The organism is Brevirhabdus sp., assembly GCF_052826345.1.
The window spans coordinates 1-55238 of record NZ_JBRBUA010000018.1 but is presented as its reverse complement, the minus strand read 5'-3'; the positions used below and the strand labels follow the sequence as shown (position 1 = coordinate 55238).

Sequence of the window (55238 nt, the reverse complement as noted above, 5' to 3'; positions counted from 1 at the left end):
TCGCGGCGCAGCTTCTCGGCCAGCACCGCGCCCATGCGCCCCGGCGACAGCGACCGCGCCTGCCCCTTTATCACGATGGCGGCGCGGAAATCCTCCGACAGCGCGGGTTCCAGCGCGCGCAGCGCGGCGCCGTCCACCAGCTCCAGCTGGCCGCCCCTTTCGGTGCGGATGCGATAATCCAGCGCCTCCAGCCGCGCCTTTTCGACCCTGCGAAAGGCGTGGATGTAATGGCTGTCGACAATCAGCCCCTCATGGCCCGTGCCCTCGAGATGCCTGCGGTAAAGCTCGATCGAGGGACCGCACAGTACCTCCATCGCGTCGGCCGCCTGCCGCACCGACGCTTCGGGCGCGCGGCGCAGGAACCGCAGCCCCCAGGGCACCATGCGGGGCCAGAACCGCGGGTTCACCCGCAGCGGGCCGTCGGGGGCCAGCAACATGCCGGGAATGCTGCGCCAGATGCCGGGCTGCGCCTGCGGGACGATCGACAAGGGCGAGATCACGCCCGCGTTGCCGAACGACGTCTCCTGCCCCGGCGCACCGCGGTCGATGAGCCGCACCGGGATGCCCCGCGCGCGCAGCGACAGCGCACAGCAGATGCCGACGATCCCCGCGCCGATGATGGTGACTGGCCGTTGCGCGTTCATGCCGCGATCCCTTCCCTGCGCTTGCCGACAAATCGTGCCGCGATCCCCGGGCTTGCCACCGGCAGCGCCGACATATCCGCCGACGGCGACGCCACCACGAATACCAGCCCCGGGAGGGCCACCGGCGCCCGGCCCACCACCTCGCCCACCACTCTGGCCCGGCTCACGCCCGACCCTCGCGCGCGGCATCGGGGCCGCGGTCGGGGTCGGGGTCGGGCGTGCGATCGGGCCAGAACCGGATGCCGGGCCGCGCCCGACCACCGCCGAGCGCGGCGACGGTGCCGTCGGCGCGCCAGCAGGCCGCACCTTCCAGCGTGCCGTCCGCGCCGAAACCGATCGCGTTCATCCCGCCGCCCACATGCGGCATCACCCGCACCGCGTGGCCGCGTGCCTCCAGCCGCTCGCGCATCGGCGCCAGCGCCTGCTCGATCTCCAGCACATGGCCTTCGGTCCAGATGCGCGGGGCCTCGATCGCCTGTTGCAGGCTCATGCCGTGGTCGATCAGGTTGACGATGGCCTGCAACGCCGAGGGAAAGATCCGCAACCCCCCCGGCAGCCCGAGCGCCCAGCGGATGCGCCCGTCGCGCAGCACCATCATCGGCGCCATCGAGGTCGGTACCCGCTTGCCCGCCGCCACCGACAGCGCACGGCCCGGGTGCGGGTCGAAGTTCATCATGTAGTTGTTGGGAATGATGCCCGTCCCCGGCACCGCGAAGCGCGCGCCGAAGAGGCCGTTGATCGTATGCGTGGCCGAGACGACGTTGCCGTCGCGGTCGGCCACGGTGACATGGGTGGTGTCGGCGCTCTCGTACCCGCCGCGCGGGCGCGGCGCCGGGGCCGCGATGCCGCGCAGCCGGGCCTGCGATTGTGCCGCATAGGCCTTGGAAATCAGCCGCGCCACCGGCACATCGACGAAATCCGGATCTCCGCTCGCGCTCCGGCGGTCCTCGAAGCCAAGGCGGATCACCTCCGCCATCAGATGCAGGCCGTCCTCGGTGCCGAAGCCCAGACCCGCCACGTCGTGCGGCTCCAGCAGGTTCAGCATCTCGGCCACATGCACGCCCGAGGACGCGGGCGGCGGCGGACCCGCGACGCGCCAGCCGCGGTAGCCGGTCTCGATCACCGCGCGCTCGCGCGTGGCATAGCCCGACAGATCGGCCAGCGTCAGGCAGCCCGCGTCATCCCCGCCCGTGGCGACGCGCGCCGCCAGCGCGCGGCCCAACGCGCCGCCGTGCAGCGCGCCCGCGCCCTCGCGCGCGATCAGCCGCAGCGTCTCGGCGAAATCGCCCTGCACCAGACGCGCGCCGGCGCGCAGCGGATCGCCGCCCGGCAGCAACAGCCGCGCGATCTCGGCGTCGCGCGCCAGATCGGCGGCGGATTCGGCGATCGCCCCCTCCAGATAGGGCGTCACCGCAAAGCCGCGCGCGGCCAGCCGGATCGCCGGCTCGATCACATCCGCGAAAGGGGCCACGCCCCAGCGCGCGTGCATCCCGCACCAGGCCGCCAGGTTTCCCGGCACCGCCACCGCCGAGGGCCCCAGTGCCGAGCGGCGGCCCAAGGTCTCCATATGGTCGGGCGGCACGTCGGAAACGGGGACATACATGTCGGGCCGCGCCGCGGCGGGGGCATGGGCCAGCCCGTCGATCACCCGGTGGCTGCCATCCGCCAGGCGGACATGCGCCAGCCCCCCGCCCGCGATGCCCACCATCATCGGCTCCACCACACAGAGCGCCAGCAGCGCGGCCACCGCCGCATCCACCGCGTTGCCGCCCCCGGCCAGCACCTCGTATCCCGCCGCCGCGCCCAGCGGGTGATTGGCCACGACCATACCGCCCCGCCCCGTCGCGGGGGCCTTTTCGCATGACATCGCAAAGCCGCTCATTCCGGTCGATCCTCTTGCACGCGTCCCGGCCCCTGCCCCGGGCGCCCTCGGGCCTTCCCGGACCGCCGCGCGCCGCCATCGCCCGGGCTGCGGGCACGTTGCCAAACCGGCAAAATTTTGTCACCCCCTGCGTTGTATCGCCGCAAAGGTTCCCGATGACCGTCGCCGTCTATCACCCGCTCGAAGAAACGACCCGTTGGTGGGTCGATGCGCTGACGGAGCTGCTGCCCGGATGGCAGGTCGCCGCGATGGACGAAATCGCGGACCCCGCCCGCGTCGATTATGCCGTGGTCTGGCGGCCGCGGCCCGGCGCTCTGGCGCGCTGTCCGAACCTCAGGGCGATCGTCTCGATCGGGGCGGGCATCGACCACGTGCTGGCCGACCCGGCCCTGCCGCGCGGCGTGCCGATCATCCGCACCGTGGGGCGCGATCTCACCCAGCGGATGCGCGAATACGTGGCGCTGCACGTGCTGCGCCACCACCGCGACATGCCGCGACAGCTGCAAGCGCAGCGCGAGCGCGACTGGCACGCCGTCGTGGTGCCCGTGGCGCCCCGGCGCAGCGTGGGCGTGATGGGGCTGGGCAACCTGGGCGCGGCGGCGGCCCGGACGCTGGCCGGGCTGGGCTTTGCCACGCGCGGCTGGGCGCGGACGCAGAAATCGCTCGACGGGGTGGAGGTCTTCGCCGGCCCGGACCGGCTCGACGCCTTTCTCGATGGCTGCGAGATCCTGGTGAACCTGCTGCCGCTGACCAGGGACACAAGCGGCATCCTCGACGCGCGCCTCTTCGGCAGGCTGGCCGAAGGCGCCTGCGTCATCAACTGCGCGCGCGGTGCGCATCTGGTCGACGCCGATCTCTTCGCCGCGCTCGACAGCGGGCGCATCAAACAGGCCACGCTCGATGTCTTCCACGAGGAGCCCCTGCCCGCCGACAGCCCGTTCTGGGACCATCCGGCCATCACCGTGACACCGCATATCGCCTCGCGCATCGACGCGGCCACGGGCGGCAAGCTGATCGCGGCCAACCTGCGGGAATTCGAGCGGACCGGCAGCTGCCCCGATCTGGCCGACGCGGCGCGCGGCTATTGACGCGCGGAGACCCGACCACGGCCCGCCCCGCGACGGGACCGCCGCCGCTTGCCTTGCAAAGGGCGCGGATCGATGGACAGCGGCGGCGCGTGGCATAGATATCATTACCAGATGATCACGAAAGCCGCCGCCCCTGTCGCGCCCCTGTCGCGCCCCTGTCACCGCCCCTGTCGCGGGCACGGGACCGACCGGCGACAGCCCGGAACGATCGCGGGACTGGCGCATCGATCGATACGCAGGCGCGGCTTTCCCGAAAACGGGACCGGAAGTCCGGCCCCCCCCATCGAATGACGGAGGCAAGTCATGTTCAAGAGGATCATGGCGCCGGTTGATCTGGCGCATACGGACAAACTGCGGTCCGCGCTCGACTGCGCGGCAGACCTTTCGCGGCATTTCGGCGCGTCCCTCACCTATGTCGGCGTGACATCCCCCGCCCCGAGCGGTCTGGCCCACACCCCCGCGGAATTCGCGCTGAAACTGCAGGATTTCGCCCGGCTCGAAGCCGAGGCGCATGGCATCGCGGCGTCGTCCCATGCTGCCGTGGCGCATGATCCGGCCACGGATCTCGACGACGCCCTGATGCGCGCGATCGACGATACCGGCGCCGATCTGGTGGTCATGGCAAGCCATGTGCCCGGCGTCATCGACCACATCTGGCCGTCCCACGGCGGCAAACTGGCCGAATACGCAAAATGCTCGGTCATGGTCGTGCGCCTCTAGCACACACGTGCTACAACAGGGCGGACACCCGAAGTTGATACGCAATATGGAGGCCCAATGGCCGAAGAAAACGACATTCAGGGAATTCCCGCGCCGGAAGGCGCATCCCGCATCATCGAAACCGAATACGAGATCGGGCAGGACAATATCGAAGCCCGGATCGGTCCCTTCGGCCTCGACGTCCACAACCCGGTTTTCCTGATATCCGCCCTCTCCATCGTGGCGTTCGTGGCCTATGCGCTGCTGGCCCCGACGCAGGCGGGCGAATTCTTCGGCTGGCTGCGCCCGGCCCTGACCTCGAGCTTCGACTGGTTCTTCCTGATGTCGGCCAACGTCTTCGTGCTGTTCTGCCTCGTGCTGATCGTTTCGCCCTATGGCTCGGTCAGGCTGGGCGGCAGCGAAGCGGTGCCCGATTACACCTATATCGGCTGGTTCGCCATGCTGTTCGCCGCCGGCATGGGCATCGGGCTGATGTTCTTCGGCGTGCTGGAGCCGGTCTACCACATGGCCGTGTCGGCCCCGCTGGGCGTACCCTCGCCCTTTACCGAGGATGGCCAGCTGATCCCCGAAAACGTCGCCGCCGCCAAGGCGATGGGCCTGGCCGCGACCAGCTATCACTGGGCGCTGCACCCCTGGGCGATTTATGCGGTCGTGGCGCTGGCGCTGGCGCTGTTTTCCTACAACAAGGGCCTGCCGCTGACCATCCGCAGCGCCTTCTATCCGATCTTCGGAGAGCGCGTCTGGGGCTGGACGGGCCATGTCATCGACACGCTGGCGGTGTTCGCCACGCTGTTCGGGCTGGCGACATCGCTGGGTTTCGGCGCCAAGCAGGCCAATGCCGGGCTTGAACATATCTACGGCATTCCCAACTCGACGACGGTGCAGGTGCTGCTGATCGTCGCCATCACCCTCATCGCGCTCTGGTCGGTGCTGCGCGGGCTGGATGGCGGGGTCAAGCTGCTGTCCGAGGTCAACATGGGCATCGCGCTGGTGCTGCTGCTCTTCGTGCTGTTCGCGGCGGGCGCCGGCACCATCCTGAGCGACTTCGCCATCGGGATCGGCGCCTATTTCAAGAACGTGATCCCGCTTTCCAACCCCTTCGGGCGCGAGGATACCAGCTACCTGCAAGGCTGGACGGCCTTCTACTGGGCGTGGTGGATTTCCTGGTCGCCCTTCGTGGGCATGTTCATCGCCCGCGTCAGCCGGGGCCGTACCGTGCGCGAGTTCCTGACCTGCGTGCTTATCATCCCCAGCCTGGTCTGCGTGTTCTGGATGGCGGTCTTCGGCGGCGCGGCGATCGACCAGGTGCTGAGCGACCCGGCCACCAGCGCGGTCAAGGCGCAGGTGATCGACAGCTACAACCCGCCGCTGTCGCTGTTCGCGATGCTCGAAAGCCTGCCCTTCGCCTCGATCACCTCGACCATCGCGATCGTGCTGGTCATCGTGTTCTTCGTCACCTCCTCGGACAGCGGCAGCCTGGTGATCGACACCATCACGGCCGGCGGCAAGGTCGACGCCCCCGTGCCCCAGCGTGTGTTCTGGGCCAGCTTCGAGGGGCTCGTGGCCATCGCGCTGCTGATCGGCGGGGGGTTGGGGGCCTTGCAGGCAATGGTGATCTCCACCGGGCTGCCCTTCACGCTGATCCTGTTGCTGATGTGCTTCGCGATCTGGAAAGGGCTCCGACAGGAACGCCGCGCGCACTGAACCCGCGATCGCCGGCGCTGATCGTCTCCACGACGCGCACCTCCCCCGAGGCCGCCTTGATGGAAAAGAGCCTTTCGTTTCTCGGCCTCGGGGGTCTCGGGGGCACCGGGGTGCAGCCGCCCGACACGAGCCTGGGCATCATGGCCGGCTTCGGCCGCGACTGGCTGCCCACCGCGCCCTGGATCAGGCTGCCCCCACGGGGATGATCGTTCTGACGACGCTCGCGATCTCGCTGGCCGGGGACTGGCTGCACGACCGGCTCGACCCGACGCTCTAGGCCCGGCTGAAGCGGGCGGACCGGGGGCGGACCGGGGGCCGCAACGGTGCGGCGCGGGACGCGCAACTTGCCCTGCACTGACGCTCACCCTATATCTGTCAGTGCAGGGCAGGTACGGAGGACCCCGCATGAGCAACCTTACCATACGCATGGACCCGGTGGAAAAAGACAGGCTGAAGGCATGGGCCGCGGTCAGAGGCACCAGCGCCAGCGACTATATCAAGGATCTCGTCGCCCGGGACATGGCCGTCGGCACCCCGCAGGACCGCGCCGCCGCCTGGTTTCGCGAAAACGCCGCCGCAATCGCCGCCGAAGCGGAACACATCGAACGCAGCGGCATCCCCGGATCGCATCTGGCCATGCACCACCCCTGGCCCGATGCGGAAATTTGACGTCCTCAGGATCGGTGCCGACCTTTATCTCGTCGTTCAGGCCGAACATTTGCTGGACCTCAACTCGGTCGTCCTGCTGCCGGTCCTGCCGATCGAGGCGCTGCCCGGCCTGAGACAGCTCACCATCGACATCCGCATCGCGGGCGACCCCTACCGCATCCGCGCCCATATGCCGCTCACCGTGGAGGCGCATCGCCTGCGGCATCTGAAGCCCGTCCACCGACTGTCCCCGGATGAGGGGCAAAAGGTGATGGATGGCCTCTACACGATCTTGTGGGGCCTCTGACGGCCAAACGCTTTCCCCGGATGCGATGCATGAGCGGACGGTGTATAAGCGGACGGTGCATGAGCGGACGGGCAGACCTGCCGCCTGCGCGCCGAACCACGACCGCCCCCGCAGGTTTCGGCGCGGGCGTCGTCACGCGGGATGGCCGCGTGACGGACAAGCTGCCGTCGGCTGCCCGGGTGCCGTTGCAGATCCGGCCCGTCTCTTTGCCGCCCTTGCATGTGAGACACGCGAAGGTTCGATGAGGGCTTCACGACGCCCCGCCCGCAGCGGCCCCGGACGGGGTTTTCCGCAGCTTGACCACCCCTCCTCCCCCGACCTGCCGCCTGCCGCCAGACCAAAGCGGCGCGGCGCAGCGGCTAATGGCGCAGCCGCACGGCGGGTTCGGGGCGCCCGGCCAGCTCGACGGGGACGCGGTACACACGCCCCTGCGCGGCATCCGGCGCGTCGATGCCTTGCCGGGCGGTGGTCACGAACAGCGTCTTGAACTCCGGCCCGCCGAAGGCCGGGCAGGAGCAGTGCCGCCCGCCGACGGCAACCGCGCGCTCGAAGCGCCCGTCGGGCAGATAGCGCGCCACGCGCCCCGCGCCCCATTGCGCGCTCCACAGCGCGCCCTGCGCATCGGTCTGCGCCCCGTCGGGGTTCAGCCCCTCGCCGCTCAGATCCGCAAAGACCTCCGGCGCGCCCTCGGGCCAGCCCTGCGCGTCCAGCCGCACGGTCATGATCCTGCCCGTCGGGGTGTCGGTGAAATAGCCGCGCCGCCCGTCAGGCGCGAAACAGATGGAATTCGGAATCGTGATGCCGGAAAACAGCCGCTCCACCGCACCCTCGAAATAGCGGTAGATCGCGCCCGCGCCCTGCTCGGCCGCCTTGCCCATGGTGGAGACCCAGAATCCCCCCATCGGATCGGCGCGCCCGTCGTTGCATCGGGTCTCCCCGCGGGCGGCCTCGATCGCGGCGACCGGCTCATGCGTGCCAGAGGCGATGTCGAAACCGCGCAGCCCGGTCTCGGTGAAGATCACAAGCGTCCCGGCATCGACCCATCCCGCCGCCGAGGCCATCTGCCCGATCCGCCATTCCCGCGCGCCCCCGTCGTCACGGCTGAGCATCCGGCCTTCTAGGATATCGAACCAGAAAAGCTGGCCGCGCACGGGGTGCCAGAACGGGCCCTCGCCCAGAAAACAGGCGCGGTCGTCATAGACCTCGGCGCTCATCCTCCGCAGACCTCGTCGTAGCGGCCGACCAGCGCCTCCGCCTTCCCGGCCACCGCTGCCGCGTCGTCGCCGGGCGTGTAGAGCGACGAGCCGATGCCATAGCCCGCCGCCCCCGCCGCGTGCCACTCGGCCAAGTTCGCGACCGAGACGCCCCCCACCGCATAGAGCGGCACCTCCGCCGGCAGCACGGCGCGCATCGCGCGCAGCCCCGCCGGGCCGATCAGCTCGCCGGGGAACAGCTTCAGCCCGTCCGCCCCGGCACCGAGCGCCGCGAAAGCTTCGGTCGGGGTCATGATGCCGGGAAAACTTTCCATCCCGGCGGCCTTCGTGGCGGCGATGACCTCCGCGTCGCAATTGGGCGAGACGACCAGCCGCGCGCCGGTCGCGGCGACGGCGCGCACCTGTTCGACGTTCAGCACCGTGCCCGCCCCGATCAGGGCGTCTGCGCCGAACCGCGCAACCAGCGCCGCGATGCTCTCCAGCGGGTCGGGCGAATTCAGCGGCACCTCGATCCGGCTGACGCCCGCGGCGATCAGCGCCTCGCAGACGGGGGCGGCCTCGGGCGGGGTGATCCCGCGCAAAATGGCGATGATGGGTCGGCTCATGCTTCGGCTCCGATGGTCTGGCGCGCGGCGTAAAGCCCCGCAAGGGTCACGTCTTCGGCGTCATGGCGGCGCGCGGCAATGCCGCAGGCGGCCAGCGCGCGGGCGTAAAGCGGGCTGAGCACCGGGCTGCCGATCAGCGCGACAGGCTGGCGGTGCCACAGATCGCGGGTCGCGGCCAGCTCCCAGCCGATCAGCAATCCCGAAAGCCGCGACGCCGCGGCCCCGGGCGCCAGATCCCCCAGCAGCGCGCGGGCGCGCAGGGCAAAAAGCGCGCCATACGCCGCGGCCGGATCGGCCAGCGCCTCGGCGCAGCCCCTGTCGAAAGCGTCCATGTCCTCGCAGCCCCCTTCCAGCGTGTGGCGCAGCACCGACCGATGCGCCAGCAAATCGTAGATCTCGCCCGTCATGCAGCTGCGAAACCGCGCGATCCGGCCCGCGTGCAGGGCCACCCATTTGGTATGGGTGCCGGGCAGGCAGACCGTGCCCTCGAAACCCGGTTCGCGCAGCCTCAGCCCCGCGATCTGGGTCTCCTCGCCGCGCATCACGTCGGGCGGGCTGTCCTGGCGCACGCCGCGGGCAATATAGACCGGGCGCGCCGCGTGGTCGGGCACGCGCACCAGCCGGGGTTCCGCGGCACAGGGCGCGGGCGTATAGGGCGCCTCGGCCCAGCCCTGGCGCGATCCGACCATGCCGCAGGTCACGACCGGGGCCGCGCCCCAACCCGCGACAGCCGCTTCCAGGACCGGGCCGAACCGGGCCGGCGTCAGCTTGCCCATGCCCTGATCCGAGGCCCGGCGTTCGCGCACCTCGCACCCGCGCATCGCCCAGAGCCGCAGATGCGTCGTGCCCCAATCTGCGGCGATCCAGTCGGGTGCCGCGTCGCTCATAGTCTTTCTCCTTCGATCACATGGAGCCGTTCGGGGAAGGTCCAGGGCAAGGAGACCCCCTGCCCCATAAGGGCCTGCCCGCTGAACGTGACGGGACCCGATTTCAGCGCGGGCGCGCCGCGCGACAGCCGCGGCAGGTCGCGCGCGGTGATCAGCCGCAAACAGTAACGGGCCGCCGGGTCCAGCCCCGTCAGCCGCAGCGGGCGCGGCAGGATCTGCGCCGAGGTCACCGCCTGTCCGGCGAACAGGACGAACCGGCTGCCATCCCCGGCCAGCTGCATCTCTGCGATCACCGCCGGATCGGCACTTTCGAGCCGCAGGATATCGGCCCCCATCCGCCAGTCGCGATTGGATTTCCACCAGGCCGTGACCTCGGAAAGCACGTCGGCCTCCTCCTCGGTCAGCTCGCGCGGGTCCATCTCGAACCCCATGTGGCGCTGCGCGGCCACCCAGGCGCGGGTGCGGATGTCGATCACCCGCCCCGACGTGTGACAGATGCGCGGCCCGACATGCGAGCCGGTGACGCCCGGCGGCAGAAAAAGCGCCGCGTCATGCTGGATGCGCAGCCGCTCCAGCGCGTCGTTGCTGTCCGACAGCCAGACCCGGCCCGTGCGTTCGAGAATGCCGAAATCGATCCGCCCCCCGCCCGAGGCACAGCTTTCGAATTCCACCCCGGGATGCGCTGTGCCCAGCCGGTCGAGCAGATCGTACAACCCGCGCGTCTGCGCCGCGTCGGCATGAGGCAGGACCCGGTTGTGATCCCATTTGACGTAGGAAACCGCATGATCCGACAACACCGCGTCGATCGCCCGGAACAGATGATCGCGCACCGCCGGGTTCGCCATGTCGAGCACGCGTTGCTGGCGGCCCTCGATCTGATCCTCCGGGCCCAGCAGCCACTCGGGACGGGCGCGCGCCAGATCGCTGGCGCGGTTGACCATCTCGGGCTCGAACCAGAGGCCGAACTCCATCCCGAGGCCGCGGACATGGTCGACGAGCGGGCCCAGCCCGTCGGGATATTTGCGCGGATCGACCGTCCAGTCGCCCAGCGACGAGCTGTCATCGTCGCGCCTGCCGAACCAGCCGTCATCGAGCACGAAACGCTCTGCCCCCAGACGCGCGGCGCGCGCGGCGATCTCCTTCAGCTCGTCCAGGGCGTGGTCGAAATAGACCGCCTCCCAGCAATTGTAATGCACCGGGCGGCGGGCCTGCGGGGCGCGGGCGCGCAGATGGCGCTGAAAGGCCACCGCGCAGCCGTTCGATCCCGCCTGCGAAAAGGCGGCAAAAAGCGTCGCGGTCTCGAAATGCGCGGCGGCGCGCGTCTCGGACCCGCTCGCGTGGCCGAACTGGATCTGTCGGCGGCCGTCGGGCAGCTCTTCCGCCACCATCCGGTGCCCGCCCGACCAGCCGTAGTGAAAGGCCCAGGTCTCGCCCCGGGTCTTCGTGGCCCCGCGCGCGGGCAGGATCAGTCCGGGAAAATGTTCATGCCCGCTGCGGCCGGTGTGGTTATCGCGCGCCCGCTGGCCCGGGCGCCAGGGCGAGGCCTCGATCTGGAATTCCCCGATCCAGCGGCCCGAGAATTCCAGCATCTCATCGGCCAGCTGCGGGCCGGGAAAGACCGGCGCCGCAAGCCAGTGCACCATGATCGGCCGATCGCTGTCGACCGCGGCCCTGGCCGCGACCAGCCCGGTGTCGCCGTCGAGCGCGAAATGCGCGCGATAGCCCAGGCCCAGGGCCGCGTCGCGGAACGCCAGCGTCAGCCGCCCCGGCCGACGCTCCTCCCGCACGAAGCGGAACGCGGGCCGCAGGGGGCGCGCCGCACCATCGCGCGCGATCAGCCCGGGCTCTGCCGGGAAGGTCCGGCTTTCCTCCGGGCAGATCGAAAGTTCCGGCACGCGGTCGAGCATCCCGCCCGTGACATCGGGCACGACGGCCTGCGCCAGCGCGGCCAGATCCTCCCCCTCGGGCAGCGCAGCCCCCCAATAGACGATCTCGGGCAGGCGGTCGTCGCGGCTTGCCAGAACAAGGCTCCGGCCTGCGTTGCTCAATTGCCAGGTGCGGATCATTTCACCGCCCCGAGCGTGAGGCCCGCGATGAAGTGTTTCTGCATCAGAAAGAACATCGCGACGGGGGGCAACGCGGCCAGGATCGAACCGGCCGAAACCAGCTGCCACGCCGCGACCCATTGACCGTTGAGCGATTGCAGCCCCGCGGTGATCGGCTGTGTGTCCGCCCCGGTGGTCAGCACCGTCGCCCAGAAATAATCGTTCCAGATGAAGGTGAAGATCAGCACCGAAAGCGCCGCGATCGCGGGCCGCACCAGGGGCAGCACGACATGCCGGAAGATCTGCCATTCGCTCACCCCCTCGACGCGCGCGGCCTCGATCAGCTCTTTCGGCAGCGCCTTGATAAAATTGCGCATGAAAAGCGTGCAGAACCCGGTCTGGAACGCGACGTGGAACAGCGCCAGCCCGGTGATCGTGTCGTAAAGCCCCATGTTCACCGTCAGGTCGCGCACCGGCACCATCAGGATCTGGAAGGGCACGAAGTTGCCCGCCACGAAGATGAAGAAGATCAGCAGGTTGCCCTTGAACCTGTAAACCGCGAGCGCATACCCCGTGAGGCAGGACAGGCCCACCGCCCCGATCACCGTCGGGATCGTCACCTTGAACGAATTGAGCAGATAGCTGGCAAAAGGCGAATTCCTGAACACGTCGAGATAGTTCGAAAACGCCAGATACGAGGGCACGCCGAAATAATTGCCCTGCGCGAGATCGCTCGACGGGCGGATCGACGTGACCGCCACCCCCAGCAGAGGCAGCAGCCAGATCACCAGCATCGCAGGCAGCGCGACCTGATAGCCCAGCCTGGCGGCGGGGCTCATGGATTGGACGGGTTTGGGAAACATCTCACAGGCCCTTTTCGTCGCGCCACATCTTCCAGATGAAGCCCGAAATGAAGATCATCATGATCGCGAAAAGCACCGCGGCGATCGCCGCGCCATACCCCATGCGATAGCCGTATTCCGAAAGCGCCTGCTCATACATGTAGTAGGACAGCACGCGCGACGACCCGAAGGGACCGCCATCGGTCATGATCGACACGAGGTCGAAGCTGCGCAGCGCGCCGATCACGGTCACGACAACCGCGATGAAGGTGGCCGGGCGCAGCTGCGGCAGCACCACATACCAAAGCATCCGGACGCCCTTCGCCCCGTCGAGCCGCGCGGCCTCGATCTGGTCGGGCGCGACGGCGTTGAGGCCGGTCAGATAGAGGATCATGCAATAGGCGATCTGCGGCCAAAGCCCCGCGGCGATGATCCCGTATGTCACCGTATCGGGATTGGCCAGCACCGCGATCCCCGTCCCGTCCAGCCATTTCGTCACCTCGAAGAACAACCCGAACCCCGGCGCATAGAACCACGAGAAGATCAGACCGACCACGACCTGCGAGATCACGAAGGGAAAGAAGAACAGCGACTTGTAGATCCGAATTCCGCGAACCGTCTGGTTCAGGAACAGCGCGATGAACAACCCCAGCGGGATCGCCAGCATATAGAGCGCCAGCCAGATCACATTGTTCTTGAGGCTGGTATAGAAGGCCTCGTCATCGAGCAGTTCGCGGTAGTTCTCCAGCCCGATCCACAGTCTGGGGCTCAGCCCGTCCCACTGGTAGAACGAGATCCAGATCGATTCTCCGATGGGGATGAGGACATAGATCACGAACATCAGCGCGCCGGGGGCCAGAAACAGCCAGGGCGCCCACTTGCGGCTCATTCGGCGACGGCGCGGCGCGGGCGTGCCGCTATCCGCTCGCGGTTCGGACATGGCGGGTGAGACGGTCATCGTCGCATTCCTCGGATCGGGAAACGGAACGGGCGGCGCCCGGTATCGGCGCCGCCCGGAAGAAGGATCAGTTCTTGTAGACCCGCTGGCGCATCTTCTCGAGCCGCTCGAGGATCGTGTCGAGCCGGTCGGGATAGGCCATGAACTCCTGGAACCCTTCCATGCCCGCCTTCGCCATCCGCGCGGGCGCGTCACGGTCGAAGAACTGCGCGATGCCGCCCTCGGCGGTGGACAGCACCTCGAAACCCTGCTGCAGGAACGGATCGTCGCCGACCGAGGCGTTCTTGTTGATCGGCAGCTGGCCCAGCGTGTCGTTCATCTTGGTCTGCACATCGGCGCGCGCGATATAGGCGAGGAACTTCTTGGCGTCGGCCTTGTTCTTCGCGCCTGCCGGAATGTGGATCGTGTCGGTCGGCGCTTCCTCGGCTCGCGGGATGTCGGGGTTGATCGTGGGGAAGTCCATGAAACCGAGGCTGTCGTCGGTCATCCCGCCATCCTTGAAGGTGGCGACGGCGAAATTGCCCATGACGTAGTTCGCGGCCTTGCCCTGCACGATGTTCGACACCGCGTCCTGCCAGTCGATCGCGGCCACGTTCCTGGTGGTATAGGGCAGCACTTTCGCCCATTCGGCAAAGACGTTCCTCACCCGCTCGTCTGTCCACGCAATCTCGCCGTTGGTGAGCTGCATGTGGAACTCATAGCCGTTGGTGCGCAGATCGAGATAGTCGAAGATCCCCGCGGCGGGCCAAAGCGCCTTGGTCCCGGTCGTCAGGCAGTCGACGCCCATTTCCTGAAACGTCTTGCAGTTCGCAATGAACGCGTCCCAGGTCTCGGGCACCTCGAGTCCGGCCTTTTTGTAAAGGTCTTTGTTATAGTAAATGCCCCACTGATAGTAGGTGTACGGCACGCCCCATTGCTTGCCGTCGATCGTCATCGATTGCAGCGCCGAGCCGAGGCTGTCGTTCAGCCCGTTCTCTTTCCACACATCGGAGACATCGGTGAACTGGCCCGCGTTGACGAAGGGCGCCATCCGGTTGCCCGCGTACCAATTCGCCAGATCGGGGCTGTCCGCGGTCAGGAAGTTGCGAATCGCGGTCTTGTAGCCCTCGTGATCGAAGGTGTTCACCTCGACCGTCACATCCGGGTTTTCGGCCTCGAACCCCTTCACGAGCTCTTCGAACGCGGCCTTCGGCGCCGGGTCGGACGCGTCGGTGAACAGCTTGAGCGTGCGCTGCTGGGCCATGGCGGGCACGGCCATCGCGCCCATCAGCGCCAGGAGCGCGGTGGTTTTCAGAAAATTCATGCGGTTTCTCCTCCCAAATCTCGTAGCCCAAGGCTTCCAATTTAGTTCCAAATAATGAAACCTTGTTTTACATGTTGAAATGCTGCCGCGAATCTTTCATTCTGTCAACATCCTTGGGGAGGAGACCATGAACGACGCCACGCCCACGCCCGATCGATCGGACGGCAGATCGCCCGGCAAATCGGACGGCACCGTCGGACGCACGCTTGCCGTGCTCGACCTCGTGGCCGCCTTCGGCCGCCCCGTGCGCTTTGCCGAACTGCTTCCGGTCTCGGGTCTGCCCAAGGCGACGCTCTACCGGTTCGTGCAAACGCTGACGAACCAGGGAATGCTCGCCTTCGACGAGGAACGGCAGACCTATATGCCGGGGCTGCGCCTCGTGCGGCTGGCCCATGGCGCCTGGGCGCAAAGCTCGCTCGCGCCAATCGCGGCGGGCTTTCTCGATCAGCTTTCGCAAGGCACGGGGCAGACGCTGCACCTCGCCCAGCTCGATCAGGGCATGGTGCTCTATGTCGACAAGCGCAACGCCGCGCGCCCGGTCGAGATGTTCTCCCAGTCGGGCAAGGTCGGCCCCGCCTATTGCACAGGCGTCGGCAAGGCGATGCTGGCCCATCTGAGCGAAAAGGCCTTGCGCGACGCGCTCACCAGACAAAGCTTTCACCGCTTCACCGACCACACCCTCACCGATGAGACGAGCCTGCGCGCCGAACTTGCGAACATCCGCGCACGCGGCTTTGCCTGGGACAACGAGGAGCATGAGCCGGGCATCCGCTGTGTCGCGGCGCCGATCCTGTCGGCGCAGGGCCGCGTGCTGGGCGCGCTTTCGATCACCTCGGCGCAGGCCGACGCCCACGCGCGCCTCGAAAGCTATGCGCCGCTGATCCTCGAGACGGCGGAGAAGATTGCGAAGGCGGCCATCGACTGGCGTTTTCCGGAACAGAAAGGGCCGGTCTGAACCCGGTCGCATCACAAGGGAGGAGACCCCGTGAGCGGAGTCGCACTGGAAAAGGTCGTAAAGAAATTCGGCCAGGCGGAAGTGATCCACGGCGTCGATCTGGCGGTCGAGCCGGGAGAGTTCTGCGTCTTCGTAGGCCCCTCGGGTTGCGGCAAATCCACCCTTTTGCGGATGATCGCAGGGCTGGAGGAAACCACCGGCGGCGCGATCCGCATCGGCGGGCACGAGGTGACAAGGGCCGAACCGGCCGAACGCGGCATCGCGATGGTGTTCCAGACCTACGCGCTTTATCCGCATATGACGGTGGGCGAAAACATGGGCTTCGGGCTGAAGATGAACGGCCATCCCAAGGCCGAGATCGCCGCCAAGGTGAAGATGGCCGCGCAGATCCTCAAGCTCGAACCCCTGCTCGACCGCAAACCGGCCCCCCTCTCGGCCCGTCAGCGCCAGCGCGACGCCAACGGCCGGGCGATCACCCGCGGGCCGGACGGGTTCCACTTCGACGAGCCGCTTTCAAACCTCGATGCCGAGCTGCGCGTCGAGATGCGCGCCGAGATCGCGCGGCTGCATAGAGAGATCGGCGCCACGATGATCTACGTCACCCACGATCAGGTCGAGGCGATGACCATGGCCGACAAGATCGTCGTATTGCGCGCGGGCAATATCGAACAGGTCGGCAGCCCGATGGACCTCTACGACGATCCCGACAACCGGTTTGTCGCGGGGTTCATCGGCTCGCCCTCGATGAACTTCCTGACCGCCTCGGTCGCGGGCGGCCAGCTCGACGTGCCTGCCCTCGCGCAGCGCGTCGCAAGCCCCGTCGAACTGCCCGCCGAGGGCACGAAGCTCGAAATCGGCATCCGTCCCAACGCCCTGCGCCTTGACCGCACCGAAGGTCCCTTCACCATCGAGATGGCCGAAAACCTCGGCGGGGTGAGCTATGCGCATCTGAGCGCAGCAACCGGCGAGCGTGTCGTGGTCGAGACGGACCAGCGCCTCGACGCCGCCGGGGGCGGCAGCACCGGGCTGAGCTTCGATCCCGCGTCGCTTTATGTCTTCGACGCAGGCACCGGCGCCCGGGTGCGCGCACAGACGTACATGCCGACCCAGGCCCCCACGCAGGCCCCAACTCAGGCCTCAACTCAGGCCCCGGCCCAGAGCCGGACCGGGGGATGAGCCTTTCCATCGGCCTTGTCGGGCTGGGCGCCATCGCCCGCGCCCAGCACCTGCCCGCGATCGCGCGGACCGCGGGTGTGCATCTGGCCGCGATCGCCAGCCGCAATGCGACGGTGCCCGACCTGCCGTGCTACCCCGACGTATGCACGATGCTGGCGGCGCAACCCGGTATCGCGGCCGTGTCGCTCTGCACGCCGCCGCAGGGACGGTTCGAGCAGGCGATGGCGGTGCTGCGCGCGGGCCGCCATCTGATGCTGGAAAAACCCCCCGGCATGACGCTGAGCGAAATCGAGGCGCTGCGCGAGACCGCCGAGGGGGCCGGCCTGACCATTTTCGCCAGCTGGCATTCGCGTGAGGCGGCGGCGGTCGAGACCGCAGGCGAATGGCTTTCCCCGCGCCAGATCGCATCGGCGCGAATCGACTGGCGCGAAGACGTGCGCAAATGGCACCCCGGACAGGACTGGATCTGGGCGCCGGGCGGTCTCGGCGTCTTCGATCCGGGTATCAACGCGCTCTCGATCCTGACCCGCATCCTGCGCCCGCCCCTGCACCCGCCCGTACGCCTGACCGCCGCGCAGCTGAGCGTGCCGCGCGGGCGCCAGACCCCGATCGCCGCCGATCTGTCGATGCGCGCGGGCGAAACCGCGATCACCGCCTATTTCGACTGGCGCGAAACCGGCGAGGAACTCTGGCGCATCACGTTCGATACCGACCGGGGGCAGGCCGTGCTCGACAAGGGCGGGGCGGCATTCCACGTCGCGGGACGGCTGATCGCCTCGGGCGGGAACCGCGAATACGCCAATCTCTATGCCCGGATGCACGATCTGGTGCGCGAAGGGCAAAGCGACCTCGACCTCGCACCGATGCGGCTCGTGGCCGATGCCTTCGTCAACGCCCGCTTCGCGATCACCGACCCGTTCGATGCCTGACCGACCCCAGCCATTCCGAGGACAGCCATGAAAATCACCGCCATCGAAACCTTCATCGTGCCCCCGCGCTGGTGTTTCGTGAAGATCTCGACCGACGAGGGCCTCTCGGGCTGGGGGGAGCCGGTTCTCGAGGGCCGCGCCGCCACCGTCGCCGCCTGTGTGGAGGAGCTGTCGGACTATCTGATCGGCAAGGACCCCGGCCATATCCAGGACCACTGGACCGTGATGTACCGCGGCGGCTTCTATCGCGGCGGCGGCATCCACATGTCGGCCATCGCAGGGCTGGATCAGGCGCTGTGGGACATCAAGGGCAAGGCCCTCGGCCAGCCGGTGCACGCGCTTCTGGGCGGCCGACAGCGCGACCGCATCCGCATCTACAGCTGGATAGGCGGCGACCGGCCGGGCGACACGGCCCGCATGGCGCGCGACTGCGGCGACAGGGGGTTTACCGCCGTCAAGATGAACGGCACCGAAGAGATGCAGTTCATCGACAGCCATGCCCGTATCGATGCGGTGCTTGAACGCGTGCAGGCGATCCGCAGCGAAATGGGCCCCGATTTCGGCATCGCCGTCGATTTCCACGGCCGCGTTCATCGCCCCATGGCCAAGCAGCTCGCCAAGGCGCTCGAACCCTTCAACCTGATGTTCATAGAGGAGCCGGTGCTCAGCGAACATGCGGAGGCGCTGCGCGAGATCGCGACCCATTGCCCGACGCCGATAGCCCTCGGCGAGCGGCTCTATTCGCGCTGGGATTTCAAGGCGATCCTGCAAGGGGGCTATGTCGACATCATCCAGCCCGACCCCTCGCATTCGGGCGGCATCACCGAAACCTACCGTATCGCCGCGATGGCCGAGGCGCATGACGTGGCGCTGGCGCTGCATTGCCCGCTGGGCCCGATCGCGCTGGCCGCGAACCTTCAGCTCGACGCCGTCTGCTACAATGCCTTCATTCAGGAACAATCGCTCGGCATCCACTACAACGAAGGCTCGGATCTGCTCGATTACCTGATCGACCCCACCGTGTTTGCCTATGAAAACGGATCTGTCGCGATCCCGCAGGGGCCGGGCCTCGGCATCGAGGTCGATGAGCACAAGGTCCGGCAGGCGGCCCGCGAAGGCCACCGCTGGCGCAACCCGGTCTGGCGCCACGCCGATGGCAGCTTCGCGGAGTGGTGAGGATGCGCACGATCAGCAAACTGAACGAAGGCTGGACCTTCGCGAACGGCTCACACGCGGCCCGCGCGACACCGCGGCTCGAGGGCGCGACGGTCACCCTGCCCCATAACGCCGTCGATCTGCCGATGAGCTATTTCGACGAACGCGCCTTTCAGCGGGCTTTCACCTATCAGCGCGAAATCGCGTGGGACGACGCCTGGGCGGGCAAGATCGTCCGGCTGCGCATCGACGCGGCGATGGCGGATGCGGTGGTCTTCGTGAATGGCGAGGAAACGCTGCGCCACCGCGACGGCTATACCCCCTTCACCGTCGATCTGACGGATCGCTTCGAACATGGCGCCGCATTGGTCAGCGTGCAGATCGATGGCGCGGAAAATCCCGAAATTCCGCCCTTCGGCGGCCGGATCGACTATCTGACCTACGCGGGTCTCTACCGCGACGCCTGGCTGGAAATCCTGCCCCGCGCCCATATCGCCGCCCTGAAGATCGAGACCCCCGACGTCCTGGCGAAACCCCGGCGCGTCATCGCGAAATTCGACGCCCCCGGCCCGGTCGAAGCGGTGCTGTCGGACGCGCAAGGCACCGAGATCGCGCGCACCGCGGGCACGGCTGCGGGCACCGGCGAAATCGTTTTCGAGGGTCTCGCCGACATCACGCTCTGGTCGCCCGACACGCCCGCGCTCTACACGCTCAGCGTCACGCTGCCCGAAAGCGGCGACCGCGTGACCGAGCGTTTCGGCTTCCGCCACGCCGAATTCACCCCCGAAGGGTTCTTCCTCAACGGCGAGCGCGTGATCCTGCGCGGGCTCAACCGCCACCAGAGCTTTCCCTATTCCGGCTATGCCCAGGGCAGGCGCAGCCAGCAGCGCGACGCCGACATCCTGCGCTTCGATCTGGGCTGCAACATCGCGCGCACCTCGCATTACCCGCAAAGCCCGTATTTCCTCGACCGCTGCGACGAGATCGGGCTGATGGTGTTCGAGGAAATCCCCGGCTGGCAGCATATCGGCGGCGCGAAATGGCAGGACGAATCGCTGCGCACCGTCGAGCGGATGATTCGCCGCGACTGGAACCACCCCTCGGTCATCATCTGGGGCGTGCGGATCAACGAAAGCCCCGATGCCGAAGACTTCTACAGGCGCACCAACGCCTTGGCGCATGATCTCGACCCCACCCGCCCCACCGGCGGCGTGCGCTGCATCCCCGACAGCCAGCTGCTCGAAGACGTCTACACGATGAACGATTTCATCCTCGGCGATTTTGAGCAGCCCTTCTCGAACCGGCCGCGCACCGCGCTGCGCGACCAGCAGGAGGTGACGGGGCTGCCGACGCGCGTGCCCTATCTGGTGACCGAATATAACGGCCACATGTTTCCGACCAAGGCGGGCGACCCCGAACATCGCCACCACGAACACGTGCTGCGCCATCTCGAGGTGCTCGATGCCGCCCATGACCCGGATGCGGGGCTGGCGGGCTGCATCGGCTGGTGCATGTTCGACTACAACACCCACAGCGATTTCGGCGCGGGCGACCGGATCTGCCATCACGGCGTCATGACGATCTTCCGCGAACCCAAGTTCGCCGCCTACGCCTACGCCAGCCAGCGCGACCCCGACGAGGCGATCGTGATGGAACCCGTCACCGTCTGGTCGCGCGGCGAGCGCAACATCGGCGGCGTCGTGCCGCTGATCGTCCTGACCAATTGCGACGAGGTCGAACTGGCCTATGGCGACGTGGTCAAACGGGTCGGCCCGGATCGCGCGCGCTTCGCGCATCTGCCGCATGCCCCCGTGATCATAGACCACCGGCATTTCAGCCCCGACGAGCTGACCGCCTGGGGCGAAAGCTGGCACGCCGGTCGGCTGCGCGGGTTTCGAGGCGGCCAATTGGTGGCGGAGCGCAGCTTTCCCGCAGATGCGATGCTCGATCGGCTGGACCTGACCCCGGACGTCACCGATGCCCCCGCCGACCCGAGCGAGGAGATCCGCGTGATGATCCGCGCGCTCGACCAGGCGGGCAACAAGCTGCATTTCCTCAACGAGCCCGTCTCGCTGAGCGTCGAAGGCCCGGCAACCCTGATCGGCCCCGACCGCCCCGTCCTTCTGGGCGGCAGCACGGGCTGCTGGCTGCGGCTGACCGGCCGAACCGGCAAGATCCGCCTGCACGCAACCCTGCGCGACCTGGACGGGACACTGGAAATTTCGGCACGGTAGCGAGGCGCGCCGGCGCTTCGTCATTCCTGCGAAAGCGCCCACCTCGACAGATTGCAGTCGCGCATCGGCAGCGGCATCGAGAGCCTGTCGACCGGAATCCGACACATGCAGCGCAACGATGGCTCCTTAAAATCGCAGCATTATCAATCTGTTGATCGACATAGGGCTTCCCCGCATCCGCGGGGCATGATGCAGCGGCGCCGACTGGAAGTGTCGGCATCTCGTCCTATCGGTCATCAGCAAAAGCCCATCGGCTTGCCACGACGCGTCGGACACCGCCGGAAACACGGCGAAAGCGGACCGCGCGGACGTCAGTCCGTGCAAAACCGTGATACGATAGACGTCGGATGCCGCGCAGCCCGAGGCTTCAGGACGTTGCCGCCGTCCTTGCCGGGGCCGCCGCCTCACCCTCCCCTGCCTTACCCGTGGGTAAGATCGCACCGGCGGTCATTCGTTCAGCTTGGCGTAGAATGCCGCCAGCGCCCGTTCGAGCTTGCGCCGCTCGATCGAGGAAAAATCGCGGTCCTCGCGCAGCTCCAGCCGACCATGCGACGCGTTGCATTTGGCGATGCCGCGGCCCGACGGCACCTGAAAGGTGGTCTTGGCCTGCCGCGGGCGCGCCGGTTTCGCGGCGGCCTTACCCGTGGGTAAGCCCCCTGCCCCGCCGACGGCCGCGCGCAGGATCTCGACCTCGCGCCCGGCGGTGCGGCCCGGCTCGGCCTCCAGCGCGGTCAGAACGCGCGCGGCCAGCGACTCGTCCCGGTCCATCTGCCGTTTCAGCTCGACCCCGAGGTTGCGCGGAATTTCCTCGGGGTGTTCCAGCGCCCGGTCCAGCCGCGACAGCAGCTCGACGAAGGCGCGGATATAGCTGCGCTTGGTGTAGGTCGCGGATTTGAAAAGCTCCGACACCGCGTCGGCCACATCGGCGCAGCCATTGGCGGGATCGGCGGCATAGCGGCGCGCCAGCGTGGCCATCTCGGCGAAGGAGATATTCTTGCGCACGAGGTTTTCATCCACCATCCGGCGATAGCTGGTCCCGACGCGTGCCTCGATCGGGAGGATGCCGGCGGGAATCGTGTCATAGGCGGCGGCGCCGGTTTCCTCGCGCAGGGCCCGGAACGCCATCAGGCGCCGCATCCCCTGGATGAGCTCGAACCGGCCGTCCTCGCGGGCCTCCACGCGGATAGGATTGGACAGGCCGACCTCGCGGATCGAGGTTTTCAGCTCTTCCAGCGCGTCATCCTCGCCCGGCTTCCGATCCCGCAGCAGCCGCTCGGTCACCACCGCGTCGAGCGCGATGCGGTCGGTGATCAGCCCATCGCGTTTCAGGCGCACGAATTCCGCGGCGAGGCGGTCGTTTTCGTCCCGGATATTGTCCTCGGCCGCCTTGCGGTCGCGCAACGCGCTGGCGTTTTCATTGATGGCCGAGGCCATCGGCCCGCGCCGCAGCACCCGGTCGGGGACCTTGCCGACCTCCATCGCGCCCATCTCGGGGATGTCGATGTCGAACATTCTGCGCTTCTTGCTCATTTGCCTGCCTCCATCTGCGCCCATGCGTCATGCACGGTCTGGCGGAATTCCTCATAGGCCGCGTCGAATGTAGATCTCGCGCGGCGCCAGGTCTCTCTGGTCATTTCCCGGTAATCCATTTCATAGACCGAATTCAGGAAACGCCCCGACTGTTCGACCGCGCGCGTCATCTCCACCGGGTTGTCGGCGACGTGATCGCCCCAGACCTTGCGAAAGGCGTCCTGCATGGCGCGGTGCAGATCGTTGCCCGGCTCATAGCGGGTCAGCAGGAACCGGATGTCGTAGAAGGCCTTGGGCAGGGTGATCTTACCCGTGGGTAAGGTGCCGTCGAAACCGGCCGAAAGATCCTCCAGCGCCTCGGAAAGCTGCCCGACGAAGGAGGTGGTGGAATCGTATTCCCAATAGCCGGGGCCGGAGGGCACATAGAGGATGTCGGCGGCAAAGACCGCGTTCATGGACTGGTAGCCGATCGCGGGCGGGCAGTCGAAGATGATGATGTCGTAGCTGTCGTCGGGGATCTGGTCGAGATAGCGCGACACGGCGGCGAAGAACGACCAGTCGGGGTTGAGGTGGCGGTATTGGGCACTCGCGAATTCGACGAAGGCCGCGTTGGCGCAGGAGGGGATCGCGTCGATCGTCGGCCAGGACGTGGGCTTGATGAAATCCCCGATGCGCAGCTCGCCCAGGCCCAGTTCGGTGATGGCGGCGGGCAGGTGGCGCTGGGGCAGGGCGGCGCCGGTTTCGGCACCGACGGGGCCTGCGTTCATCCGCTCGGTCTCGCGGATCAGATCGCGCGCCATGATGTCCCAGACGGTGTGCTCCTCGGCCACATCGGTCAGGCCCAGCGAATGGCTGAGCGTGGCCTGCGGGTCGAAGTCGACGACAAGCACCCGGTAGCCGTCGAGCGCGGCGGCATGGGCGAAATGCAGTGCCACGGTGGACTTGCCCGCACCGCCCTTGAAATTGGCGACCGCCGCGCGGACCGCGCGTTGACCGGCCGCGCGTCGGGGCATCAGGCTGCGCTTGTTGATCTTCAGCCGGCGGCGCAGCTCGTTGATCTCCTCCAGCGAGAACCAGCGCTGGCGGCCTTCCTGCTCGACCTCGCCGGTGGGCAGCGACGGGTCGGCGGCGAGCTTGCCGCGGAAGGTGGATTGGTTGATGCGAAAGATCAGTTCCGCCACTTCCCAGGAGGAGAACCGGCGCAGCGTCTTTTCCATACCCGGCGAAAAGGTCTGCTGCCTGATCCAGCCCTGAAGCTTGAGCGAGCGGTTTTGAAGGATGCCGAGATCTTCGTGGGTATACATTCTGTCTGAGCCTCGCAGGACGGTTTTTAGCGCTTTGTCTTCATTTACGCTTAATTTGCGTTTGAGGCAAAAGCTAATATCATCTTGCGGAGGGGCAGGCGGGTCTTACCCGCGGGTAAGCGATAAAGGGCCGCGCCCCCTCGCGCCGATTCGCGCGGCGCCCGGCGGACGGGCCGCAGGCGCCGCACGAAAGAGCCGGGTACGCCGCCACATGTTGGGGGTCGCCCGGCAGAGAGACGCGATGGATAGGGGGACATTTTCGCCCCATGGGGGGACGTCCATGATGTCCCCCATCACCTGTATCTTCACCGGATTTCATTTTGAAAGGGGAAGAGGAAGGAGCGGAAACCGACGGCTGCTGCACGATCGCTTGACAGAATCGAAGTGTTGGACGCAAATTGGCGACAAGTTCGGAAAAGCGTTGGATGACCCGGTCAGCCCCGCCAGATCAAACCGGACAGCAGGCCGGCAAGCACCCGGTTGCGAGACAGACACGAGGCAGACCCGTAACGGAAACCGGGCGGCAAGGGGCGGAGCAGGCTCATGCAGGTGGCGAAACCGGTCGGGCGCAATGCGTCCGCCCTGAAATACGATATCCTGTCGGCGCTGGGGGTCACGGCCCTGGCGGGCGACAAGCATCGGCAGCGGCTGATGCTGCGGCTAATGGTTCTGATCACGACGCGCTACAACTGGCAGAACAACGAACTTTCGATCGGGCGGGCCGAGATCGCGCGGCTGTGGTCGGTCGAGGAGCGCACCGTCAAGCGCGAGATGGCCAAGCTGCGCAGCGCGGGCTGGCTGGAGGTCAAACGCGCGGGCGTCAAGGGGCGGGTCACGGTCTATGCGCTGAACATGGCCGCGCTGATGGCGCAGACGGCGCCCGAGTGGGACACCATCGGGTCCGATTTCACCGCCCGGATGCAGGAACGCCACGGCGGGGGCGCGGATATGCGCGCGGGGCCGGGCGAGGGGCTGGACGCCCTGGCGGCGGGGACGGCGGACCCGAACGTGATCCCGTTCCAGCCGCTCCAGCCGCGCGGGCGCGGGACGTCGGCGGAGGATACCTGGGGGCTGGCGCTGGCACGGCTGCGCCGCGAAGACCCCGCGTTGAGCAGGGCCTGGTTCGCGCAGCTGTCGGAAATGGCGCATGAGGACGGCTGCGTGACGCTCGCTGCGCCGTCGCGTTTCGTTGCCGATTACGTCAGCACCCATCTGCTGGCCCGGCTGCTCAACGCCTATGCCGCGGTCGACCCGGCGGTGCGCCGGGTCCTCGTGGTGCCGGTGACGTGACGGGCCGATTTGCGGGGATGTCCGCCGCCTGGCGAAACGACCGGACGCCGTGTGCCGGTCTGCGAGGTACGGGCCTGACCGGCAGGGCTTGAATGGCGGTTAATGGGCGCGCGTTCGTTGAGTCGAACCCCGCGCATTGTGCAGCTGCAGCAGGTTTGCTGCGCTGCAATATAGGGCTAAGCGACCGTAATCTAATAGAAAAAATGATTTGCTTTAATTCAGAACCTGCTCAACACTAAAGGCAGGCTCAATGGCGAGTCTGAATTAAAATCCGAGCAAAAAAGCTCTCCAACTGTGGTTTCGACCACGTTGGAGAGCTTTTTTTTTGGCCATAAGGCTGCTCGAAAAACAACGGGGAGCTTGAAATGAAAAGACGCCAATTCATGGGATCGGTCGGTGCGACGGGCATGATCGGCGGGCTGTCGGCGCCGGGTCTGCTGACGATGACGAACGCGAGTCTGGCGCAGGGAAACGACATTCCGGTGGGTCTGTTGTTTTCGCTGACGGGCGCGGTCGCGGTGGTCGAGAGCACGCTGCATGACGCCGCGCTGATGGCGATCGAGGAGATCAACGCCGACGGCGGCGTTCACGGCAAGCAGCTGCGGCCGATCATCGAGGATCCTGCCTCCGACCCGGCGACCTATGCCGACCGTGCGCGGCGTCTGATGATCCGCGACAAATGCGTCAGCGTCTTTGGCAGCTACACCTCGGCCAGCCGTCAGGCGGTGCTGCCGGTGACCGAGCAGCGCAAGAACCTCTATTGGTATCCGACCCTCTACGAAGGCCGCGAATGTTCGCGCAACGTGATGTACGGCGGCGCCGTGCCGAACCAGCAGCAGGACGAGCTGATCGCCTGGGCGATCGAGAATTTCGGTCCGCGCTTCTACATGATCGGCAACAATTACGTCTATCCCAAGGAAGAGAACAACTATTGCAAGACGCTGCTGAGCAAGCTGGGCGGCGAGGTGGTGAACGAGGAATACGTGCCGCTCGGCCATTCCGATTTCAGCTCGGTCATCAACCGTATCCGCTCGGAAAAGCCGGATGTGATCTTTGCCACGGTGGTGGGCGACAGCGATGTGGCCTTCGCGCGCCAGTACCACGCGGCCGAGCTTGACCCCGGCAAGATGCCGGTGATCAGCCTGACGCGCTCCGAGGTCGAGGTGAAGGCGATCGGCGGCGAGGCCGCGGCCGGGCATTATTCCTCGGCCCCCTACTTCATGGGGCACCAGACGCCCGAGAACGAGAAGTTCGTGGAGGCCTACAAGTCGCGTTATGGCGCCGATCAGGTCACGCATTTCGTGTCCGAAGCGGCCTATTTCCAAGTTTACCAGTTCAAGGCCGCGCTGGAAAAGCTGGACCCGTCGAACATCACCCCCGAGGCGATCCGCGACGCGGCGGTCGGCATGTCGATGATGGCGCCCCAGGGCGAGATTCTGATCGACGAGAACCTGCACACCCATCTGTGGCCGAAGATCGGTCAGTGGCAGACGAACGGCCAGGCCGAGGTGCTCGTGCAGAGCGAGGAGCGAATCGCGCCCAAACCCTATGCCGCCTACGACGGCCAGAGCTGCACCGGCCAGGGGCTGGTGAAGGCCTGATCGCCCGGGGGCAGGGGCCCCTTTCACGATACGCGCAACTTTGCGCCCGGCTCGGATCGTTCCGGGCCGGGCCACGGAAAGGTTCGTTCTGATGGACGTGTTACTGAACCAATTGTTCGCCGGGCTGAGCATGGCCTCGATCCTGTTGATGATCGCCCTCGGGCTGGCCATCATCTATGGCGCGATGGGGGTCATCAACCTGGCGCATGGCGAATTCGTCATGCTGGGCGCCTATACGACCTGGGCGCTGCAATCCTATCTGGGCATCAGCATTCTGGTGGCGCTGCCCTTCGTCTTTGTGGTGGTGGCGGCGATCGGCTGGGTGATCGAAAAGGCCATCGTGCAAAGGCTCTATCACCGGCCGCTGGACACGATCCTGGCGACCTGGGGGATCGGTATCATCCTGCAACAGGCGGTCCGGCTTTCGGTGGGCGCGGAATCGCGCTTCGTGCGGGGGCCCGAGCTGCTGACGGGCAACGTGCAGATCGGCGGGCTGATCATGTCGAACTACCGCATTTTCGTGATCGTCTTTTCCATCGCCGTGCTTGCTGCGTCCTGGGCGCTGATGACGCGTACCGAATTCGGCATGAAGCTGCGCGCGGTGATCCAGAACCGCGGCATATCGGAATGCTACGGCATCGAGGCCAAGCGCGTCTATTCGATCACCTTCGCCTATGGGGCGGGGCTTGCGGGGTTGGCGGGTGCGCTGGTCACGCCGCTGTTCAGCACCATCCCGACCATGGGCACGGGGCTGGTGGTCGACGCGTTCCTTGTCGTGATCGTCGGCGGGCTGGGCAGCCTGATCGGTGCGGCGGCCGCATCGGTGATGATCGGTGAGGCGACGGCGCTGATGTCCATGCTGATGAACGACACCCTGGGCCGCATCGCCGTGCTTGCCGGGATCATCCTGCTGATCCGTTTCCGCCCGCGCGGGCTTTTCCCCGCCGCGACGCGCCGCTGAGGAGACACCAATGACATCGAGACCACTTTACGACCTGATCGCGCTGGTGCTTTTTTGCTGCGCCATCATCTTCGTCGTCCCGGCGGTGATGAGCTATGACGGGTTCGAGCTGAACACCTTCGCGCGCTATCTGGCGCTGGCCATAGCGTCGGCGGCGCTGGCGCTGAGCTGGGGGACGGCGGGTCTGCTCAACCTCGGGCAGGCGGCCACCTTCGGCATGGGGTCCTATGCGATGGCAATGCACCTCAAGCTGAAGGCGAGCGGTGCGTCGTTGCCCGATTTCATGGGATGGAACAACGTCACCGAGCTGCCGTGGCTCTGGGTGCCGTTCCAGTCGCTGGCCTTCACGCTGCTGGCGGGGCTCTTGATCCCGGCGGCGGTGGGCGGGTTGATCGCCATCTTCATGTTCCGCGCGCGCATCGCCGGGGTATTCGTGGCGATCATCACGCTTGCGTTTCTGGTGGCCTTTCAGCTGGTGATCATCAACCAGCAGGGATTGACGGGCGGACAGAACGGGCTGACGGGGCTTGCGCAGCTGGCGTTGCCGGGCTGGGTGGTGGACCCCTACAGCACCGGGTTCTACTACCTCGTCGCGGGCTGCCTGAGCGTGGCGCTGACCATCGGGTTCTATCTGACGCACAGCAAGTTCGGCCTGATCCTGCGCGCCATCCGCGAGGACGCGGAACGCACGCGGTTCTTCGGCTACAACGTCGCCAGCTATGAGACGCTGGTATTCTGCATCTCGGCCGCTCTCGCGGGGTGGGCGGGGATGCTTTACACGCTGGTGCTCGAATTCGCGTCGCCCACCTACATGAGCGTGTCGTTCAGCCTGGCCATCGTGATCTGGTGCGCGGTCGGCGGTCGGGATTCGGTGCTGGCGGCAGCCTTCGGCGCGATCCTTGTGAACCTGCTGGAGGGGCGTCTGTCGGATGTCTTCGTCGAGGGCTGGAACCTGATTCTGGGGGTCGTCTTCGTGCTGGTGGTGATGTTCATGCCGCGCGGCATCTACGGGCTGGTCGTCGATTTCGCCAGGGCGTTCGCACGGGGGGGCAGGCGGCCGGCGGCCGCGCGCGACCCCGGTGTCGCCACTCTTGACAAAGCCGGGGAGCCGCAGCGATGAGCCAGCTTCAAGTTACCGATCTGAAAGTGCAATTCGGCGCGTTGCGCGCCGTGGACGGGCTGAGCTTCGACGTGCGGGAGGGCGAGATCCTGTGCCTGCTGGGGCCGAACGGGGCAGGCAAGTCGACGACGCTCGACCTGATCTGCGGCAAGACGGCCGCCGATAGCGGCTCGATCCTGTTCAACGGGCAGGAGGTCAGCGGAATGCTCGAATTCCGGCGTGCCCGCCTTGGCATCGGGCGCAAGTTTCAGGTGCCCTCGGTCTACAAGGAGCTGACCGTGGCCGAGAACATGTCGATCGCGCGGTCGCGCCGTCCGGGCGTGCTGCGCGCGTTGAGCTGCCTGGCGCTGACCGACGCGGCGCAGACCGGCGATATCCTGGAGCTGGTGAACCTCGACGGGAAGGCGCGCGCGCTTGCGGGCAACCTGTCGCATGGCGAGACGCAGTGGCTGGAGATCGCGATGCTGCTGGCGCAGGACAGCCGCCTGATCCTGATGGACGAGCCGACCGCAGGGATGACGGTGCGCGAGACCGAGCGCACCGCCGAAATCTTCCGCTCGCTCAGCGGGAGCCACACGCTGATCGTCGTGGAGCACGACATGAGCTTCGTGCGCACCGTGGCGGACCGGATCATCGTCATGAACCGCGGGGCGATGCTGGCGGAGGGCACAATCGCCGAGATCGAGGCCGACGAGGCCGTCAAGACCGCTTATCTGGGGCACTGAGACATGCAGAACATGCAGGCGCGTGAGCTTTTTTCCTATTACGGCAAGAGCCCGGTGATTCAGGGGGTCTCCTTCGATGTCGCCCAGGGTGAATTCCTGGCGGTGCTGGGGCGCAACGGGGTCGGCAAGACGACGCTGCTCAAGTCGATCATGGGGCTGACGGACCGTTGCGAGGGCGGGCTGATCTTCGGCGGGGAGGACCTGCTGAGCCGCAGCACCCCCGACCGCGCCCGTCTGGGGCTGGGCTATATCCCGCAGGGGCGCGAGATCATCCCGCAGTTCACGGTGCGCGAGAATCTGGTGATGGGCACCTTCGCGCGGCTCGACGGCAAGCGCGAGGTGCCGGAGCATATTTTCGAGCTTTTCCCGATCCTGCACGAATTCCTGAACCGCAAGGGCGGGGAGCTGTCAGGCGGGCAGCAGCAGCAGCTGGCCATCGGGCGCGCGCTGGCGATGGACCCCAAGATCCTGATCCTGGACGAGCCTACCGAGGGCATTCAGCCCAACATCGTCCAGCAGATCGAGGAGGCGATCATCAGGCTCAACCGCGAGAACGGGCTGGGGATCATCCTGGTCGAGCAGAACGTGACTTTCGCGCGGGCCGCGTCCGACCGTTTCCTGCTGCTCGACAAGGGGCGCGTGGTGCTGGAGGGGCGCACCGACGAGCTGAGCGATGCCGTGGTCGAGCGGCATCTGACCTTTTGAAACCAACACGAACAGATCACTTACAGAGAGGAGAACACCATGAGACATGGAGATATTTCCAGCAGCGACGACACCGTCGGGGTCGCCGTCGTGAACTACAAGATGCCCCGGCTGCACACCAAGGCCGAGGTGCTCGAGAACGCCGAGAAGATCGGCGAGATGCTGATCGGCATGAAGAAGGGCCTGCCGGGCATGGATCTGGTGGTTTTCCCCGAGTATTCCACCCACGGCATCATGTACGATCAGGACGAGATGATGGAAACCGCCGCCACCATCCCCGGCGACGAGACCGAGATCTTTGCCCGCGCCTGCCGCAAGGCCAACGTCTGGGGCGTGTTCTCGCTGACCGGGGAGCGCCATGAGGAGCATCCCAAGAAGACGCCCTACAACACGCTCATCCTGATGAACAACAAGGGCGAGATCGTGCAGAAGTACCGCAAGATCCTGCCGTGGAATCCGATCGAGGGCTGGTATCCGGGCGATCAGACCTATGTGGTCGAGGGGCCGAAGGGCATGAAGATCAGCCTGATCATCTGCGACGACGGCAATTACCCCGAGATCTGGCGCGACTGCGCGATGAAGGGCGCCGAGCTGGTCGTGCGCTGCCAGGGCTACATGTACCCGGCCAAGGATCAGCAGGTGATCATGGCCAAGGCGATGGCCTGGGCCAACAACTGCTATGTGGCCGTGGCCAACGCGGCGGGGTTCGACGGCGTCTACAGCTACTTCGGGCATTCCGCGATCATCGGCTTCGACGGGCGCACCCTGGGCGAATGCGGCGAGGAGGACATGGGCATCCAATACGCACAGCTTTCGGTTTCCACGATCCGCGACGCCCGCGCCAACGATCAGTCGCAGAACCACCTCTTCAAGCTGCTGCACCGCGGTTATACCGGGGTCCATGCTTCGGGTGACGGGGACAAGGGCGTGGCGGAATGCCCGTTCGAGTTCTACCGCAATTGGGTCAATGACGCCGAGGCCACGCGCGAGCATGTCGAGAGCTTCACCCGCGACACGGTGGGCGTCGCCTGCTGCCCGGTCGGCGGTCTGCCCGTCAAGGCCAAGGAGAAGGAGGCCGGCTGACCCGGCCGCCACGGCGGAGGGCGGTTCGCGCCGCCTTCCGCGCCCCCTAGATAGTTGACCCGCACGTCGGCGCCGCGGATGTGCGCGCCGGTTTCGAGGCCCCGAACGCGCGGGCCGGAAAGCATGGGCCAGAAAGCCAGGAGACAAGATGCCGTTCCTTACCGACCGGATGCATGAGACCGAGCGTGCGGGCCGCACCGAGGCCGCGCTGCGCGACGAGAACGCCCCGATGGCGCCTGCGGCCGGGGGTGTGTCGGATGCCCTGCCGGCGGGAGGACAGCTGCGCAGCCGCTTCACCTTCGATCCCGCGCGGATCGAGGCGGAGCTGCGCGCGTCGATCGTGGGGCAGGGCGAAAGCCTGACCGAGCTGGTGCAGATCCTTCAGATGGTGCGCGCCGATATCGGCGATCCGCGCAAGCCGCTGTGCACGGTGCTGCTGTGCGGGCCCACCGGCGTGGGTAAGACGGAGACGGTGCGCACGCTGGCGCGCGGGCTTTACGGCGACGCCGACGCGTTTTGCCGGGTCGACATGAACACCCTGGCGCAGGAGCATTACGCTGCCGCGCTGACGGGCGCGCCGCCGGGGTATGTGGGGTCCAAGGAGGGCACCACGATCCTGGATCAGGAAAAGATCGAGGGCAGTCGCGGCCTGCCGGGGCTGGTGCTGTTCGATGAGGTGGAAAAGGCCAGCAACGAGGTGGTGCTGGCGCTGATGAACGTCTTTGACAACGGGCTGCTGACTACCGCGTCGGGCGAGCGGACCTATTCGTTCCGCAATGCACTGGTGTTCCTGTCGTCGAACCTCGGCGCGCGCGACCTGATGCAGCTTGACGAGGGGCGGGCCGGTTTGATGCAGTGGCTCAGGGCGCCCAATGCCAGCCGTCGCGAGCGCGCGCACCGCATCGTTTCCGATGCGCTGCTGGAGCGTTTCCCGCCCGAGTTCGTGAACCGGATCGACCATATCGAGACCTTCAACTGGATCGCGCGCGAGGACATGCCGGCGCTGGTGGACGTGGAGTTGCAGCGCTTGAACCGCCGTCTGGGAAAGCACGACCTTGAGTTGAGCGTACGCGAGGAGCTGCGGTCTTTCCTTTCCGATTGCGGACATGATAAACGTTTTGGCGCGCGTGCGTTGCGGCGGGCCGTCCGGCACCATCTCGAATTTCCTCTGGCGGGATTTCTGCTTGAGCAGCCCGCACCGGCACCCACGTCGCACAACGACTTCAAAAACCGGCTCATTGCGGACCGCCGCGACGGGAAGGTGTGGTTTGAGTATTCTTGAACAAGGCGGATCTAGTGGAAACTTCGAAATCCTGGCGGGTGGGGCTGCTTTTCTCGACAACGGGCGTGACGTCGATCATCGAGCAATCCCAGTTGAACGGCGCGCTGCTCGCGATTGACGAGATCAACGCGGCCGGGGGCGTGCGCGGCCGCCCGCTGGAGCCCGTCAGCTACGATCCGGGGTCGGTCGTGGCGCGCTACGGGCAGCTGGCCGAACAACTTATCGTCGAGGACAAGATCGGCGTGATTTTCGGCTGCTACATGTCCTCGGCCCGCAAGGAGGTGCTGCCGGTCGTGGAGCGGCGCAACGCGCTGTTCTTTTACGGCACGCTCTACGAGGGGTTCGAATACTCGCCCAACGTCATCTACGGCGGGGCCTGTCCCAACCAGAACAGCGTGCCGCTGGCCAATTACCTGATGAGCACCTACGGCAAGCGGATTTTCTTCATCGGATCCGATTACATCTATCCGCGCGAATCGAATCGGGTGATGCGCAATGTGCTGCGGCAGGGTGGCGGCGAGGTTCTGGGCGAGGAATATATCTCGCTCGACGCGAGCGAGGCGGATTTCGCGCCGGTGGTGGCGCGGATCATGCAGGTGCAGCCGGACGCGATTTTCTCGACCGTGGTGGGGCAGGGGTGCATCAATTTCTACCGTGCGTTTCTTGCCGCGGGCGGCGACGGGCGGGTGATGCCGATCGCCAGCCTGACCACGAACGAGGCCGAGATCGCCGCCATCGGCGCCAGGGCCGCAGTGGGGCATATTACCGCAGCCCCTTATTTCCGTTCGATAAATTCAGCCGCCAACAGGTTATTCTTGAAATCCTACGCCGCCAAGTTCGGCAGGATCTCGGATGTCACCAGCTGCTGCGAGGCGGCCTACACCCAGGTTCACCTGTTCGCGGCCGCCCTGGAGGAGACCGGAGAGATGGATACCGAAGCGCTTCACGAGGCCCTGCTGGGCCGAAGTTTCGACGCGCCCCAGGGGCAGGTCAAGATCGATCCCGACAACAACCACACCTATTTGCAGTCCCGCATCGCCACGGTCGACCAGCGCGGTGAATTCGTCATCAAGAACAAGGTGCGGCGGCCGGTGAAGCCCGATCCCTATCTTGTGTCGCCGGCGATCCACGATTGGAGCCTGCGCACGCAGAAAGTCGTGGCGGCCGGTGAATGATCTGCTTCAGGATCTGCGGGACCTCCATGTCCTGCTCGTGCATCCGAGAGACCGGATCGCCGACGAGCTGCTGCAGCAGGTGCACCGGATCGGGTGCAGCTACGACCACATGTGGCCGTTGCAAAAGACCCTTCCGGGCAAGTTCGACGTGGTTTTCCTGGATGTCACCGACCAGTCGGCGAGCGAGCTGAGCGCCTTTCTTTCGAGCCGCGATCTGCCGCCGACGGTGATCGCGCTCGTCGCCTATGAAAACCCGTCCGTGCTGCAGCTGCTTTTCGATATCGGCGCCCATGCGATGCTGGTCAAGCCGCTGCGTGCGGCGGGGGTGCTGGGCAGTATCGTGATGGGGCGGCGCTATTGGACGGAGCAGTGCCGCTTCAAGAAGGATCTGGGCAAGCTGCGCGACCGGCTGGAAAACGTGCAGAAGGTCAACGAGGCGAAATTCATCCTGATGCGCCATCGTGGCATCGACGAGCGCGCGGCCTATGATCTGGTGCGCAAGCAGGCCATGGCCAAGCGCATCACCACAACCGAGATCGCCCAGTCTATCATCAACGCGGCGAGCATTCTGAGCAATCTCGGGGACGAGTGACGGCGCGGTGTGACGGGGACCGGGCGAGGGGGCGCGTCAGCCCTGCGGGTCCAGAACCTGCGGCAGCGGCGCGGGGGTGCGCCCGGCGTCGAGGATGCACTGGCGCGCGGTCTTCGCGATGGCGAGCGCCGCGGGGCCGTCGCCATGGACGCAGATGCTGTGGAATGTCGCCTCTAGCCGGGTGCCGTCGCGGCACAGGATCGCGCCCTCTTCGAGCATGAGGCGCAGGTGGCGCCGCACCGCGTCCACATCGTGCAGCACCGCGCCGGGCAGGCTGCGCGGCGTCAGCTGGCCGTCGGGTTCATAGCTGCGGTCGGCGAAGACCTCCAGCGCGACGGGCAATCCGGCGGCCTTTCCGGCCTCGGCCAGGGGCGACAGGATCGGCGCGAGCAGGATCAGCTCGCTGTCATAGGCGGCGATGGTCTCGGCGATCGTGCGGGCGAGGTCCGGGTCGCTGCCGGCCTGGTTGTTGAGCGCCCCATGCGGCTTGACATGGGTGACCGGCCAGCCCCGGACCTTGCCGAGGGCGCAGAGCGCGCCGATCTGGCTCCACAGCTCGGCGCGCAGCACCTCGGGCGGCAGGTCCATCGGCACCCGCCCGAAGTTCCTGAGGTCGCGATAGCCCGGGTGCGCGCCGACCGACACGCCTTGCCGGAACGCGGCCTGCAAGGTGGCGTCCATGATGCGCGGCTCGCCCGCGTGGGCGCCGCAGGCGATGTTGGCGCTGCCCACGATGTCCAGCAGCGCCTCGTCGGCGCCGATGGTATAGGGCCCCCAGCTTTCGGCCATGTCGGCGTTGAGGTTCATCTTGGTCATCGTCTGCCTTTCTCGCCCGCACCCAGATGGCCGGGGAAATGGTCGGGGTGGCGGGCATCCACGCCGCCCGACACCAGGTTGGATCTGTAAAGCGCCTCGGAAAGGGTGGCGGGGGTCTCTTCGGCCGCCTGCGCGAGGGTTTGCAATGCGCGGGCGTGGGCGCGGGCGGCGGCCTCGGCCTCGGCGACGCTGACCGCGCGGAATTCGATCGTGTCGCCCGGCACCGATCTGGCCACGCGCGACAGATCGGCGGAGATGACGGTCGCGATCTTGGGGTATCCGCCCGTGGTCTGCGCATCCGCCAGCAGCACGATCGGCCGGCCTTCGGCGGGGACCTGGATCGCGCCCGGCACGGCGCCGTCCGACACGATGTCGGCGCCGCGTGCGGCGTCATGCGCCAGCAGGGGGCCGGCCAGGCGCATCCCCATCCTGTCGAGCGCGGGCGTCACCTGCCAGGCGGCGCCGAGGAAGGCCTGCATCGCGGCGTCGGTGAACCATTCGGTCTGCGGGCCTGGCACGACGCGGATCGGCGCGGGTGCCGCGGGCGGAACCGGCAGCCGCCATGCGGCCTTGCCCGCGTCGCGCGGCGGCGTCACCTTCAGCCGGTCGCCCCGGCGCAGCGGGCGGCCGTCCAGCCCGCCGATGGCGCAGGCCAGCAGCGTCGAGCGGCTGCCGAAGATCGGCGCCACGTCCAGCCCGCCCTCGATCGCCAGCAGACCCGTGCCGCCGCGTGCGGGCGGGTCCAGAAAAAGCTCGTCCCCCTCGTGGAGGGTCGCGGCCCCCCATTCGGGCAGCGCGATCCGCTCGGCGCCGCGCCGCAGGTGGCCCGACAGCCCCGCGCCGCAGGCGATGCGGACCGGGCCGTCCTCGACCCGGAAACGCGGCGAGGTCACGGCGATTTCCAGCGCGGCCGTTCCCGGCGGATTGCCGAGCAGCCGGTTCAGCAGGTAAAGCCCGTCGCGGTCCAGCACGCCCGAGCGCGGCACGCCGCGGTCCCGCCCGCCGCGAAAGCCCAGGTCCTGCACCAGCGTGCGGGCGCCGGGGTCCAGCACGACGAGGGCGCTCATCGCGCGCCCCGTTGGTCGAGGAAGGCGTCGGGGCCATTCGCCCGCGTCCAGGGCGGCGGCGATCTCGACGTGGCGGGCCTCGCTCACCCGGGCGAAGGCGACCCGGTCGCCCGGCGCGAGCAAGGCGGGCGAGGGGCGCGCCGCATCGAACAGCGGCACCGGGCAATGGCCGACGATATGCCACCCGCCGGGGCTGGCGCCGGGGTAGATCACGCACAGCCCCTTGGCGATGGCGACGGCGCCTGCGGGAACCCGCTGGCGCGGGCTGTCGCGGCGCGGCAGCGACAGCGCGTCGGGCAATTCGCCCATGAACGGCAGCCCCGGCAGGAACCCGATGGCGAAGACGTTGAAATCACAGCGCTCATGCGCCTCGACGATGGCCGCGCGCGTGAGGCCGAGACGCGCGGACAGATCCTCGAGATCGGCCCCGTGCGGCCCGTCGTAACAGCACGGCAGCCGCCAGAGCCGCCCCGCGGCGCGGGTTTCGGGCCGGGCGTCGCGCAGCCGCGCGAGGACGGTCGCGACAAGCTCGGACTGCGCGGTCCGCAAGGGGTCGTAGTGCACCGTCACGCTGGCGAAGGCGGCGACGGGTTCGATGCCCTCATCCAGCGCGCCCGCACGGGCCGCGGCGCGGATCGCGGCCACGGCGGCATGGACGCACGCGGCGGCGCGGGCACCGGGCCTGTCGTCGAGATCGAAGGTCACCGCGCTGTCGGCCAGCGGGCGGACCGCCAGGACCTTCATGTGCGGCCCTCCTGGCTGCTGGTCTTTCGCGGGGGGGCGGTGCATGGTGGCGCTGCCGGAACAGAACAGCTGCAAGGTACTGCATGACCGACACACCCCGCCTTTCCCTGATCGACGAAGTGTCCCGCATGATGCCGGGCGAGAAATCCATGATCGTATCGTCCGAGCATCTGGCGCAGTCCGGCGGCTGGCAGGTGTCCGAGTATGAATACGGTCTGATCGTCGCCTATAACGCCTTCAGCCGCTGGATGACCCGCTGCATGTCGGCGGTGACCGGGCATTCGGATTTCAACCCGCTCGACATTCTGGTGCTGCATAACGTCAACCATCGCGGCCGCGCGAAGCGGATGACGGATGTGGCCTTCGTGCTGAACATCGAGGATCAGCACACCGTCAACTACGCGCTGAAAAAGCTGGTGCGCAGCGGATTGGTGCAGGGCGAGCGGCGCGGCAAGGAACGGTTCTACATGGCGACCGAGGAGGGCCGGCGCGTCTGCACCGCCTATGCCGAGCTGCGCGAACGCTGCCTGCTGGACACGGTCCGCTCGCTGGAAAGCGATCCCGATGAGCTGCGCCGGATCGCCACGGTGCTGCGCGGGCTGTCGGGGTTTTACGATCAGGCGGCGCGCGCGGCCTCTTCGACCTGAGGGGCCGTGCCGAGCTGAGGGGCCGTCGGCCCTGCGCGCGCGCGCGGGCAGCCGGGGCGGCCGGGTCGCCGGGGGTGCGAACGGCGCGTTCATCGATCCGCGGCGCCTTTCCGGCGGTCGAGCAGCGCGAGCAGGGCGACCAGCACCAGCGTCAGCACGATGAGCAGCGTCATCAGCGCATAGAGCGGCGGGCTGAGCCCGACCTGCTGATATTGCGACCACAGGTAGGTTTGCACCGTGTTTTCGCCGCCCTGGACGATCGAGGTGCGCACCGTCTCGTTGAACGACAGGATGAGCGAGAAGACCGCCGCGCCCATCAGGCCCGGCCAGATCTGCGGCAACTCGACCTCGAGAAAGGCGCGCCTGCGGTTCGCGCCCAGCACATAGGCGGCTTCCAGGTAGACATGGTCGAAGCCGGCCATGACGGTCACGATCACCAGCGTGGCGAAGGGCAGGGCCCAGAGCACCTGCACCAGAACCATGGAGGCGATCGACGCATCCAGCCCCAGGACGCGGAAGAACAGCGCCGTCGCGACGCCCATGGACACGCCCGGCACGAACAGCGGCAGCATGACCAGCGCCAGGATCAGGCGCGGGCGGCGCCAGGCGCGCAGCGCCTGCGCCAGTGCAAGGGCCAGCGCGGGCGCTATGATCGCGACGAGCAGGCCGACGAGCGCGGTGTTGGCGATGCCTTCCAGCAGGACGGCATCGGACAGGATCGCGCCATAGGCGGAAAAGGGGCCGCCGGTGCCATCCAGCGACCGGATCACCGGCGGCAGCAGCGGCGCGTAGAGGAAGATCAGGCTCAGCAGGACGAAGCCCCACATCACGCTGCGCCGCAAGGTCGAATTTCGTCGGGTGTCGTTCATGTGCGGCCCATAATCTTGCCCAGAAACAGCCTGACATCGAAGAACCGGAACCACAGGATCAGCAGAACCGCCATCACGGCCACGGTGAAGGTCGACATCGCGGCGGCCAGGGGATAGTTGATGACGTTGAGCGCGCTGGTGATCGAATTGCCGAGCAGTTGATACCCGGTTCCGCCCAGCACCGTGGAAATCGCGAATTCGCCGAAGGCCCCGACAAAGCCGAAGATCGCCGCGGCGAACACGCCGGGCAGCGACAGCGGCAGGGTGACGTGCCAGAAGCTGCGCCAGGGACCTTCGCCCAGCATCCAGCTGGCTTCCTCGAAGCGCCGGTCGATCCCCGACAGGGACAGCCAGATCGGAAAGATCATGAACGGCATGTAGGCCGTGACCAATCCCAGATAGACCGCGAAATCGCTGTAGAGCAGCCAGTCCAGCGGTCTGTCGGAGAGACCGCTCGCGACCACGGCGCGGTTGATCCAGCCGGTCCGGCCCAGGATGTCGGCCCAGGCGAAGGTGCGCAGGATATAATTGACCAGGAACGGCACCGAGAACAGGAACAGCACGCTGCGTACCGCGTCGGCGCGGACATGCCGGGCGATGAAATAGGCCAGCGGATAGGCGACAAGCAGCATGATCGCGGTGGAGCTGACCGCCACCCAGAGGCTGCGCAGGAAGATCGAGAAGCGGACCCCGCCGAGGAAGGTCTCATACGCCTTGAAGGAGAAATCCGGCTTCATCGAAAAGCCGCTCTTGGTCCAGAAGCTGACGACCGCCATCAGCGACAGCGGCCCGAGGATCAGCACGGCGACCAGCACCACCGGCCCGGCGACCGCAGCCATGCGCAGCAGCGCCGGGGTCGAAAATCCCGGCGCCGCGCGCATCTCAGAGGCAGGTGTTCGGCTCATGCCGCCTTGAACCGTTGCCATTCCTCTTCGTAGAGGTCGACCTCGGTGGGCCAGCGGTTCTGCCAGGTTCCGCCAAAGGCGAAGCGGTCCTTCACGCCCGCGTCGATGGCTGCGATCCGCTTGGCCGCCTCGGCGTCGAACAGATCGCTCTGGGCGGCGAATTCGGCCGCCTGCGGATTGGTCATGTAGCCGCGGCTTTGGGTGATGGTCGCGCCGTACCACGGCCCCAGCATGAAATCGAGCAGGGCATAGGCGGCCTTGGTCTGCTCTTCGCTGCGCTCGGGGTTGTTGACCAGATAGGCCGCCATGGCCCAGAGCAGGTAGCCCTCCTTGGGGGCGGCGTATTTCACGTTCGCGCCCTTCTGGTTGGCGACGAAGACCATCGGTTCCCAGCAGTCCATGACATGCACTTCCTGGTTGACCAGAAGGTTCACCGCTTGCTCGAAGCTGGACCAGATCACGCGGAACTGGCCTTCCTTTTTCTTTTCGATGAGGAAATCGATGACGGTCTTCAGCTCGCCCGGGGTCATGTCGGCGGGGTCGGCGATATCCGCCATGCCGCTTTTCTTGAGGTAGAGCGCGGTTTTCTGGCCCGCGGTGGTGTAGTTGTCCTCGATCGAGACGTAGCCGCGGAACTTGGGATCGAAAAGCGCGGCGTAGCTGTCGAGCTCGCCCGTTTGATCGGGAAGATAGGCAAAGCTGTCGGCCTGAAGCACGGTCGGCACGCCGTAGATCCGGCCGTCATAGCCGATGAAGTCGAAACCGGGGGTGCCCTCGGACAGATATTCGGAGATGTAGCTGTTCTTGTCCCAGTTGCTCAGCCGGCTGGTATCGATTTCGCTGATCAGCTTTTCGGTGGCGAGGGGCTTTTGCATTCCGCCGACGATGTTGATGATATCGAAGGCCGTCCGGCCGCCGCCCGCCACCAGCTGGTTGACCACCGCCGAGGGCGTGTTGCCGATCGCCACGAGGTTGACGGTGTCGCCGGTGGCTTCGGTGAAACGGCTCCAGTCGCCCGGATCGCCGACGCCGATGTCCGCCATGGTCACCTCTGCCGGGGTCTGGGCGAAGGCGCGGCCGCCCAAGCCGGTAAGACCGATGAGGCCCGGCGCGGCGATTGTGCCCGCGGTTGCCGCGCTGCCGCGCAGAAATGCCCGGCGATCCAGCTGTGTCTTGAACATTGTCGTCTCCCTGTTTTCTGAAGAAAATCTGTTGAACGTGGTTAATTTGCGCCCGGTGCCGCGTGATCGGCATCAAGCAGGATGATATCCCCCGCCTGCATTCCGACCGCGACCCGCGCGCCGACGTCGAGCGGTTGTCCCCCGCTTTGCGTCGCCGTCATCACCTGCCCGTCGGGCAGGCGCAGATCGGTGCTGGTGTAGAGGCCGCGGTAGGTCGAGCTGACCACCGTGGCCTCAAGCGTCAGGTCCGCGGTCGCCGCGGCGGGACCCATGAGGATCGCCTCGCCGCGCACCGCGATCTGGCCCGCGTCGGCGGGGCGCCCGTTGTCCGCAAGCGCGATCCGCCGGTCGCAGATGGCGACATCGCGCCGGCCGTCGGCGGCGGCGCTCACCTGCGCGTCCAGAAGGTTCGAGCCGCGGAAGAACCGGGCCACGAAGGGCGTGGCGGGGGCCCGGAAGATCTGCTCGGGGGCGCCGCACTGGACATAACGGCCCTGATTGAGCACCGCGATGCGGTCGCTCATGGTCAGGGCCTCTTCCTGATCGTGGGTGACGTAGATGAAGGTCGTGCCGGTGCGCTGCTGGATCGACCGCAGTTCCGCCTGCATTTCGCGGCGGATCTTTTCGTCGAGGGCCGACAGGGGTTCGTCCAGCAGGAGGATATCCGGCCCCGGCGCCAGCCCCCGCGCGATCGCGACGCGCTGCTGCTCGCCGCCGGAAAGCTGGGTGACGCGGCGCGTCTCGAAACCCTTCAGCCCGACCAGGTTCAGAAGCTCCGACACGCGGTCGGCCCGGGCAGCGCGGTCGAGGCCGGACCGGCGCAGCCCGTAGCCCACGTTGCCCGCTACATCAAGATGCGGAAAGATCGCGTATTGCTGAAAGACCATCCCCAGATGCCGTTCCCACGGGGGCACATTCGTGACATCTGCGCCGTTGATGCGGATCTCGCCGGAATCGGGGTGTTCGAGCCCCGCGATCATCCGCAGGATGGTGGATTTGCCGGACCCGCTGGGGCCGAGCATGCTGAAGAATTCCCCGCGCAGGATGTCGATCGAGAAATCATCCGCCGGGCGCGCCGCGCCGTAGCGTTTGCGGATGTTGCGAAGGGACAGGATGACATTGTCACTCATGGATATTCTCCACCGCGCAGGCGAGGGCCAGGCGGGCGCCGCGTTCCATCGTCTCCAGGCTCATCGAGGCGAGGTCGGCGCGCTGATGCTGCTCCAGCTCCTCGCGGGTCTCGAGCTCGTCCAGAAGGGCCGCGACCTGTTCGGGCAGATAGGGCAGGTGCATGAAACCCGCGCGCCCGTGCCCGCGTCGGGCGCATTCGTCCGACAGCAGATAAAACAGCGCGTTGCACAGGTAGCCGCCCGCGGTGCCCGATATGCGGCAGGGGATCGCCGCGGCCCGCAGTGTGCGCTGCATCGCGTCGAGCGGCAGCCCCGTCAGATAGGCTTGCGCGCCGTCTTCGCGAACCGGTCCGAGGCTTTTGACACCGCTCGCGTCGCGCAGCTCGAAGCGGGAATGATTGACCGCGACCTGTTCCAGCCGCAGCACGGCCTCGCCCGGCCAGAGCCCGAAGGCGAGCACGATGTCGGCGGATGTCTCGTCGAGCAGGGCCGGAATTTCACGCGTCACGGCCGCCAGATCCACCGGAAGAAGGCGGCCGGTCACGCGGTGACCGCCGATGACCGCGTCGTCCAGCGCCGTGGCCAGCTGCGCGGCAGGGTTGCTGCTGCGGCCGCCGTAGGCCTCAAATCCGGTCACGAGTATGCTCATATCCTGCCTTCCACCTCACCCTCGCAACAAACGTAAACAATTTGCCGACAAATTGTCAATATCTGGAATGGGCGGGCATCCGTGGCTTTCCCCTTGGTGAGCCGGTGTGGGCCCGGGGCCTGCGGGCACAGGGATCCTGTCGTCGTGGGGGTGTCGTTGCGGGGGGTGTCGTCGCAGGGCCGGGCGTTCACCGCGTCTGCGGTGCGGCGGCCTGGCTTCGGGCGGGGGGGCGGCCCGCGTCGGCGGCGCCGTCGTTGCCGCCGACGATCGATTCGAGCCCGGCCGAGACCAGCGCGAAGAGGGCGAAGCCGCCGACGAAGGCGAGCAGCGATCTGGCGTTGTCCTCCGCCGCCTCATGCGCTTCTTCGATCATGTCCTCCACGGCGGCCACGCTCAGCAGGCCCGCGACGAAGACCAGCGCGGCGCTTTTGGCGGCGTCGGGCGCGTCGCGCAGCAAAAGCCACGCCCCGAGCGCGGCGATCAGACAATAGACCGGAAAGGAGAGCGAGACGGCGATGCGCCTGCCGCGCGGGACCTGCTTTTCGCGCATGTTGGCGACGACGGAATAGCCTTCGGGGAAATCGGCCAGCACCTGCCCCGCGGCGAGGACGATGGCGAGCGAGGCGCCCACCGCCGAGCCCGAGCCGATCATCAGCCCGTCGCCGGTCAGATCCACCGCGACGGCGACGTAGATCATCCACATCGCGCTGCGCCCCTCGCCATTGTCGGGCGTGTCGGTCTTGTCGGGCGCGGGGGTCTTGCGCCGCAACAGGCTGTCCACGCCGACATAGGCCGCGCCGCCCGCCGCGAAGGCCGCCGCGATCCACCACCCGGCCAGGGTGTCCAGCGCCTCGGGGATGAGTTCGATCGCCACCACGCCGATCACGATGCCGGAGGCCGCGTGCAGCGCGAGGTTGAGCAGGCGCGGCGTGGTCTCGATGAATTCCGCCACCATGCCGCCCGCGAGATTTCCCAGACCGGGCAGCAGCGCCAGCCCGATCAGAAGCCAAAGATTTTCCAAGCGACTCTCCTGTGGTGGGACGGTGGGACGCCGCGCGCCCGGGGGCTGCCGGGGGGGCTGCCCGGGGCGCTGATCGGGGGCCTGCCCGTCGCCTGCCCGGGGCACGGGGCAGCCCGGGGGGGTGCGGGGGCGGTCCGGGCGCGCGGCGCCGTTCGGCGGGCAGGGGCGTTCAGACCTCCTCGCGGCGCTCCGCTTCGAGGCTGACGGCGCTGATCGGGCGGACCATGGACGCCTGCGGACCCATCGCGCCCTCGCCCTCGGCGACCGTCAGTTCCACCGGCGCGCCGACCGAGAGGGCGTCGAACCCTTCGTTCAGCACCGCGTTCGGCGCGAAATAGATCTCCTGGCCGTCGCTCATCCGGGCAAAGCCGTAGCCGTCGAACTTGCGCACCACGATGGCCTGCGGCGGGCCGCTCAGCGTCTTGATGTTGCCGCGGATCTTTTGCGAATGCGCCTCCAGCCGCCGTTCCATCGCGTCGAAGGCGTCGCGCACGGCAAGGTTGGGGTCGAAGTGATCGCGCCGGTCGCCGGGATCGCCGCTGATCACGATCTCATGCTCGGGCACCCGGACCTCGATGCGCAGGTGGAATTCCTTGCCGTGATGCTGGGAACGGTGCGGGCGCTCGACCACGATGTGGCAGCTGGTGATATGGCTGAAATAGCGGTGAAGCTTGTCCACGCGCGCCCGGATGCGGGTTTCGAGCTGCTCGGATTTCTCGACGTCGTGCCAGGCGATTTCCAGGGGGGTGTCCATTGACAGGTTCCTCTCTATGCTCTGCCGTTTCGCTGCGCCGCCGAAGGCCCCGGGCCGGGGAAGGGTGCCCCCGCCGGACCGGCCGGGCCGGACGGGCCGAGATGCCGGTTTGCGGCACGCGCCCTCTTGGCGCCCGCCGTTTCGCCGAAAATTCCGGTGCCCGGAATCTGCGTCGCAGCCAGGGAATCAACACCTCGCGGGGGCAATCGTCCCGAGGTTGGGAGGGGGGTGGTGCGCATTGTTTCGGGAAGGGACAGCGGCGCGCGGGCCGGAGTGCGGCGCGCGGCATCGAAGCGCGCGCGCCGGGTCGGGGGCTGGCCCCGTGAGGTTCGCCGGGGCCGGGGCGGTGAGGGCAGGGCGGTGAGGGGGTCGCGTTGGCTGCCCGTTACTTGCGGAGGTATTTGATCAGCGCCGCGATCACGAGCGCGAGGATCACAAGGCCGAGCAGCCACCAGATCCCCATGCCGAAGCCCATGCTGCCGTTCATCATGCCATCGCTCCTTTTTCGAGTTGACTGCGGTTCAACCTAGCCCTGCCCGCGCGGGCGGAAAGGGCGGGCGGGGGCGTCACCGCAGCCAGCCGAACCACCGCTCGAACAGGCCGGGGTCCGTTTGCCCGCCGTCAGTGCGCTGTTTCCGGCGGGGCCTTGGCGGCGATGCCCTGTACCGGCACCTGCAATGTCATGGTCCCGGCGTCCTCGAAGGTCAGGGTCAGCGGAAAGCTCTCGCCCTCGACCAGTTTGCGGCTTAACCCGGTCAGCATGATGTGCATGCCGCCCGGCGCCATCGTCACCGCCACCCCCGCGGCAAGCGGAAGGTCTTGCATCGGGCTCATGCGGGCGATGCCGTCCGCGCCGGTTTCGACCGTATGGACCATCGCCTTTTCCGCGAGCGGGGTACTTAGCGACAGCAGCCTGTCGCCGGGGTCGGCGCTGAGGGTCAGGTAGACGGCCGCGGGACGCGAGGCGAGGATGCTCGCGCGGGCCCAGGGGGCGGTCACGGTGACCTCGGCCAGGGCGGGTGTGGAAAGGGCGGGCGCGGTCGACAACAGCGCGGCGATCATAACAGGGCGGAACATCAGGTCTTAGCTTCCTTGGCGATACGTGCGGTTATTTCATTGGCCAAGGCCTCGGGCGGTTGATCGCCTTCCTGGAAAACGGCGTCAAAGCTACCGTCGGGACGCATCAGATAGATATGCCCCGCGTGCGCCATCAGGTAGCCGTCCGGGGCGCTCTCTTCCTCGCGCCGTTCGTAAAAGACCTTGAAGGATTCGGCGGCGGCGGCGACCTGCGCCTCGGTGCCGGTCAGCCCTGTCAGTCTGGGATGAAAGGCCGCGACATATTCCTTCAGAACCTCGGGCGTATCGCGCTCTGGATCGACCGTCACGAATAGCGGCGCGAGGCGATCGGCGCGCGGCCCGAGGGTATCGAGCACGGAGGCCATGTAGGCCAGCGTCGTCGGGCAGATGTCGGGGCAATTGGTGTAGCCGAAGAACACCAGCTGCCAGCGCCCGGTGTAATCGTCCTGGGTGACCGGCTGGCCCCGGTGGTCGATCAGCGAGAATTCGGAGCGGATCGCGGCCTCGCCGGTAGAGGCGGTCTGCGGCGCGGGCGGGGCCGCGCCCATGCGCAGCGTGACGAGGCCGAGCGCGAGGATGGCGGCGGCGAGTGTGCCGGTCCACAGGACGATGCGGAACCGTCGGTGGCGCGGGGTGATCCGGGTCATGGGATGCCTTTCTTCGGGGTGTCCGCCCGCCGTTTCGGACGGGCGGACAAGGGGGTCAACCTTCGTTTGCCTCGGGTTCGGCCCCAAGGTCAGTCCCCGGCGCGGTTCCGGGTGCGGGGCGGGCGCCGTTCATGTGGCCGCCTTTCATCTGCCCGTGCATGGACTCCATCATTTCGGAGCAGGCGTTCATCATCTGGGTCATATGCGACATCATCATCATCATCATCATGCCCTGCATGCCCTGCATGTCGCCCATGCCCTGCATGTTGCCCATGCCTTTCATGCCGTTCATGCCTTTCATGCCGTTCTTGTCGCCCTTGGCGCCGCCGTGCATCTGCTGGCCACCGGCCATCGGCATGTTGCCCGCCCCGTTCGGCATCGCCCCGTTCGGCATGGATCCGTTTGCCATTCCGTTGTTCTGCATGGCGCCGTTGGGCATCGCGGTGCCCACGGTTGCCGCGTCGGGGGCCGTGGCTTCGGACTTCGTGGAATCGGGCGTCGCGGTCCCGGCGGTCTGGGCATAAGCGCCGGAGGTCGCCATCAATGCGCCGATCAGTGCGGCGGTCGCGATGTTGGTCTTGTAGGTCATGTCATGTCCTTTTCGGTTGAGGTTCAGTCGCTGGTCGCGTCCGGCTTTGCCGCCGGATCGTTCTTGGCACAGTCGGCGGAACCGCCGCCGCGCATGCACATCCCCAAGGCACACATGGCGGCGCAGGGGGCAAAGGCAAGGATCAGCGGCGCCGCGCCCACGGCGGTCAGCCAGTTCCAGTTGAAAAACGCCCCCGCCGAGACGGCAGCAAAGCCCGCCAGCATGAAGAGCTGCCGCCGGGCGGGCAGGCGGAACGGGCGCGGTGCGCCGGTGGATTGTGCGGTTTCGGTCATTGGCCGGACCTTCCTTTCGCGATGAGACGTTCGAACTGGGAAACCGCGGCCGGACTGTCCCATTCGGCGGGGCCGACGCGGCGCGCGATCTCGCGGCCGGCCGGGTCGATCAGGATCGTGGTGGGCAGGCCGATCACCCCGAAGGCCAGCATCGTGCGCGCCTGGTCGGCGAGGTAGATGTCGAGGTTGCGGATGCCGATCTCGGCGAAAAAGGGCCGCACGGCCTGCACCCCCGCCCGGTCGATCGACAGGGCGAGCACCTTGAAACCCGGCCCGCCGAGCCGCCGCTCGAGCCGGTCGAGGGTCGGCATTTCCTCGCGGCAGGGCACGCACCAGGTGGCCCAGACGTTGAGCAGCACGGTGCGGCCCCGGAAATCGGACAGCGTGAGCGCGCGCCCCGCGTCATCCTTGAACGCGGGCGAGAGCAGCGGGCGCGGCGCTTCATGTTCGGGCATCACGGGTTCGGCCATCGCGGGGCGGGCCAGGGCGGGGCCCGCCCCCAGCGCCATCGCGCCGCCGAGGAATCCGCGCCGCCTCATTGTCGGCTTCATTGTCGGGCCTCCGCCTGGAGCCTGCGCACCACCGGCAGGATGTCCTCGTCCAGCGATTGCTTGTCGAACGGGCCGACATGTTTGTAGGCGATGCGCCCCTTGGCATCGATCACGAAGGTTTCGGGCAGCCCGTAGACCCCCCAGTCGATCGACGCGCGCCCGGCGCGATCGGCGCCGTCGCGCGTGTAGGGATCGCCCAGTTCGGCGAGGAACCCGAGGGCCGCGTCGGGGCTGTCCTTGTAGTTGATGCCGTTGATCGGCACCGTGCCGGATTTCGCCAGCTCGACCAGCAGCGGCATTTCCACCCGGCAGGGCACGCACCACGAGGCCCAGACGTTCACGATGGACACCTCGCCGCGCAGGTCCGCCGTGGACAGCCCGTTGGTCCGCCCTTCGAGCGGCGGCAGATCGAACTCCGGCACCGGCCGCCCGATCATCGTGCTGGGCAGGTCGTCGTCGGTATAGAGCAGCCCCCAGAGGAACGCCCCGGCGAGCGCGGCGAAAAGCCCCGCCGGCAGCACCAGGAGGACCGACGACAGGCGCAGGCGCCGCGGCGCCGTATCCTCGCCGCCGGTCATGACCCGCCCTCGTCGGCGGCCGTCACCTCCGCCTGGAAGCCGCGTTCGCGTTCGGGCCAGGTGCTTTTGATGTAGGCCAGCACCGCGGTGATCTCGGCATCGCTCAGCACGCCGTCGAAGGCGGGCATGTCGCTTTCGTAGCCGGGCACGACCGCGCCCACGCCGAGTTTGGTGATGGTGAAGAGCTGCCGGTCGGCGTGATGCCAGGTATGGCCGGTCTCGTCATGGGGCGGGGCAGGCATGCGGCCGTTGTCCAGCCGCCGTTTCCAGTCGGGCTGGCCCTCCAGCTTGGCGCCGTGGCAGGCGGCGCAATTCTCGGAATAGATGTCCCCGCCCAGGGCGATCATCTGCGCGTCCACCGGCGCACCGAGGATCGTCAGCCCCGAGATATCGGTGCCTTCATTGCCCTCGTTGGGCGCATTGCCCGCCCGCGCGCCTTGCCACAGACCCGCCGCCGCCACCGCGACGGCGAGGGTGGCCGCGCCGGTCAGCCCCGCCAGGAGGCCGCGTTTCATGCCTTGTGTCCCGTTCATGCCGGTCTCCGCAAATATTTGATCAGTGCGAGCAGGCTCAGCACCAGAACGACCACGACGAGGATCAGCAGCAGGCCCCCGAAACCCATCGTCGCGGCCATCATCGGTCCGCTCATCATATCAGCCATCGGGCACTCATTCATTGGAATAGACGGTGACGCCGTCGTCGGCGAAGGCGTAGGTCTTGAGCGTGCCGCTCTTGCCGGCCATGCCGGGGGCATTCCGGGGCATGCCGGGCAGGGTGATGCCGATGACGTCGGGCCGCTCGCGCGTCAGGCGCTGGACGATTTCGGCGGGCACGAGGCCGCTGACGAAATAGCCGTCGACCTTGGCCAGGTGACAGCCCAGCCCTTCCTTCGGCACGCCGACGGAGATCGAGGTCTTGTCGAAATCGCGGTCGTCGATGCGGGTGATCTGATAGCCCTCGCCTTCCATGTAGTCGGCATAGGCGTCGCAGCAGCCGCAGTTCGGGTCGCGCCAGATGGTCATCCGGCGATCGGCGGGGACGGAGATGCCCGTCTTTTCGGCCGCGTTGCCGGCGGTGGTGGTTTGCGTCGTCGCATCCGTGACGGTGGCCGTGGCGGTTCCCGTGGTGGGGGCGTCGTCCTGGGCCATGCCGAGGGTTGCGACGCCGAGGAGGCCTGCGGCCGCGAGGGCCGCCGCCGCGCCCAGGGTGAATTTGGTGTTCATGTCAAAGGTCCTTGATCGAGGTTGAGGAGGTCCAGCTGGTGCCGCCGTCGCGGCTGATCGACAGGCCGCCGTCGCGGGCGGCGGCAAGATGCAGCGGGTCGGCCGGGTCGACGGCCAGCGCGCCGATGGCCCCGGCCGAGGCGAGCGCCCAATTCACGCCCGCGTCATCCGACGACCAGAGGCCGCTTTGCAGCCCGGCGTAAAGGCGCTTTGGCGTGTCGGGGGCGAGGGCGAGGTTCGTGACCGGCTCGTCCGCGGGAAGCGGTGTGGTGGGCGGGGGCGAGTTGCCGGCCACCAGCGCGTCCATCGCGTTGCCGGGTGTCACGTCCTGCCAGCGGCAGAAGCAGTCGGGTACGCGGCTCAGCCCCGCCGCGGTTCCGCCGTAGAGCCAGATCCCGCCCATGCCCGTGGCATTGCCCACCGACACGAGGCTGAGCACGTCGTGCTCCGCGCCGTCTAGGTAGGGCCGGTCCATGACCAGTTCCCAGCTTTCGCCCGCGTCCTGGCTGCGCCAGAGACCATCGCCCGCCAGCGCGGCATAGAGCATGTCGGGTTCTAGGGCGGCGATGGTCAGCCCTGTGATCGGCGTGTCGGGCAGGCCCGTGTCTGCCTTGGTCCAGGTTTGGCCGCCATCGCGGCTGCGGCGCAGGCCGTTGGTCCTGCCGCCCGCTTCCGTCCCGAACGCGGCGAAAAGCGTGCCCTGGCGCGCCGGGTGGGTCGAGAGCGCGGTGATCGAGCCCCCCGTGTCGGGACCGCCCGTGTCGGGAAAGACCGTGTCGGGAAAGACCGTGTCGGAAAAGACCGTGTCGGGCAGGCGCGTGGCGCCCTTTGATGTATGGCGCCAAAGGGCGGGTTCCGCGCCGCCGGTGGCTGCAACGATCGCGTCGCCGTCGAAGGCGAGCGCCAGCGGGGCCACGGGGGGCGGCAAGGTATCGGCGGCGGCCAAGACGGCCCGGGGCAGGGCCAGCGTCGCGCCGAGCGTGGCGGAGGCGCCGCCCAGAAAGCGTCGGCGCGAGGGCGCGCGCGGTGAGGGGATGGTCATGCGAGAAAGTCCTGAAAGTGACGAAGGCATAGATCGCGCGCGGGCCTGGACAGGACGCGCACGGCGGGACCCGGCCGTCACCTCGCGGCGCGGCAGGTCAGCTCAGGAAGATGTTTCGCGGGGGAAAGGGGTCGGCCCCCGGATCGAGCCCCGCCAGAGCCATATCGCCCGGCATCGCGACGAGCGAGGTATGCAGCGTCACCGCGACCGGCAGCGGAAGGCTTTCGGTGGAGAAGACAGGCGCGGTGCAGTCCCAGTTGCAGGTCAGCGCGGCGGGGTCACCGGCCCCACAGGCCGCGCAGTCGTCTGCCCGCAGCGCCGCGCCCTCGGGCGCCGCTATGGTCAGAGCCGGGGCCGGGGTCACAGTCGGGGCAAGGTCCGGTCCCGACATGGAGACCGGCGCGGGTGCTGCGGCGCGGGCCATGTCGATGGTGAGTTTCGCGCCCGCCAGGTCGTGCAGGACCAGCCCGCCCAGAAGGGCAAGCGAAAGGCAGAGGGCGGCAAGGCGGACCATCAGGAGCATGAATCCGCTCTAGGCGTTTCGCGTGGTTTTGTCGAGCCTGCGGCCTGCGCGCGGCCATCACCATTTGCGGAGCTCGGCGAACACCCGCCATGTTTCGAGGGTTGTCCGCGCGCAAATGCCGCAATTCGGCAGGCCCGTCAGGACGGCAGGAACAGCAGCCCGGTGGAGCCTGCGTAAAGGACCAGCACGATCGCGCTTTCGAAACCTATGGAGGCCACGCCGTGTCTTTGGCGGCGCACCATCCCCAACAGGATCGTGGCGGTCATCAGCAGCGCGACCAGCGCGGTCGTGCGGTCCTGCGAGGTGAAGGCCCCGTAGATCGAGCCGTCATAGGCGAAATCGGCCGCGCAGAGGAACATCACCTCGAAGGCATTGCCGCCGATCACGTCGCCCACGGCCAGGCTGACCGCGCCGATCCTGACGGCGGCGATCGCGGTGACGAGCTCGGGCAGGGAATTGGCGACGGCCGAGAACACGGTGCCGACGACCGATTCCGACAGTTCGGTCTTCTGCACCAGCGCGACGCTGGCCTCGCCGATGGCAAAGCCCGCCGCCGCGGTGATGCCCGCGCAAAGCAGAAAGCTCAGCCAGAGGGTGCGGTCGTCGGGGGCCTCGTCCTGCTCGGGCGGGTCGGACAGCTCCTCACGGGTTTCGGAGGTGTCCACCGGCTGCCACATCGGTTCGCGCGCGATCCGGCGCAGCAGCATCAGGCCGAAACCATAGACCACCGGGATCAGCAGCGATGCGGGGTGGACGCCCCAGACCGTCGCCTGCGGTTCCGACGCGGCGATCAGCGGCAGGGTCAGCAAGGCGCACAGCAGCAGGCCCTGCGCCAGCCCGGTGGCGCTGGCGGCCGCATGTTCGAGGTTGGCGCGGCGGTAGAACAGATCGGCCACCGCGATGAAGCTGGTCTGCGCGGTCAGCCCGCCGAGCGCGTTGCCGATGGCGAGCCCCGGCGCGTCCTGCACCGCCGTCGTCACCGAGGTGATCGCGCCGGGCAGCGACGTCGCGGCGCCCACGAAAAGCGCGCCGGCCACGATTTCGCCCATGCCGGTCCGGTCGGCCAGCGCATCGGCCACGCGCGACAGCCGCACCCCCGCCAGCCCGATGGCCAGCGCCGAGCCCGCGAAGACGCCGATGACCGCCCAGAGCGGCCAGGAGGAGAGCTCGAACAGGCCCATCACCGCCCCGTGCCACAGGCCGCGGTTGCGCCGTGGTGCCCCCGAGGTCCCCGGCAGTCGCGGCACCGGCAGGAGCAAGGGCAACACCGGCAAGCCCGGCAAGACCGGCGGCCGCGGGCGTCGGACCGGCGCTTGCCGGGGGCGTCGGGAATTCGGGGCCGCATCGCGATCGTCCTTTGGATTGGTGGTTTGGCGGATTGGTGGTTTGGCGGGTTGGCGGTTCTGGCGGGGCGGGGTGACCAGGCGGGCACGCGGTTTCAGCCCAACTCCCGCGGGTTGGGCCGGTTCCTGGCGTCCCGGTGGCGCGGGGCGCGCGCTGCGCGGGCAGGCGGCGGGGGAGGGCACGCTTGACGCATCATTCAATTATCCGCTTATCCACCAAGGAAAGCGGTCAAATAAATTACTGATTCGACTTAAAGACCCTGTGCTGGCCGCTTACATCCGCCTACCAGTCCGGTGAGCTTTGCGCCGAATTCGCCTCCCGCTCAAGGGCCGCTTCGAACAAAGGCCGCAGGGCACCCGGCAGCATGCTCTTGAATTCCCCGTGCAGGCTGAGTTGCGGCAGCTTCGAAGCGATGAGATCGATAAGGACGAGCGCCTGCTGGCGGTCGCGGATCTTCTTCTGTGGGTCCCGGTCTTCGCGCTCTGCCAGCCAGAATTTGTGGGCAGCCCAGAAGCGGGGATCTGCCGCACGCATCGGGGTTGGGAAGCCGCGCTCGTCGATCACCACCGTCTCAACCAAGGGCGCATTGACGAGCCATTGCAACCCGCCGATCGGTGCCGGCTCAACATCGCCTTCCGCCAGGGAGGCCACCCCAGGCATGTTCCGGTAAATCGGCCGCGGTTCCGGGCGAACGAATTCTACCATGTAGCCCTCATTGTTGGTTAGTCGGAAGTCCCGTGGTCCGCGCGGCCGGAAACTCCTATCCACCTCACGGTGGATCAGGCTCGCGAGGCCCGGTTTCTCATGATCTTCGGTTAGGATCTTCAGTCGATTGCGATCGTCAACGAGGATGTCAATGTCGCCGGTCGCCGTGCTTGCTGCATTGAACATTACCCCCGCCATCGCCTCGTAGACATATAAGGCATTGGTTCCGATCACTCGTGTGGTGGCGGCGGGCGCTGCAAGCCGTATGGCTCGCAGGATGCGCGCCGCCGGCACCGGCAGGCGTCCGAGCCCCAATGTGCGCAGAACGGCGGCCTGGCGGTTCATCTCCCCGCCGAGCTGGGCGAGCCGAGCCGCATTCTTCTCCCGACCGGCGTGGAAGGCGTCGCGGACCCGCTCGGTCTCCGGAGACCGGCGACCAACGGACCTTACCACGCCTTTCTTGCGGCTATAGAGGTATTCTCGACCGCTGCGCTCTTCCCAGTCGAGATATCCAGCAAAGCTGTGGCGGCGCCGTGCCTCAGCTTCGAGCCAAGCTTCCCAGATCTGCGCCATGTCGACGCGTTCTCGCACCGATCTTGCATCCAACTCACTGAAATACATCATTTTGGTAAACCTTATAAGAAAATATGGTCTGACTTTACCAAATATATGTCATTCAAGTGCTTAGAGAAGCGTTTTCTCTTCATCCTCCTCTCGAAAGTTGCTTCGGGATGTCAGCGCATCCGCGCATCGGAAGGGTCGGACAGATTTGCTGTCGAAATGCGGAAAGGTGCGTCGGCCCTGTGAGGAATCGACACGTCTGGTCGATTTCAGGCGCGACGAAGCCCGGCCGTCTTTCGCGTTAATAGGCGCGCAGAGACTGCCGAGGGGCGAAAGGTCAGCGACTTAGCAGGATATCTGCATTTTCCCGTGGATTGGATTAATTATTATAATAATATTAATAATAGGAATGATTCGGATATTGAGGCAGAAGTGCGGGACGGAATGGAACCACTGGCGCGGCAGAAGCTTTCCGATCAGATCGTCGACCGTGTGAAATGGTGGCTGATGGCGGAATCGATGCGCCCCGGCGATCGCCTGCCGCAGGAAAAGGATCTGGTGGAGCTGTTCGGCGTCAGCCGCGGGACCATGCGCGAGGCGCCGAAGGCGCTGGAGGTTCAGGGGCTGATTCAGGTCTCGGCGGGGCGCAGCGGCGGGGCGGTCGTGGCGCGGGTGCCCTATGAGACGGCCGCGAACCTTCTGGGGAACTACTTTTACTTCAAGGATCTCAAGGCCGAGGAGATCTATGCGATGCGCCGTCAGATCGAACCGGAAATGGCGGTCTCGGCGGTCGGTCATCTGACGCAGGAAGACCTCGTCACGATGCAGGGTCTCATCGATGCCTGCGACAACCCGGGGGATACGCCCGACGCGCGGCGCATGCAGCGGCTCAACGAGCTTGAGTTCCACAACGTGATCGCGCGGCGCTCGCCGAACTCGCTTTATTCGTTCAACTGCCGGTTCCTCAATCTGATCCTGGCCCAGCAGGTCACGGTCAAGAAGATGTATCTGGTTCAGCAGCAGACCATCGACCGCGAGAACCGCGACGCGCATGTCGCGCTGCTGGCGGCCTATCGCGCGGGCGATGCGGCGCGGGTGCGGGAGGCGATGACGCGACACATGGGCGAATGTTCGTGCCATGTCGCGGATCTGGAGGCCGTTGTCGAAAAGCGGTTCTTCAACGCCGCGTCGCGCGAACGGCTGGGAAGCCTCAAGCGATGAGCGCCGCGGCTGCACAGCAGATCCCGGACGGCGGGGCGGTGGACGGCGCGGCGGTGCTTTCGGTCAGGGGGCTGCGCAAGGAATTTCCCGGTGTGGTCGCGCTGGACGATGTCGATTTCGATGTGCGCCCGGGCGAGGTCCACGCGCTGCTGGGCGCGAACGGGGCGGGAAAATCGACGCTGATCAAGATCGTCTCGAGCCTTTATCAGGCCGACGGGGGCGCGGTCTTTCTGGAGGGCGAGCAGGTGTCCTTCGGCTCCACCGCCGAGGCCATCGCGGCGGGGATCAGCGTGATCTATCAGGATTTCGCGCTGGTGCCGGATCTGACCGCGGCCGAGAACATCTTTCTGGGCAGCGAGATCCGCGGGACATTCGGCGTGATCGACCGCGCCGCGCAGCGCCGGGAGGCCGAACGGCTGCTCGGGATGGTCGGCGCG

General features: G+C 67.2%; 58 protein-coding genes (1 of these 58 running past the window's edge). 24 read left to right on the top strand and 34 right to left on the bottom strand.

Translation table 11 applies throughout. The features are described 5' to 3' along the window. The 3 genes in view from ACU0BR_RS02845 to ggt are tightly spaced (each overlapping or abutting the next) and all read right to left on the bottom strand, a layout consistent with a single transcriptional unit that may run on beyond the window. Positions 1-644: the 5' portion of an NAD(P)/FAD-dependent oxidoreductase gene (locus ACU0BR_RS02845; RefSeq protein ID WP_446155334.1), read on the bottom strand. Its footprint begins 622 nt before the window's first position; 644 of the gene's 1266 nt are visible here — the first part of the coding sequence; its start codon is at positions 642-644; its stop codon lies beyond the left edge, outside the window. Then, the gene (locus ACU0BR_RS02840; RefSeq protein WP_446155333.1) at positions 641-811 is read right to left on the bottom strand and encodes a hypothetical protein; all 171 of its coding nucleotides are present in this window, start codon (positions 809-811) and stop codon (positions 641-643) included. The genes ACU0BR_RS02845 and ACU0BR_RS02840 overlap by 4 nt, the downstream gene beginning before the upstream one ends. Further along, entirely contained in the window at positions 808-2526 is a 1719-nt protein-coding gene (ggt, locus tag ACU0BR_RS02835; RefSeq protein WP_446155332.1) for a gamma-glutamyltransferase, read from the bottom strand. The genes ACU0BR_RS02840 and ggt overlap by 4 nt, the downstream gene beginning before the upstream one ends. Before the next feature lie 155 nt (positions 2527-2681). On the opposite strand from ggt, the gene ACU0BR_RS02830 reads away from it, so the two are divergent. The 6 genes from ACU0BR_RS02830 to ACU0BR_RS02805 all read left to right on the top strand — a co-directional run bounded on the left by ACU0BR_RS02830 (position 2682) and on the right by ACU0BR_RS02805 (position 6993). Beyond that, entirely contained in the window at positions 2682-3614 is a 933-nt protein-coding gene (locus ACU0BR_RS02830; protein ID WP_446155331.1) for a 2-hydroxyacid dehydrogenase, read from the top strand. A 303-nt stretch (positions 3615-3917) separates the two neighbouring features. Further along, positions 3918-4334 carry a universal stress protein gene (locus ACU0BR_RS02825; RefSeq protein WP_446155330.1) on the top strand — a complete coding sequence of 139 codons (417 nt, stop codon included), beginning with the start codon at positions 3918-3920 and terminating at the stop codon, positions 4332-4334. 57 nt (positions 4335-4391) lie between these two features. Beyond that, positions 4392-6038 carry a BCCT family transporter gene (locus ACU0BR_RS02820; RefSeq protein ID WP_446155329.1) on the top strand — a complete coding sequence of 549 codons (1647 nt, stop codon included), beginning with the start codon at positions 4392-4394 and terminating at the stop codon, positions 6036-6038. Positions 6039-6097: 59 nt separating this feature from the next. After that, positions 6098-6244 (top strand): hypothetical protein, encoded by a 147-nt coding sequence (locus ACU0BR_RS02815; protein ID WP_446155328.1) that lies wholly within the window; start codon positions 6098-6100, stop codon positions 6242-6244. A gap of 199 nt (positions 6245-6443) precedes the next feature. After that, positions 6444-6707 (top strand): hypothetical protein, encoded by a 264-nt coding sequence (locus ACU0BR_RS02810; protein ID WP_446155327.1) that lies wholly within the window; start codon positions 6444-6446, stop codon positions 6705-6707. Further along, positions 6694-6993, top strand: a complete 300-nt coding sequence (locus ACU0BR_RS02805; protein ID WP_446155326.1) for a hypothetical protein — start codon at positions 6694-6696, stop codon at positions 6991-6993. Before ACU0BR_RS02810 ends, ACU0BR_RS02805 begins: the two co-directional genes overlap by 14 nt. 359 nt (positions 6994-7352) lie before the next feature. Here ACU0BR_RS02805 and ACU0BR_RS02800 read toward each other — a convergent pair whose 3' ends face one another. From ACU0BR_RS02800 to ACU0BR_RS02770, 7 genes are all read right to left on the bottom strand, one after another. After that, complete coding sequence (locus tag ACU0BR_RS02800) at positions 7353-8207, bottom strand: SMP-30/gluconolactonase/LRE family protein (RefSeq protein WP_446155325.1); 855 nt, start codon at positions 8205-8207, stop codon at positions 7353-7355. Next, positions 8204-8812, bottom strand: a complete 609-nt coding sequence (locus ACU0BR_RS02795; protein ID WP_446155324.1) for a 2-dehydro-3-deoxy-6-phosphogalactonate aldolase — start codon at positions 8810-8812, stop codon at positions 8204-8206. Before ACU0BR_RS02795 ends, ACU0BR_RS02800 begins: the two co-directional genes overlap by 4 nt. Next, positions 8809-9699: a 2-dehydro-3-deoxygalactonokinase gene (locus tag ACU0BR_RS02790; protein WP_446155323.1), complete on the bottom strand. Its 891-nt coding sequence runs from the start codon at positions 9697-9699 to the stop codon at positions 8809-8811. Before ACU0BR_RS02790 ends, ACU0BR_RS02795 begins: the two co-directional genes overlap by 4 nt. After that, positions 9696-11765, bottom strand: a complete 2070-nt coding sequence (locus tag ACU0BR_RS02785) for an alpha-galactosidase (RefSeq protein ID WP_446155322.1) — start codon at positions 11763-11765, stop codon at positions 9696-9698. Before ACU0BR_RS02785 ends, ACU0BR_RS02790 begins: the two co-directional genes overlap by 4 nt. After that, complete coding sequence (locus ACU0BR_RS02780; protein ID WP_446155321.1) at positions 11762-12607, bottom strand: carbohydrate ABC transporter permease; 846 nt, start codon at positions 12605-12607, stop codon at positions 11762-11764. The genes ACU0BR_RS02785 and ACU0BR_RS02780 overlap by 4 nt, the downstream gene beginning before the upstream one ends. 1 nt (position 12608) lies before the next feature. Continuing rightward, positions 12609-13475, bottom strand: a complete 867-nt coding sequence (locus ACU0BR_RS02775) for a carbohydrate ABC transporter permease (protein ID WP_446155320.1) — start codon at positions 13473-13475, stop codon at positions 12609-12611. A 136-nt stretch (positions 13476-13611) separates the two neighbouring features. Beyond that, complete coding sequence (locus tag ACU0BR_RS02770; RefSeq protein ID WP_446155319.1) at positions 13612-14847, bottom strand: ABC transporter substrate-binding protein; 1236 nt, start codon at positions 14845-14847, stop codon at positions 13612-13614. 127 nt (positions 14848-14974) lie between these two features. Between ACU0BR_RS02770 and ACU0BR_RS02765 the strand changes: the two genes are divergently transcribed. Genes ACU0BR_RS02765 through ACU0BR_RS02745 form a run of 5 tightly spaced genes read left to right on the top strand, consistent with a single transcriptional unit; the run spans position 14975 to position 21296 of the window. After that, complete coding sequence (locus ACU0BR_RS02765) at positions 14975-15802, top strand: IclR family transcriptional regulator (protein WP_446155318.1); 828 nt, start codon at positions 14975-14977, stop codon at positions 15800-15802. Positions 15803-15832: 30 nt separating this feature from the next. Continuing rightward, the gene (locus ACU0BR_RS02760; protein WP_446155317.1) at positions 15833-16978 is read left to right on the top strand and encodes an ABC transporter ATP-binding protein; all 1146 of its coding nucleotides are present in this window, start codon (positions 15833-15835) and stop codon (positions 16976-16978) included. After that, on the top strand, positions 16975-17907 hold the full coding sequence (locus ACU0BR_RS02755) for a Gfo/Idh/MocA family protein (protein ID WP_446155316.1): 933 nt from the start codon (positions 16975-16977) through the stop codon (positions 17905-17907). The genes ACU0BR_RS02760 and ACU0BR_RS02755 overlap by 4 nt, the downstream gene beginning before the upstream one ends. 27 nt (positions 17908-17934) lie before the next feature. After that, positions 17935-19083 (top strand): galactonate dehydratase, encoded by a 1149-nt coding sequence (gene dgoD, locus ACU0BR_RS02750; RefSeq protein WP_446155315.1) that lies wholly within the window; start codon positions 17935-17937, stop codon positions 19081-19083. Positions 19084-19085: 2 nt separating this feature from the next. Continuing rightward, on the top strand, positions 19086-21296 hold the full coding sequence (locus tag ACU0BR_RS02745) for a glycoside hydrolase family 2 TIM barrel-domain containing protein (RefSeq protein WP_446155314.1): 2211 nt from the start codon (positions 19086-19088) through the stop codon (positions 21294-21296). Between the two features lie 447 nt (positions 21297-21743). Here the strand turns inward: ACU0BR_RS02745 and ACU0BR_RS02740 are convergent, their stop codons facing one another. Together ACU0BR_RS02740 and ACU0BR_RS02735 are read right to left on the bottom strand one after the other, a co-directional pair. Beyond that, positions 21744-22826, bottom strand: a complete 1083-nt coding sequence (locus ACU0BR_RS02740; RefSeq protein WP_446155313.1) for a ParB/RepB/Spo0J family partition protein — start codon at positions 22824-22826, stop codon at positions 21744-21746. Further along, a complete protein-coding gene (locus tag ACU0BR_RS02735; RefSeq protein WP_446155312.1) occupies positions 22823-24130 on the bottom strand; it encodes an AAA family ATPase in 1308 nt (435 codons plus the stop codon). Before ACU0BR_RS02735 ends, ACU0BR_RS02740 begins: the two co-directional genes overlap by 4 nt. A 543-nt stretch (positions 24131-24673) precedes the next feature. Here ACU0BR_RS02735 and ACU0BR_RS02730 point away from each other — a divergent pair. The 10 genes from ACU0BR_RS02730 to ACU0BR_RS02685 all read left to right on the top strand — a co-directional run bounded on the left by ACU0BR_RS02730 (position 24674) and on the right by ACU0BR_RS02685 (position 34664). After that, the gene (locus ACU0BR_RS02730; RefSeq protein ID WP_446155311.1) at positions 24674-25420 is read left to right on the top strand and encodes a DnaA N-terminal domain-containing protein; all 747 of its coding nucleotides are present in this window, start codon (positions 24674-24676) and stop codon (positions 25418-25420) included. 365 nt (positions 25421-25785) lie between these two features. After that, positions 25786-27021, top strand: coding sequence for a transporter substrate-binding domain-containing protein (locus ACU0BR_RS02725; protein ID WP_446155310.1), 1236 nt, complete (start codon positions 25786-25788; stop codon positions 27019-27021). 91 nt (positions 27022-27112) lie between these two features. After that, entirely contained in the window at positions 27113-27982 is an 870-nt protein-coding gene (gene urtB, locus ACU0BR_RS02720; protein WP_446155309.1) for an urea ABC transporter permease subunit UrtB, read from the top strand. A gap of 10 nt (positions 27983-27992) precedes the next feature. Next, positions 27993-29102, top strand: a complete 1110-nt coding sequence (urtC, locus tag ACU0BR_RS02715) for an urea ABC transporter permease subunit UrtC (RefSeq protein ID WP_446155308.1) — start codon at positions 27993-27995, stop codon at positions 29100-29102. Further along, entirely contained in the window at positions 29099-29827 is a 729-nt protein-coding gene (locus ACU0BR_RS02710; protein WP_446155307.1) for an ATP-binding cassette domain-containing protein, read from the top strand. Before urtC ends, ACU0BR_RS02710 begins: the two co-directional genes overlap by 4 nt. Positions 29828-29830: 3 nt before the next feature. Next, entirely contained in the window at positions 29831-30532 is a 702-nt protein-coding gene (gene urtE / locus ACU0BR_RS02705) for an urea ABC transporter ATP-binding subunit UrtE (RefSeq protein ID WP_446155306.1), read from the top strand. A 39-nt stretch (positions 30533-30571) separates the two neighbouring features. Further along, on the top strand, positions 30572-31615 hold the full coding sequence (locus tag ACU0BR_RS02700) for an aliphatic amidase (protein ID WP_446155305.1): 1044 nt from the start codon (positions 30572-30574) through the stop codon (positions 31613-31615). Positions 31616-31763: 148 nt separating this feature from the next. Next, positions 31764-32897: an AAA family ATPase gene (locus ACU0BR_RS02695; RefSeq protein ID WP_446155304.1), complete on the top strand. Its 1134-nt coding sequence runs from the start codon at positions 31764-31766 to the stop codon at positions 32895-32897. A gap of 14 nt (positions 32898-32911) precedes the next feature. Beyond that, entirely contained in the window at positions 32912-34072 is a 1161-nt protein-coding gene (locus ACU0BR_RS02690; RefSeq protein WP_446155303.1) for a transporter substrate-binding domain-containing protein, read from the top strand. Then, positions 34065-34664 carry an ANTAR domain-containing response regulator gene (locus ACU0BR_RS02685; protein WP_446155302.1) on the top strand — a complete coding sequence of 200 codons (600 nt, stop codon included), beginning with the start codon at positions 34065-34067 and terminating at the stop codon, positions 34662-34664. Before ACU0BR_RS02690 ends, ACU0BR_RS02685 begins: the two co-directional genes overlap by 8 nt. Positions 34665-34700: 36 nt before the next feature. Here ACU0BR_RS02685 and ACU0BR_RS02680 read toward each other — a convergent pair whose 3' ends face one another. Beyond that, positions 34701-35480: a LamB/YcsF family protein gene (locus ACU0BR_RS02680; RefSeq protein WP_446155301.1), complete on the bottom strand. Its 780-nt coding sequence runs from the start codon at positions 35478-35480 to the stop codon at positions 34701-34703. Continuing rightward, complete coding sequence (locus ACU0BR_RS02675) at positions 35477-37291, bottom strand: 5-oxoprolinase subunit B/C family protein (protein ID WP_446155300.1); 1815 nt, start codon at positions 37289-37291, stop codon at positions 35477-35479. The genes ACU0BR_RS02680 and ACU0BR_RS02675 overlap by 4 nt, the downstream gene beginning before the upstream one ends. An 83-nt stretch (positions 37292-37374) precedes the next feature. Between ACU0BR_RS02675 and ACU0BR_RS02670 the strand changes: the two genes are divergently transcribed. Next, complete coding sequence (locus ACU0BR_RS02670) at positions 37375-37938, top strand: winged helix DNA-binding protein (protein ID WP_446155299.1); 564 nt, start codon at positions 37375-37377, stop codon at positions 37936-37938. Positions 37939-38027: 89 nt separating this feature from the next. Here ACU0BR_RS02670 and ACU0BR_RS02665 read toward each other — a convergent pair whose 3' ends face one another. The 20 genes from ACU0BR_RS02665 to ACU0BR_RS02570 all read right to left on the bottom strand — a co-directional run bounded on the left by ACU0BR_RS02665 (position 38028) and on the right by ACU0BR_RS02570 (position 53643). Further along, positions 38028-38807 carry an ABC transporter permease gene (locus ACU0BR_RS02665; RefSeq protein WP_446155298.1) on the bottom strand — a complete coding sequence of 260 codons (780 nt, stop codon included), beginning with the start codon at positions 38805-38807 and terminating at the stop codon, positions 38028-38030. Next, complete coding sequence (locus tag ACU0BR_RS02660; protein WP_446155297.1) at positions 38804-39712, bottom strand: ABC transporter permease; 909 nt, start codon at positions 39710-39712, stop codon at positions 38804-38806. The genes ACU0BR_RS02665 and ACU0BR_RS02660 overlap by 4 nt, the downstream gene beginning before the upstream one ends. Then, entirely contained in the window at positions 39709-40893 is a 1185-nt protein-coding gene (locus ACU0BR_RS02655; RefSeq protein ID WP_446155296.1) for an ABC transporter substrate-binding protein, read from the bottom strand. Before ACU0BR_RS02655 ends, ACU0BR_RS02660 begins: the two co-directional genes overlap by 4 nt. A 41-nt stretch (positions 40894-40934) precedes the next feature. After that, on the bottom strand, positions 40935-42023 hold the full coding sequence (locus ACU0BR_RS02650; protein ID WP_446155295.1) for an ABC transporter ATP-binding protein: 1089 nt from the start codon (positions 42021-42023) through the stop codon (positions 40935-40937). Next, entirely contained in the window at positions 42016-42672 is a 657-nt protein-coding gene (locus ACU0BR_RS02645; RefSeq protein WP_446155294.1) for a pyroglutamyl-peptidase I family protein, read from the bottom strand. The genes ACU0BR_RS02650 and ACU0BR_RS02645 overlap by 8 nt, the downstream gene beginning before the upstream one ends. A 187-nt stretch (positions 42673-42859) precedes the next feature. Beyond that, positions 42860-43693, bottom strand: coding sequence for a ZIP family metal transporter (locus ACU0BR_RS02640; protein WP_446155293.1), 834 nt, complete (start codon positions 43691-43693; stop codon positions 42860-42862). Between the two features lie 169 nt (positions 43694-43862). Then, entirely contained in the window at positions 43863-44447 is a 585-nt protein-coding gene (locus tag ACU0BR_RS02635) for an HPF/RaiA family ribosome-associated protein (RefSeq protein WP_446155292.1), read from the bottom strand. A gap of 621 nt (positions 44448-45068) precedes the next feature. Next, positions 45069-45524: a copper chaperone PCu(A)C gene (locus ACU0BR_RS02630; RefSeq protein ID WP_446155291.1), complete on the bottom strand. Its 456-nt coding sequence runs from the start codon at positions 45522-45524 to the stop codon at positions 45069-45071. Further along, positions 45524-46171, bottom strand: coding sequence for an SCO family protein (locus ACU0BR_RS02625; protein ID WP_446155290.1), 648 nt, complete (start codon positions 46169-46171; stop codon positions 45524-45526). The genes ACU0BR_RS02630 and ACU0BR_RS02625 overlap by 1 nt, the downstream gene beginning before the upstream one ends. Before the next feature lie 55 nt (positions 46172-46226). Beyond that, a complete protein-coding gene (locus tag ACU0BR_RS02620; RefSeq protein ID WP_446155289.1) occupies positions 46227-46760 on the bottom strand; it encodes a hypothetical protein in 534 nt (177 codons plus the stop codon). Between the two features lie 23 nt (positions 46761-46783). Then, complete coding sequence (locus ACU0BR_RS02615) at positions 46784-47053, bottom strand: hypothetical protein (RefSeq protein ID WP_446155288.1); 270 nt, start codon at positions 47051-47053, stop codon at positions 46784-46786. Then, the gene (locus ACU0BR_RS02610; protein ID WP_446155287.1) at positions 47050-47592 is read right to left on the bottom strand and encodes a TlpA disulfide reductase family protein; all 543 of its coding nucleotides are present in this window, start codon (positions 47590-47592) and stop codon (positions 47050-47052) included. The genes ACU0BR_RS02615 and ACU0BR_RS02610 overlap by 4 nt, the downstream gene beginning before the upstream one ends. An 8-nt stretch (positions 47593-47600) precedes the next feature. Next, on the bottom strand, positions 47601-48182 hold the full coding sequence (locus ACU0BR_RS02605; protein ID WP_446155286.1) for a DsbE family thiol:disulfide interchange protein: 582 nt from the start codon (positions 48180-48182) through the stop codon (positions 47601-47603). Beyond that, entirely contained in the window at positions 48179-48697 is a 519-nt protein-coding gene (locus ACU0BR_RS02600) for a c-type cytochrome (RefSeq protein WP_446155285.1), read from the bottom strand. Before ACU0BR_RS02600 ends, ACU0BR_RS02605 begins: the two co-directional genes overlap by 4 nt. Before the next feature lie 14 nt (positions 48698-48711). Beyond that, positions 48712-48843 (bottom strand): hypothetical protein, encoded by a 132-nt coding sequence (locus ACU0BR_RS02595; RefSeq protein WP_446155284.1) that lies wholly within the window; start codon positions 48841-48843, stop codon positions 48712-48714. Between the two features lie 7 nt (positions 48844-48850). Continuing rightward, the gene (locus ACU0BR_RS02590; RefSeq protein ID WP_446155283.1) at positions 48851-49405 is read right to left on the bottom strand and encodes a DUF411 domain-containing protein; all 555 of its coding nucleotides are present in this window, start codon (positions 49403-49405) and stop codon (positions 48851-48853) included. 1 nt (position 49406) lies between these two features. Then, complete coding sequence (locus ACU0BR_RS02585; RefSeq protein WP_446155282.1) at positions 49407-50447, bottom strand: WD40/YVTN/BNR-like repeat-containing protein; 1041 nt, start codon at positions 50445-50447, stop codon at positions 49407-49409. A gap of 97 nt (positions 50448-50544) precedes the next feature. Continuing rightward, positions 50545-50970 (bottom strand): hypothetical protein, encoded by a 426-nt coding sequence (locus ACU0BR_RS02580; protein ID WP_446155281.1) that lies wholly within the window; start codon positions 50968-50970, stop codon positions 50545-50547. 137 nt (positions 50971-51107) lie between these two features. Continuing rightward, on the bottom strand, positions 51108-52238 hold the full coding sequence (locus ACU0BR_RS02575; RefSeq protein ID WP_446155280.1) for a sodium:calcium antiporter: 1131 nt from the start codon (positions 52236-52238) through the stop codon (positions 51108-51110). A 358-nt stretch (positions 52239-52596) separates the two neighbouring features. Next, positions 52597-53643 carry a GSU2403 family nucleotidyltransferase fold protein gene (locus tag ACU0BR_RS02570; RefSeq protein ID WP_446155279.1) on the bottom strand — a complete coding sequence of 349 codons (1047 nt, stop codon included), beginning with the start codon at positions 53641-53643 and terminating at the stop codon, positions 52597-52599. A gap of 381 nt (positions 53644-54024) precedes the next feature. On the opposite strand from ACU0BR_RS02570, the gene ACU0BR_RS02565 reads away from it, so the two are divergent. Next, the gene (locus ACU0BR_RS02565) at positions 54025-54801 is read left to right on the top strand and encodes a FadR/GntR family transcriptional regulator (RefSeq protein WP_446155278.1); all 777 of its coding nucleotides are present in this window, start codon (positions 54025-54027) and stop codon (positions 54799-54801) included. After that, a partial coding sequence (locus tag ACU0BR_RS02560) for an ATP-binding cassette domain-containing protein (RefSeq protein ID WP_446155277.1) occupies positions 54798-55238 on the top strand: 441 nt, incomplete at its 3' end. The genes ACU0BR_RS02565 and ACU0BR_RS02560, both read left to right, overlap by 4 nt.

Coding starts and splice junctions, on each gene's coding strand:
- ggt (WP_446155332.1), bottom strand. CDS start 2,526: ATGAGCGGCTTTGCGATGTCATGCGAAAAGGCCCCCGCGACGGGGCGG.
- ACU0BR_RS02830 (WP_446155331.1), top strand. CDS start 2,682: ATGACCGTCGCCGTCTATCACCCGCTCGAAGAAACGACCCGTTGGTGG.
- ACU0BR_RS02825 (WP_446155330.1), top strand. CDS start 3,918: ATGTTCAAGAGGATCATGGCGCCGGTTGATCTGGCGCATACGGACAAA.
- ACU0BR_RS02820 (WP_446155329.1), top strand. CDS start 4,392: ATGGCCGAAGAAAACGACATTCAGGGAATTCCCGCGCCGGAAGGCGCA.
- ACU0BR_RS02815 (WP_446155328.1), top strand. CDS start 6,098: ATGGAAAAGAGCCTTTCGTTTCTCGGCCTCGGGGGTCTCGGGGGCACC.
- ACU0BR_RS02810 (WP_446155327.1), top strand. CDS start 6,444: ATGAGCAACCTTACCATACGCATGGACCCGGTGGAAAAAGACAGGCTG.
- ACU0BR_RS02805 (WP_446155326.1), top strand. CDS start 6,694: ATGCGGAAATTTGACGTCCTCAGGATCGGTGCCGACCTTTATCTCGTC.
- ACU0BR_RS02800 (WP_446155325.1), bottom strand. CDS start 8,207: ATGAGCGCCGAGGTCTATGACGACCGCGCCTGTTTTCTGGGCGAGGGC.
- ACU0BR_RS02795 (WP_446155324.1), bottom strand. CDS start 8,812: ATGAGCCGACCCATCATCGCCATTTTGCGCGGGATCACCCCGCCCGAG.
- ACU0BR_RS02790 (WP_446155323.1), bottom strand. CDS start 9,699: ATGAGCGACGCGGCACCCGACTGGATCGCCGCAGATTGGGGCACGACG.
- ACU0BR_RS02785 (WP_446155322.1), bottom strand. CDS start 11,765: ATGATCCGCACCTGGCAATTGAGCAACGCAGGCCGGAGCCTTGTTCTG.
- ACU0BR_RS02780 (WP_446155321.1), bottom strand. CDS start 12,607: ATGTTTCCCAAACCCGTCCAATCCATGAGCCCCGCCGCCAGGCTGGGC.
- ACU0BR_RS02775 (WP_446155320.1), bottom strand. CDS start 13,475: ATGAGCCGCAAGTGGGCGCCCTGGCTGTTTCTGGCCCCCGGCGCGCTG.
- ACU0BR_RS02770 (WP_446155319.1), bottom strand. CDS start 14,847: ATGAATTTTCTGAAAACCACCGCGCTCCTGGCGCTGATGGGCGCGATG.
- ACU0BR_RS02765 (WP_446155318.1), top strand. CDS start 14,975: ATGAACGACGCCACGCCCACGCCCGATCGATCGGACGGCAGATCGCCC.
- ACU0BR_RS02755 (WP_446155316.1), top strand. CDS start 16,975: ATGAGCCTTTCCATCGGCCTTGTCGGGCTGGGCGCCATCGCCCGCGCC.
- dgoD (WP_446155315.1), top strand. CDS start 17,935: ATGAAAATCACCGCCATCGAAACCTTCATCGTGCCCCCGCGCTGGTGT.
- ACU0BR_RS02745 (WP_446155314.1), top strand. CDS start 19,086: ATGCGCACGATCAGCAAACTGAACGAAGGCTGGACCTTCGCGAACGGC.
- ACU0BR_RS02740 (WP_446155313.1), bottom strand. CDS start 22,826: ATGAGCAAGAAGCGCAGAATGTTCGACATCGACATCCCCGAGATGGGC.
- ACU0BR_RS02735 (WP_446155312.1), bottom strand. CDS start 24,130: ATGTATACCCACGAAGATCTCGGCATCCTTCAAAACCGCTCGCTCAAG.
- ACU0BR_RS02730 (WP_446155311.1), top strand. CDS start 24,674: ATGCAGGTGGCGAAACCGGTCGGGCGCAATGCGTCCGCCCTGAAATAC.
- ACU0BR_RS02725 (WP_446155310.1), top strand. CDS start 25,786: ATGAAAAGACGCCAATTCATGGGATCGGTCGGTGCGACGGGCATGATC.
- urtB (WP_446155309.1), top strand. CDS start 27,113: ATGGACGTGTTACTGAACCAATTGTTCGCCGGGCTGAGCATGGCCTCG.
- urtC (WP_446155308.1), top strand. CDS start 27,993: ATGACATCGAGACCACTTTACGACCTGATCGCGCTGGTGCTTTTTTGC.
- ACU0BR_RS02710 (WP_446155307.1), top strand. CDS start 29,099: ATGAGCCAGCTTCAAGTTACCGATCTGAAAGTGCAATTCGGCGCGTTG.
- urtE (WP_446155306.1), top strand. CDS start 29,831: ATGCAGAACATGCAGGCGCGTGAGCTTTTTTCCTATTACGGCAAGAGC.
- ACU0BR_RS02700 (WP_446155305.1), top strand. CDS start 30,572: ATGAGACATGGAGATATTTCCAGCAGCGACGACACCGTCGGGGTCGCC.
- ACU0BR_RS02695 (WP_446155304.1), top strand. CDS start 31,764: ATGCCGTTCCTTACCGACCGGATGCATGAGACCGAGCGTGCGGGCCGC.
- ACU0BR_RS02680 (WP_446155301.1), bottom strand. CDS start 35,480: ATGACCAAGATGAACCTCAACGCCGACATGGCCGAAAGCTGGGGGCCC.
- ACU0BR_RS02675 (WP_446155300.1), bottom strand. CDS start 37,291: ATGAAGGTCCTGGCGGTCCGCCCGCTGGCCGACAGCGCGGTGACCTTC.
- ACU0BR_RS02670 (WP_446155299.1), top strand. CDS start 37,375: ATGACCGACACACCCCGCCTTTCCCTGATCGACGAAGTGTCCCGCATG.
- ACU0BR_RS02665 (WP_446155298.1), bottom strand. CDS start 38,807: ATGAACGACACCCGACGAAATTCGACCTTGCGGCGCAGCGTGATGTGG.
- ACU0BR_RS02660 (WP_446155297.1), bottom strand. CDS start 39,712: ATGAGCCGAACACCTGCCTCTGAGATGCGCGCGGCGCCGGGATTTTCG.
- ACU0BR_RS02655 (WP_446155296.1), bottom strand. CDS start 40,893: ATGTTCAAGACACAGCTGGATCGCCGGGCATTTCTGCGCGGCAGCGCG.
- ACU0BR_RS02650 (WP_446155295.1), bottom strand. CDS start 42,023: ATGAGTGACAATGTCATCCTGTCCCTTCGCAACATCCGCAAACGCTAC.
- ACU0BR_RS02645 (WP_446155294.1), bottom strand. CDS start 42,672: ATGAGCATACTCGTGACCGGATTTGAGGCCTACGGCGGCCGCAGCAGC.
- ACU0BR_RS02635 (WP_446155292.1), bottom strand. CDS start 44,447: ATGGACACCCCCCTGGAAATCGCCTGGCACGACGTCGAGAAATCCGAG.
- ACU0BR_RS02630 (WP_446155291.1), bottom strand. CDS start 45,524: ATGTTCCGCCCTGTTATGATCGCCGCGCTGTTGTCGACCGCGCCCGCC.
- ACU0BR_RS02625 (WP_446155290.1), bottom strand. CDS start 46,171: ATGACCCGGATCACCCCGCGCCACCGACGGTTCCGCATCGTCCTGTGG.
- ACU0BR_RS02620 (WP_446155289.1), bottom strand. CDS start 46,760: ATGACCTACAAGACCAACATCGCGACCGCCGCACTGATCGGCGCATTG.
- ACU0BR_RS02615 (WP_446155288.1), bottom strand. CDS start 47,053: ATGACCGAAACCGCACAATCCACCGGCGCACCGCGCCCGTTCCGCCTG.
- ACU0BR_RS02610 (WP_446155287.1), bottom strand. CDS start 47,592: ATGAGGCGGCGCGGATTCCTCGGCGGCGCGATGGCGCTGGGGGCGGGC.
- ACU0BR_RS02605 (WP_446155286.1), bottom strand. CDS start 48,182: ATGACCGGCGGCGAGGATACGGCGCCGCGGCGCCTGCGCCTGTCGTCG.
- ACU0BR_RS02600 (WP_446155285.1), bottom strand. CDS start 48,697: ATGAAACGCGGCCTCCTGGCGGGGCTGACCGGCGCGGCCACCCTCGCC.
- ACU0BR_RS02595 (WP_446155284.1), bottom strand. CDS start 48,843: ATGGCTGATATGATGAGCGGACCGATGATGGCCGCGACGATGGGTTTC.
- ACU0BR_RS02590 (WP_446155283.1), bottom strand. CDS start 49,405: ATGAACACCAAATTCACCCTGGGCGCGGCGGCGGCCCTCGCGGCCGCA.
- ACU0BR_RS02585 (WP_446155282.1), bottom strand. CDS start 50,447: ATGACCATCCCCTCACCGCGCGCGCCCTCGCGCCGACGCTTTCTGGGC.
- ACU0BR_RS02580 (WP_446155281.1), bottom strand. CDS start 50,970: ATGCTCCTGATGGTCCGCCTTGCCGCCCTCTGCCTTTCGCTTGCCCTT.
- ACU0BR_RS02570 (WP_446155279.1), bottom strand. CDS start 53,643: ATGATGTATTTCAGTGAGTTGGATGCAAGATCGGTGCGAGAACGCGTC.
- ACU0BR_RS02565 (WP_446155278.1), top strand. CDS start 54,025: ATGGAACCACTGGCGCGGCAGAAGCTTTCCGATCAGATCGTCGACCGT.